Genomic DNA, 52,241 nt, shown 5'->3' with positions numbered 1-52,241 from the left:
CTTGAGCGCGGTATAGCGCAGGGCGTTGAGCAGGGCAGTCGTTTGGAAGCGGTGCGGCTAGCGCGGGCGCTGCTTGAACGGCGGTTTGGGGCGTTGCCGGCGGAGGTTGCGGCGCAGGTGGAGCGGCTGTCACGGGAACAGGCGGAGGCGCTGGCGGTGGAAACTGTTGCGTTTGACAGCCTTGACGCCGCCCGCACTTGGCTGGCGACGCAAACTATTGCTTCTGAAGAAGAACATTGAGTTTGCTACCGTCTTCTCCACTTGCCATCTTCGCTATAAGCGACCGGCGGCCTACCTAACACGAAAGGCTCTTCAGTTTAGCGACGCCTGAATGTCCGACGGTGGGTTCTAACGGGATGAACCGTATTGCCTTGGTACCGCAGCAGGACAACCGTTTGACGGATCTTATCCTGCAAGGTGATGACGCCAACTAGCGTATCACTGTCGCGCGCCCAGTCGGTCGTCGAGAACTCCTCGCCTTCCGACCAACTCACTCGTTGAAAACCAAACTGCAAGTACAGCTCTCGGAGCCGTTCATTATAGAACTGGTGAACCTGCCGTTGGGGATGCTCCGTGGACAAAATCAACACGCCGGTCTTTCTTCCCGCATCAGCCGCAGCGGCGATGACTTTCGCCTGAGGATAGAGCGTCACCCACGGCGGCAACTGCCGCCAATCGCTTACTGCCATCCGAGCGTCGCCTGGGTAGGCGCGCTCCGCCTCAAGCAGCGGCTGAAAATCAAGGGTGACATTTGTTAGGCTGCCGCGGTGTGTAAAGTGAATGGCCTTTAGGTAAGCGTGCGGCGAGAAGAAATCGTCCTCACCGTTGATTTCACACTCAAAGCGCATGGGTTGGAGGTCAGGGTCGGTCAGGACGCCAATGTCGTTCATTGGATACTGGTAAGGCGATGCCCACGTTGTGCCGCGCGTGTACGAGATATGGATGGTGGTTCGGCGCAGTAATGCGGATGACTGACGCGGCACAGCTGATAAAATGGCTAAGCGAACCTGTTCATTTGATGCACCAGTAAACCAGAGTTCACCATACCCCGGCGCATATGCCATGAAGTTACAGGTGAATGGCGTGCCATTGACCTTTTCGGCGTAGGCAAGCTGGTAAAAGTCGAAGGCGACTTTTGCAGAGTCGTTCGTCTTCAGTGTGAAATAGCCGCTTTCTTGGAGTTCACCCGTGTGGACAGGACCTTCAAGGGTGGCGTTGGGATACACTACAACCCACGCTGGTAAACCGGCGGTTTCCGGCACTGCTTCCTGCGGCTTTTCCGGACACCACGCAAGTTGCTTTGGGCTGTGACTTGTATTGCAATCAAAATTGTGGCCGACGACAGACGGCGAGAACGAGAACCACGCCGCCATCGCCAGCCAGAGAAAGACCAGCCCTGTTACAGGCGAACGGACGGACAACTTCGGCGGCCTTGAAACGGCAAAAAAGCTGGCCATAACGCTTTTCCGCTTGATGTGGTCAGGCAGGCAACACTGCTGCAAGGAAAAACCATTCTTAGGCAAGGCGTAAAAAGTTTTCCAGTGCAACAACGTACCCTGCGCCCGCAAGGCTTCGCCAACGGTGTGGAAACAACCTGGTCACACTCGCGCCCAATCCAAAGCGTTTTGGCAGGGAGCTGAACAACTGGTAGGACTAGCGTGGACGGCTTTCGGACAACACACGCCGGGAGTTCAGTGACGAAGGGCCGCAAAGCTGGACGCTAGGCCGTGCGCCGCCAGTTCTCCAAGCAACAATCCAACCGCTCCACACAGCAGGCTAGCGACGACATAGCCGACCGACCACAACGCTCCATGCTCGCGCCAGATTGTAACGGTCTCGTACTCGAACGTCGAAAAGGTGGTAAAGGCTCCCAAAAATCCAGTCGTTAGTGCCAGCCGCAGCCACGGCGGAATCCCCACCCGGTCAGCCAGAAGGGCGACCACCAAGCCGAAACAAAGCGACCCGCTGACATTGATGACAAACGTCGGGAGCGGAAAGCGAAGCGACCATGCGCCAAGGGGCGAGACGCTGACGGCATAGCGCAACATCGCGCCGCACGCGCCGCCGACCGCTACAACCGCGTAGTTGGTGAAAACCGACACAGTAACCGTACTTTCGCTCGCGCCTCTCAAAGCTCCTGTGGGGGCAGGTTTAGGTCGCCGGACGGACGGCGTACTTACCATTCTCGCCGGGCACGATGTAGCCCCACGGACACTTTTGGTCATGCTCGAAAATGTTCAGCCACCCTTCCGCCGCCGCCTGCGGAATCAAACGCTTCTTGTTTTCCAACAGTTCCACTGGATACAGGTCATACCCCATCACCCATGCAAAAGGCAGGTGCGCCGTCGTCGGGAGAATATCCGCCCAGTAGAAAGCCGTCCGTCCACCCGACACCACCCGTACACACTGGGTAAAGTCGTTGTGCCCACGCACTGGTACGACCCACACACCCGGCGACACCTCCGTTTCACCTTCCACAAACACAAACTGTCCAGCCGCCGCCACCGGCTCCCAATCCTCCGGCAAATAGCTGGCGCGGTCGCGTTCGTGCGGACGCTGCGCGTGCTCATACTCGGCGCGCTGGACGACATACCGCGCCTTTGGAAAGGTCGGACGCAGCTCACCGTTCTCCGCACGGTAGGTGTTGCCGCCCGCGTGATCAAAGTGCAGATGCGTGTTGATGACCAGCGTGATGTCGTCCGGCGACAGGCCAAGCGCCGCCAACGATTGCGGGACGGTCGTCTCATGCGCGATGCCGTACATCTCGATGTGCTTAGCGCCCCACTTCGTCCCGATGCCCGTATCCACCAAAATCGTGTCGTGGGGCGTCCGCACCAGCAGCGTATTCAGACCCAACACGATGCGATGCTTTTCGTCGGGCGGCATAACGCGCTCCCAGAGTACGCGCGGTACGACGCCGAACATCGCCCCGCCGTCCAGACGAAACGTACCGTCGGAAATAATGTCAAGTTGAAACTCACCCAACGACAAGCTCATTGTTGGCGCTCCTTTAGAAGCCCGCTAGGTTCAGAATACTGACGCCGATGACGAACGCTGTACAAGCTCCGACCAGCAAGGCGGGCACTAAAAACGCCAGCGCGACCCCGACCAGTAGCCCATACCAACGAAAGTAAAAGGTTAAAAAGAGCACAGCCGCCAGCCCAAACCCCAACCCGCCGAAACAAACCAAGCCGAAAACCACTTGCGACAGCTCAAACGCTATCGCGATTAGAACAAAAAGCACGACCGCGTACGCCAGCGTGCCGAAGAAGCCTAGCAGCGTCTGTAGGACGAAGGGCAACACCGGCTTTCCCGCCGAAGGCGAAGTAGGGGGCGGAGGGCCATAAGCTGGCGGCCGACCATAAGGCGACATGCTGCCTCACGAACGCGCAAACAACTTGGTGATCAGTTCCATGACCTCGGCCAGACCGCATGGCTTGCCCACAGTCTGCTCAATCGCTTTGAGCTTGCGCGCCATCTGTAAAATCGGCGCTTCGAGTTCACCAAAGGCAATTTGGAGCGCCGTGTGTCGCGCCGCCTTCTCCTCCGGGGGCAGCTGATTGACGCGGTCGTTGAGGTAGTTGACAAACAGACTCAACATCGCCGCCGCCATCTCGGCCGCCGTTTGAAGCGTCTGCTGCTGTTGTTTGAGGAGCTCCGCTAACTGCCGTGTCCGCCGGCGGTACACCTCGACTTCCGCCGCAATCTCCGGTGCAGCGTAGGCGTTTTGCTCGAAGTTGACCGGCGGCAACTCTTGTGTAATGCGGCGGTACTTGCCGGAAACATATTCCTTGAGAATCTCATCGGATTCGGTCACGCCGCGTATCTGGAGCTGTTCCTGCAACTCATGGCGATAGCCGAAGACGCTGCGCAGATAGTCCTGCAAGTCAGGACGCTCCATTGCTCCCAGTTCCATAAGCAGCAGGCGGAGAAAGTCCTTGTCTTCGACTAGGCGAGCCAAACGCTCAAGGCGTTGGCGATATTCACCCACTAGAAAGCGCGTCAGTTTTTCACCCAGCTCCGGCTGGAAGTGCGCCACCCGCTGGCTCTGCTCAAAGGCTAAAAGCAACTCCATGTCGTTGATGAGCGAGATCAGCAACTCACCGGCGATGGCGTCTGTGTCGGCGGATGGCGAAGGTGGTTCGTGGTTTCCCATATAACGTTGTGCAGGAGCTTCCAAAGGCGGCGGCAAGCCTTGTCACACAGATCGCTATTGTGACTTGATGACCGTCCAATAGTAGTCATATCGCGGCAAAATTGCACCGACATCTTCAAGCATGGTGCAGCGCCGAAGCCAATCATCCGGCGGGAAGACGTAGGGGTTGTCGGCCCACATCGGCGGCAAATACGCTCGGACAGCGCGGTTCGGCGTCCCATACCCCGTCGCCTGCACAATTTCCGCCGCCGCCTGCGGCTCAAGGATGTAATCAATAAACCGCTCCGCCAGCGCCGGCTGCGCCGCATTAACGGGAATCGCCAAACAATCTACAGCGAGCGTCCCGCCTTCCCGTGGCACGACAAACGCAATGTTGGGATTGCGCCGCGCGGCTTTGGCGATTTGCCCATTGTAGCCCTGCACCAACCAGGCCTCCCCATCGAGCAGGAGCTGTTCAAACGTGGCGCTGTCATAAGTTTTGATGAGCGCCTTCTGACGCATCAAATCCTCGGCTGCCTGCGCGATTTCCTGTTCGTTTCGACTATTCGGAGAAGCGCCGCGCCGTCGCAGAGCCGCCCCGAAACATTCCCGAATGTCATCAAGCATGGCAATGCGCCCACAGTAGCGGGCGTCCCACAGCGCGTCCCAACTTTCCACTGGCTCGCTCACTTTGTCACGCCGATAGCCGATGCCGACCACTGTAAACGTGTAGGGGACGCTGTAACGCTGTTCGGGGTCATACGGCGCGCCCAAAAATGCCGGATCAAGGTTTGCCCAGTTTGTCAGCCGTGACCGATCAAGCGGCCGCAGCAGCCCCTGCCGCGCCAGAATGCTTACCATGTAGTCGCTTGGCGCAATCAAGTCGTACCGCGCCACACCAGTCTGGAGCTTGGCCAGCAACGCCTCGTTGGAGTCAAACGTCTCAACGACAACTCGACAACGATACCGTGCTTCGAAGTCGCGCAGTAGCTTGTCGGAGGTGTAGTTCGACCAGATGTAGATGTGGAGCGTTGTCTGCGTTGCCGACTGTGGGGACGGCGCAACGGCGACAAGCAGTAGCCCAAGACAAGCCGCCCCAAGGCCGACCCTTCCCCATTGCGGCAAGCGCGGAAGCTGCTGCGCGATGTGCGCCGCCGTCACCAGCAGCACCGTCGCCATCAGCAACAAACCAGTCGCTGCGTTGATCTCCGGCGAGACACCGGTCTTCATCTTGGAATACAGTAGCACCGGGAACGTCGTCACGCCGTCACCCGCCACGAGGCTGGTGATAACGCAGTCATCAAGCGAGAGGGCAAAGCACAGAAGCCCACCGCCAACCAGCGCCGGCGTCAGCCACGGCAACGTCACCCGCCAAAAGGCGACCGCCGGCGTCGCGCCCAAATCCAGCGCGGCCTCAAGCAATCGCTCGTCAAAGCTCGCCAGCCGCGCTCGGACAATGAACACGACGTATGAGGTGCAAAAGGCAACGTGCGCCAGCAGCACCGACCAGAAACCCAGCGGTTGTCCCAAACGCGCAAACAGCGCTACGGAAGCAAAGCCGACCACCACTTCAGGCGCGACGACCGGCAGATAAAACAAACCCTCCAGCCATGACCGTCCACGAAAGTGGTGTTTGCCTAGACCAATGGCGGCCGGCGTTCCGATGACCAACGCAATGGCCGTCGTCGCCAACGCCACTCGCAAGCTGGTCTGAATCGCCGTTAGGAACGCTGGGTTGGTTGCAGCCTTCACGTACCACGCGCCGACAAAACCGGCTTGAAAATCGGCCGCCGGCGCAGCGCTTAATGACAACACCAACAGCGTCAGCAACGGCGCATAGAGGTATAGATAAACTGCGCCTGTGACGACGGCCGAGACGCTGCCGGCCCAGCCGTCGGACGGCGTAAGGTGACCCCACAGCCACGCCGCACGCCTCACCCACGACGGCATCTGAACCGGCGCGCCTCCGCTACTCTTCCGGGCGCTCGGCGCTCGGTTGGCGAATCACCGCCGAGGTGGATTGGTTTTCAATGACGCCGATCTTTTCCAGCAGTTTGCGCTTCACCATCGCGTCGTAGATTTTCCACTTCGACCGCATGAAATCTTCGTCGTACGTGCCGGACAGGAAGCCGATGGGAATTTCAAAGCCGCCAGCTTCGTGCTTGCCGCCGCCGTAGTAGTGCCCTGTCGCATCGCGTCCGAGCGCCGATTTCAGGAACTGATCCGGGTTGAGCGTCACTTTCGACGTGCGCAGGCTGCCGATGATGACTTCGCGTTCGCCTTCTTTGGTGATGATGCCGTACACCACCGCCGTGTGAATGTTTTCCTCGGTCAGGAGGAAGTCAGCCGCCTGCGGAATGGCGTCGCGGTCTTCATAGCGGACGTAGCCGACGCCGGCGATGCTGTAGTTGTTCCGGACAATCCGTTTCTCCAGCGCCAGATTGATGATGTCAATGACGCGCTTCGACCGCTTGACGTTGAGGATTTCACTCAACAGCGTGGTGTCCACAAACTGCGACAGGTAGCCCGCCGCCTGAAAATCGCACTCGCGGGCGCGAATCATCCCATTGGTTTCCGCCCGAATGGCATGCATCAGCGCCGTCGCCAACCGGACGTGCTGGGGGTTGTTCTTTTCCAACGGAAATGCGTCGCGCAGATACTCGGCGTAAATCGTCGCCGTTGCGCCGACTTTACGAATGTCAGTGAACACCGCCTCAAGCAAGCCCTGGCGTTCGTGATGATCCACGATGACGAGCGGCTTGACGCCCGCTTCGCGCAGCTTGCTGGTCAAAGTGGTGGTCGTGCCTTGGTTGTCAATGAAAATGCTGGCCTGATACTGCTTGAGGTCTATCGTTGGATCGTAGTGCAGCAGTTCGATCTGCAGGAGCTGCACGAGCGCAAGGTTTTCCTGATGGCTGATGAAGCCGTCATAGACAATGTCCACCGTGATCCCGAAGGTAGCGGCGATCATTTGGTGGGCCAGCGCGGAGGCAATCGCGTCCGGGTCTGGGAAGTTTTGAATCGCTACGATGTGTCGCTCGCCGCGATGGGCTTCGAGCGCAGCGACCAAATCCGCCACCGGACGCCGTTCCTGCACCTCCACCACCGGACGCCGTTCGGGATGCCCGCCAGTGCCGTTGAGGTTGTCTTTGCCGTCGCGCCGCGACGGTTCGGCTTCCCCCGTGTAAGCCGTCGCCACACCAGCGGCTACATTGTCTGTTGCGCCTACCTTGTCGCGTTCGGCCGCAGCGTTTTTCTCGCGTGACATACTTCTAAACCTTTCAAAATCCTGCCAACTCGCCGGTTTTTACCGACTTGTTACCGGAGTATAGCGCAACCGACTGCGGTGGGGGCAGCCAGCGTCACGAACGCTGCACTTGGGCGCTTGCCTCGGCGGCCGGCTCCGTAACGCCTTCCAGCGTCTCGGCGATGAGGTTGTCCACCACAGCGTGGAAATCGCCGTTGGTCTCGTGAAAGATGCGCAGTTGCCGGTCGGCGCTAGTGCCTTCCTTGAGAATCGTGTTGATGTACTCCAGTTCTTTCCGACTGCCGAGGTCGTCCACCACGTCGTCCACGAAATCGAGCAGTTCGCCGATGAGATCGCGCACCGGCACTTCGGTCTGCTTGCCTAAGTCCAACAGCTTCCCGTCAAGACCGTAACGCACCGCGCGCCATTTGTTTTCTTCAATCAGCATCCGCCGATAAAGCCGGAAGCCCATATTCTGGCGCAGCAGCTTGTAAAGCTTCGCCACTATCGCCTGAAACAGAGCCGCGATAGCGATGACTTCATCTACCTTGGACGGCAAATCGCAAATCCGAAACTCCAGCGTGGGGAAAATCGGGTGCGGCCGCAGGTCCCACCAAATTTTTCTGCCGTTGTCAATGCAGCCCGTTTTGACCAGCAGTTTGACGTAGTTGTCGAACTCGCTCGCGGAGCCGAAGTAGTCGGGAATACCGGTACGTGGAAACTGCTTGAAGACTTCCGAGCGGTAGGACTTCAGTCCCGTATTGCGCCCAATCCAGAACGGCGAACTGGTACTCAGCGCCAGAATGTGCGGCAGGAAGTAACGCGCCGCATTCATGATGTGAATGGCGTCGTCACGGTTTTCAATGCCGACGTGGACGTGTAGGCCATAAATCGAAAGCGCCCGCGCCAGCTGCTGCATTTCCTCGATGAGCTGGAAGTAGCGCTCATTGGGCGTAATTTCCTGATCCTTCCAGTGGGAAAACGGATGCGTCGAGGCCGCCACAATCCGCAAGTTCTTTTTATGTGCCAACATCGCCACCGTCCGGCGCAGCCTGATGACATCCGCCCGTGCTTCCTGAATGTTGCGGCAAACGCTCGTGCCGACTTCAACCATGGACTGGTGCATTTCAGGCTTGAGCTGCTCGCCCAGCAGCATCATGCCTTCGTCCAGAATTTCAGCAACGCGCGAGCGCAGCTCCCGTGTATTCGGATCAACGATTTGGAATTCTTCCTCAATACCCAGTGTGAACTCTTGAGCCATATCCAGCCTCTCGCCAAGACAAACTACCTGCAAGCCTAAAGCCCGCAGTCGGGAACGCCCGTTGCAACCAGCCGGTTGTCGTCAATCGTTGAGCACGAAGGTCGGCACCATCCCGCCGCCCGACGTGACATTGCACAGCGCCGTACTCGACAGGCGGGTGAAGGCGCCGCCAACTTTGCCGTGGAACAGCAGCGGGTCAAGGTCTACAAGCTGTTCGATAAAGCTGATGTCGCCCTCCGGCGTGAAATGGGGAAACGTCTCATGGGCGGTTGGCACTTTTTCCTGCACCAGATAGTCACTGCGCAGGCCCTCCTCAATCGCCGCCTCCCACTCAGCCGGCGTCGCCTCCCAGCCAACCACGACGCCCTTACCACCATATTCATCATTGGGCTTGAGCACCAGCCGCGACTGGTTGGCGCGAATAAAATCCAGCAGCGTAATCGTCTCCCCAGCGTACGTGGTGCGCACGTCCGCCAACCGGCGCGTCCACGGAATATGCGCCCGAATTGCCGCGTGTTGTTCCGGCGTAAACATGGACGCATAGCGTTCATCCGTCAGAACGCCAAAAAGCATTTTCTTGTGGACGAACTTCGTCCGAAAACCGTTGACGACACAGACGGCGCGGTCACGATAGGCGTTCACTAACGCCTTGCACTCCTCAGGGCGATCCAGAATATCGTTGGTCAACACGCGCCGATAAACCAAGTCAATCTCAAATTCGCCGCAGCGGAGCTTGCCGTTGTGGTAGTCAAGTTTTTCCGGCGGCGCAATAATACAGGCAAAGCCTTCGTCGTGGAAATACGCCTGAAACTGCTCAAACTCGCACTGGGTCGGCAGACCTTCCCAGTCCACGATGGCGATGCGCGGTTGGTCGCCGCCGCCGCTCCACTCGCGGTAGGCCGTCAGCAACGTATCCAGCAGCAGCCGCCGCGCGTAGAGCGGCGTCACCGGATACGTGGCTGTAAACCGTTGCATCACAGGCAGTTCCATAAAAATCCGCGCCATGACCTCGCAGTAGGAAATGCCGGCCGGGTTCTCCGCGTTGAGTTCGACAAAGGAAAGGGCGTCATCCGTTAGAAAGGAGTCGAGCCGCGACGTGATCGAAATTCCCGTGTAACCGGGGTCAATCTCAATCAGCCGCGCTTCGCCGTCCGTAATGCCCAGATCGTCGTAGATGCGTCGGTCGGTCATCGCTGCCCGCCCAACCACTTCAACGCATTCCCAAATCCGGGCGCACTCCGCGCAAAGGTAGCGCCAGCGTTCAGCCGTCACAAAGTGGGGGCGTAGGTACGGCGACAGAGGCCGCCCCCCAAAAATCATCTTTTCTTCCGCGCTGCGCGCCGCCAGAAAATCGCGCGCTTCCGTCAACGTGGTCGGGGTTTCCTGAAGTAAGGCGTCGTAATGGGCGATCGCAGCTTTCAGTTTCGCATGACTTTCCATTAGCTTCTCCAGGGAAGACACAAGGTGGCGTTAGGCGTGCTCGGCGAGACGGGTGTGCTTGGCGATGAGTTCCTCCCAACGGAATGTATGCGTCTGTTCCGGCTGACGCCCTTCTTGGGCCAGCCGAATCAGCAGGCGGCTGACCGTGGACACCATCCACTCAAAGTTGACCGGTCCGACCGAAAACGAATCCGCGTCCGGGGCGGGGTTCATAAAGTCAATCGCGTAGGGTACGCCGTCCCGGATGGCGAACTCAATGGTGTTGATGTCGTAACCGAGCGCCTCGCACAACAAACGGCACTCACGCACAATCCGTTCATGCAGCTCTGGCTCAAGATAATCCTCCGGGCGAATGTCAAGGTACTGCGTCGGATACGGACGCGCCGGATCGTAGGGCATAACCAGAACGTGCTGCTTGGCGATGCAGTAGCACCGAACGTAACGGTCAAACTTCACAAACTCCTGCAACATCATGCAGAGCTGGCCCGTCCGGTCGTAGACCTGAATCAGCTCTTCCAGCGAGTTGATGCGATACACGTCCCGCCATCCACCGCCGTCGTGCGGCTTGAGAATCGCCGGCAGCCCGACATAATCCACAATCGCCTGCCAATCCAGCGGAAATTGTAGGTTGCGCAACGACTGCGACGTGACGCGCTCCATGTACTCCTTTTGTGGGAGAAGCGCTGTTCTAGGAATTGCCACGCCCAGCCGTACCGCCATTGAGTAGTTGAAGAACTTGTCATCGGCCGACCACCAAAAGGGATTGTTGACGATGATCGTCCCAGACAGATAGGCGTTCTTCAGGTACGCCCGGTAGAAGGGGATTTCGTGTGAAATACGGTCAATGATGACGGCGTAGGGGCAAACAGCGTCCATCCAAACGCCGCCGATGGTGATGTACTCGGCCATGACGCCGGTTTCATGCGATTGCTTGTTGATGCGCTCGATGAGCGCCGGGGGAAAGGTGTTTTCACGCCCGACCAAAACGCCGATTTTTTTCATACGAGAGTCCTTTTTACAGTTTGGCTTCAGACGGACGCCGCCCGCCCGCCGCCGAGGGATGACGACAATCTGGATACGGCCAACGGTGCGATGCGGCTGCGTCATTGTCAAGCGTTCGTGTGCAGGGCGCGGCTTGCGGCGGCGGCGCGTCTTTCCATAGCATGCGGCGTGAATGCTACTTCGGACTCACCTGTGAACGAGAGAACAGGGCATGCCTCCAACGCCTTCTGAAATCGCCGCTTCGGTCGTTGAGCGGGCGTGTCGTCTGGGCGCGACGGCGGCTGAGGCGGTGTTCCGCGAGAGCGTCGAGTTTTCGGCCTCGGTTCGGTTGGGGGAAGTCGAAACCGTAAAGGAAGCCGCCGGGCGCGGGCTGGGCCTGCGCGTGCTGCTTGACGGCCGGCAGGCGTCGGTCTCGACCTCGGATTTGTCGCCGGCGGCGCTGGAAGAGCTTGTAGAAACGGCGCTGACGTTAGTGCGCGCAACCTCGGTGGACGACACCGCCGGCCTGCCCGACCCGGCTGACTTGGCCGCCGACGTTCCCGACCTTGACCTCTACGATCCGGCCATTGCGTCGCTAACAGCAGAGGCCAAGATTGGCATGGCGCTGACGGCAGAGCAGGCAGCCCGTGATTACGACCCTCGGATTGTCAACTTTGAGGGCGGCGGCGTTGACAGTGGTTCAAGTCGAATAGTGTTGGCGAACTCGTTAGGCTTTGTGGGGGAGTACCGCAGCGCCTCACTGTCGCTGGCGACCGTCCCGGTGGCGCGCGATGCGGATGGGCGGCTTCAACGCGATTACTGGTACGACGCGCGGCGCAAGCTGGCGCAGCTTGAAGACCCGGCCGCCATTGGCCGGCGAGCGGCTGAACGCGCCGTCAGCAAACTCGGCGCGCGGCGCGTCCCGACGCAGCGGTGTCCGGTGGTTTTTGCGCCGGAGGTCGCCGCAAGCCTCATCGGGCACTTATTCGGCGCGGTTTCCGGCGACGCCCTGTTTCGTAAGGCGTCGTTCTTGGTGGGGAAGCTGGGCGAGATGGTGGCGTCGCCGCTGGTGACGGTCGTGGACGACGGCCGCCTCCCCGACGGTCTGGGTTCGCGGCCGTTCGACGGCGAAGGTGTGCCGACCCGCCGAACAGTCGTTGTTCGGGAGGGAAGGCTGGAGAGCCACCTACACAACACCTACACGGCGCGCAAGCTTGGCGAACGGACGACCGGCAACGCTGCGCGCGGGTTGACCGGCGCGCCGTCGGTTGGGGCGAACAACATGTACCTTGTCGCCGGCAGTCACACCCCGGAGGCTATTATCGCTTCGGTCAAAAACGGCTTCTATGTGACGGAACTGATCGGTTTCGGCGTCAACGGCGTCACAGGAGACTACTCACGCGGAGCCGCCGGACGGTGGATTGAGAACGGCGAACTGACGTTTCCCGTTGAAGAAGTGACCATCGCGGGCAACCTCCTGACGATGTTCCAGCAGATTGAAATGGTCGGGAATGACCTTGACTTTCGCGGTCGGATGGCCGCGCCAACGCTCAAGATCGCCGAGATGACGGTCGGCGGCGAATAGCGAATAGCCGGAGCGCCTCCCTCAAGCCATGCCTACTCCGAAGTTGTTGACCACGTTAGCTCTCGCTCTGTTGGTTGGGTTGCCGTCGTCGGCTTCCGACGCGCTGGCTGCAGCGCAGTCCCGCGGCAGAATGTTGTGTGCCGGGAAGGAAAGGCTTTTCTTCGGGGCGGTGACAACCAGCGGCAAGATGGTCTGTCTGTGCGGCTCGCCTAACCTGACGGCGGAGCAGGGGTATCTTCAGTATCGCTTTGGGCGACCTGGGCGAGTCGAGCTGGAATACCCGACTGAACGGGCCGGCTCGCAGCGATTGTTTTACTACGCACACTACGCACGCTATCAGCGCGAGTGGGCGTCAGTGCGCTTCAAGAACAACGAGTACAACTATCGGATTTACTACAGCTATGACGGCGAAGCCGGCCGCCCGACAATCGAGTATGGGTTAAGCGTGTATCTTGGCGAGGGCGACAAGGGGACGAACTTCCTGCTGCGGCGCAACACTGTCGTCGGCGCGCTGCAATCACTTGGGGGCGTCCTGCCCTGTGACAGAGAAGACACGCTGACGGACTGCCCGTAGCGCGGACTGCTCGTAGAGCGTCCGCCGCCCTATTCCCGTCGGGAGGCTTGTCGTCGCCTCAGCTTCAGGCTTCAGGACATTGACTTGGTTCGGGAGCGCGTCGGCGACGCTGATGCTTCGGATGATACGGCAAACAACTTGGCGAACGGTTGAAGCCATCGGCGACGCGGCGTTGCTCTTGGTTGCGCCACAGGTCTGCCGGCGGTGTGAGGCTTTGGTGGAACACTTAGGTGATGGTGTGGTGTGCCGCGCTTGCTGGGAAGCTTGGCGAAACGAACAGGCCAGCCGCCGACAAGTGTGCGACCGCTGCGGTCGCTGGGCCGACGCAAGTGGCTTCGACATCGTACGCCGCGAGCTGTGCGAGCAATGCGCTACCTGGTCGCTGACATGGGCGCGTTCCGGCGGCGCGTACATGGGGGCGTTGCGGGCGGCTTTGCTGGCGCTTAAGCGCGTTCCCGCTGTACCGAAGCCCCTGTGCGAACTGCTTCAGGCGACATGGCGACAACAGACGGTGCTCCACACCAGCGACGTCATTGCGCCGATTCCGTTGGCCCCACAACGCCTGCGGTCACGCGGATACAATCAAGCAGAGATTTTGGCGTACGAAGTCGCGCAGGCGGCGCACCGGCCTGTCGTGACAGACGCCTTGGTGCGCCGCCGGGAAACGCATCCGCATCGCGCCGGTTTGGATGAAGTCGCCCGCCGCACAGCGATGCGCGGCGCATTTCAGGTTGTACGACCGCGCCTCATTGCCGGCCGCCGGGTGCTGCTGGTAGATGACGTACTGACTTCCGGCGCCACCCTTGACAGCGCCGCTAAGGCGTTGCTGGCGGCTGGCGCGGCCGCCGTCAGCGCCCTGACGGCCGCCCGAACAGTATTTCGCAAGCGCGCCGCCCTCCGATGAAGATGCGTGAGATGACAACCGGCGTGGCGTCCGAAGCCGATTGGCGGCCGGCAATCGCCCTGCTGACGATTAGCGCGCTCTCAGTCGTCATTGGCGCGCACCCGCAGCCGTTCGGTTGGGAAATTGCCGTCACCCACTGGGTGCAACAATGGCGGTGGCTGCATGCGCCGCTGCTGGTCGTTTCGTGGCCGGGCAATTCCGTGGTTGTCCAGGGCCTCATACTGATGCTGATCTGCGGGCTGCTGGCGCGCGGCGGGTGGCGGCGGGAAGCGCGGGCGCTGGCGGTCGTCAGCGTTGGCGCTTTTCTGCTCAATGCGCTCCTCAAAGCTGTGGTGGCGCGGCCGCGTCCGACGCCGGAGCTGGCTCAGCTCTACATTGCGACCGACGGCTGGAGCTTTCCTTCCGGGCACGTCATGTTTTACACGGCGTTTTACGGCGGTCTGGCCGGCTTTGCGAAAGCCAAGCTGCCCCGCGGCGTAAAACGTACGGCGCTTTATTGGCTCTGTGTCCTCATGGCGGGACTGGTCGGGCCGTCGCGGGTTTTCCTGGGCGCGCACTGGTTGACCGATGTGCTCGCCGGCTACGGTTACGGCCTAGCGTGGTTACGTCTCACCGGTGCCGCGCTGTGGCAGCCGGCGACGGACGAGGTTGGCGACAGAGGCGTCGCGGCTGGTACAGTCGGTCAGCACAATCAATCAACGGAAGGAAACACTGATGTCTGAAACATGGCTTCCCCCTTGGCTTTCGCCGTGGCTGCCGGGCATACCGTGGGCGCGCATCTGGACGTACCTTGTTGTGTTTTACCTCGCCTATTCGCTCTTTACGCTCTGGTCGTACCGCTTCTCGATGCAGGCGACCGGCATGCGTGAAGCCACCTTCCAGCAGGCCGCGCTCGTCCGCGCCATTGATATTGGCTTACTTCTGTTGGCGTTTTTCCTCCCGCTGTCGTGGTTTGTCAAACTGCCGCTGCTGTTTCTGGGACAGATTATCGCCTTCGCGCTGGTGTTCAGAGCGCCTGTGTTGCGGGCCGTCATCGGAGCGATGTTGTCGTGGTTGATGGGCGGACTCTTTACGTTGATCTACTTGATTCTGCTTGTGTTGTACGTCTGGTTTTTCCGCAGCCTGCCTTATGGTCACGGCGCGGTGTGACGACCAGATGCGGCGGCGCGCAGGTAGATGTTTTTGAGTTCGACGTAGTGCCGGACGCCTTCGGCGATGCGCGCCTGTTCGGCTTCAGTGACGGGACGTTTGAGCTTCGCCGGAACGCCCGCCGCCAGCATCCCGGCTGGAACAACCATCCCTTCCGGTACGACTGCGCCTGCCGCGACAATGCTTCCGTCGCCGATTACAGCGCCGTCGAGGATGATCGCGCCCATCCCAATCAGGCATCCGTCGCCGATTGTACAGCCATGGGCGATGACGCGGTGCCCGATCACGACGCGGCGGCCGATTCGCAAAGGGAACAGTCCGCCTGTGACATGCAAAACGCTGTTGTCTTGGATGTTGGTTTCTTCGCCAATGCGAATGTCGTTGACATCGCCGCGCACGGTGCAGTTGAACCAAACGCTGGCGTCCGTGCCGAGTTCGACATCGCCGATAACCTCGGCCGAGGGGGCGACGAACACCCCATCCGCCAACTTCGGAAACGCCCCTTGAAAAGCCAGAAGCGCCATCGTTGCATCCCTGCCTTTGCCGTCGTGTATTGCTGCAGAGCCTAACGTATGACGGGTATTCGGTTCAAAGATGTCGTGGGGTGGACCTTGCCCGACGCTCAAGCTCGGTTAGGCGACCTTGGGTGGCGGCCGGAGGCACGACCCGCCGCTTTTCGCTACGCGACCTTCGGTGAAGGCGACAGGCTGATGCGCGTCACCGCCGACGGTTGGCAGGTCGCCGAGGGGAAGCTGTGCGCCCGCTACGCCCGCATCCAAACCGTTGCGGCGGATGTGGCGACGCTGATGGTTTATCCGACGGCTAGCCCGACGCTGCTTCCGGTCTTCGCCTGCGAGTGGGTGGTCATCGGAAACCGGGCGCACATTTTGGTGTTGGATGTGGAATGCATTGGAGGGGCGGACGCGCTGCGTGGGCGCGCGCACGCAGTCTTGACGCCGCTTCAAGCAAGTTATGTCACCGCCCTACCGCCGGCGCCCGATCCGCCGCCGTGGTTTGGCGAGATTCGAGAGGCGTGGGCGTTGTTTACGTCCGGCGACCTGTCTTGCCTGCCGGTGATGCGGCAGGCGTTTCAGGACTACCTGACGGCGACGGCGGAAGCGCTCTACCGGCCGTGGCTGGCGGAGGCGCAGGTCGGCCCTGACCATCCGGCTGTGACGACCTACAAACAACATCACGCGGCGCATTCGCCGGGTTACGCCCTCCTTGCGCCCAAAGCCGGTGCGGACTGGGCCAACGCTTTCCTGCGCGAGTGGCATTTTGGCCCTGTACGCGCCGTAGCCTGCGACTGGACAGCTGGCTGAATGACAACGTGGCTCAATCCATTTGGTTTCCCGCCTGTGGAGTGTGGTATTTTCCACTTCACACGCTCGCCGAAGGGCCTACTCCGCGGCCAAGCTCATTGCTGACAACACCCAAGTCAACCTGCCGAGTGTATGACCGCGCCCGTCGTCTTCCCATTGCCGGAGACCAACCAACGCCGGTTGTGGTGGCCGTCCGATTTGATTGTCGCCATTCACACCGAACTGGCGCGGCGCTTGCCCGATGAAGCGGCCGGCGCGCTGTACCGGCTGGGAAGGCTGACCGGCGTCCGGTGGCTGCGTGAACGCGCCGCCGATGCAGAGGTTCAACCGGAGCAAGCGCCGCTTAGTGCACGGCTACGACGGTGTGATGAATGGTTCGCCGATGCGGGCTGGGGACGGGTTGACGCGACGCCGCTTGGAGCGGTGCTGATCGTCAACCATTACAACTCGCCGATTGCCGCCGCGTTGCGCGCCGCAGGGTCAGCGTCTACACCGGTGGATGATTTCTTTGCCGGCTTCTTTGCGGAAGCGGCAACGCAGTACGCGGGACGCCCGCAGGAAAGTGTCGAAATTAGCTGTCTGGCGGTCAATGCGCATTATTGCCGCTTTGTGGTAGGCGAAGCGAGCATCATTCGGAAGGTTTACGCTTGGCTTACCTACCAGCATGACCCGCGTGACATCCTGCGGCGTCTCGCTGATGAAACCACTCTCTGAGAGCATCCGCTATGGCGCGTTTTACTGAAACCGACCAGGCCGCACGGCTTTTACAGCAGATTCTGGCCATGCCGTCCACCACTAGCGCTCCGGTGCTATCCGACGACTTAGAGGAGACTTGGGCGAGTGCGTATGCAACGGACGCCTCCAAAAGCGCCCCTGTTCCAACGCCGTTCGCGCACACCACTGCACCGGTTAACACCGCGCCGCTTTCCGCCAGCCTATCCGGCGGCGACGCTGGGGTGCGCGAGATGGTCGCCACCCGCGCCGAACAAGCGGAGTTGACCCTGCGCGTTACGCCCCAACCCGCTGCCAACAAATACCCCGGTTTGGACGGGGAGACGGTCGGGAGCTTCTTCCGGCGCGTGGTTCGCCCATACCAAGCGCCGACCTGCTGACCCCATAGGTTTCTCATGCCGAAAACGTTGGCCGTTGTCAGTCTCAAGGGTGGCGTCGGGAAAACGACGACCTGCACCAATCTCGCTGCTTACGTCGCTGCGATGGGCGTGCCGACCCTACTTGTGGATTTGGACGTACAAAACGGCGTGCGGTTTGGCGTTGGGCTGGATGACTACGCTGGCCCAACGCTTGAGGACGTTTTGTTGCGAGGGCGGCGACCGCACGACGCTCTCATTCTAACCAACCGGGCGGAACTTTCGGTCGTGCTCTCAGGACATTTCCGCGACGACAAGGCTGTTGAGGCGTACGAACACACCTTCGAACAGGATGTGACGTGGTTGGCGCGGTTGCTGCCGCACTTGGCGACCAAGGATTTTACGCCGCAACTGATTCTGCTTGATACGCCAGCCGGGCTGGGCGCGGTGACGACCAGCGCCATCGTGGCGGCTGACGCCCTGATTTTGCCGGTGCAGTGCGAGCCGCTGAGCCTGCGTACTTTGCCGCCGATGCTACGGCGCGTCCTCCAGATCAAGGCGCAGTACAACCCGCGGCTGAGCATTGAAGGCGTGCTGTTGACAATGTACGACGAGCGGCAGGCGACTTCGGCCGATGTCGTGCGACAGGCGCGGGAAGCTTTTCCTAATGGGCTGGTTTTCGACACGGTGATCCCGCGTCATGAGGAGTTATCGGTATCCTTCGCTGTTGGGACGCCGGCCGTCACGCTCAAAACGCGCGCTGCTGGGGCGCAAGCGTACATTCAGCTTGGGCGCGAGGTCATCATGCGCCTACCGGAAGAGGCTGGTTACGCGGCGCGCGGGTGAGGCGCCGCGCCGATAAGCCTCGCAGCAAACCTCCGCCTGAAGGGTTGCCGCTCCTCGACTCGGTTTACTACAGCTTGTCTAGATGGCGATGTACAACGGCATGTGCCGTCGCCGGAGTAGGCCGCCACAATAGCGCTATGTTGCGGCCCCGGTTGCGCCCGCCTTCCAGTGGGTTCTCGTCCCTGCCCCCTGCATTGTCCGCCAACAGCGACTCACGCCTACCGCCGGCTCACGTGCGAAGCTCCTTCCATCCTCAGCGCCGGTTCTGCAACTGGGCTGAGTCGGCGGTGTTCCAGCCGCCATACCACGTCACAGGCCGCAGCCGACTTCAGGTCATGGGTCACCAAAATCAGCGTCATGCCGGATTCCCGTTGTAGTTGGCGCAGCAGCGCCAGTACGTCGGCTGCCGTTTGCTCATCAAGGTTGCCCGTTGGTTCATCCGCCAGCAGCAGTGGCGGCTGGTTGGCTAGCGCCCGCGCCAACGCTACGCGCTGACTCTCGCCGCCTGAAAGCTCCGTTGGGAAATGACGCTGACGGTCGCCCAAGCCGACCCGCTCCAGCAGCGCCGCCGCCCGACGGCGACTCTCCGCCGCGCGTACGCCAGCAATACGCATCGGCAGCGCGACATTTTCCAGCGCCGTCAACTCCGGCAGCAAATGATGAAACTGGAAGACAAAACCAATGGTCTGGTTGCGGAAGCGCGCGCGCGCCGTCGGCGACAACGCCCAGAGCGACACGCCGCCAATCAGCACCTCGCCCGCTGTCGGGGCGTCCAACCCGCCTAAAACATGCAGCAATGTGGATTTCCCCACACCCGACGCGCCGACAATCGCCGCTGAAATCCCCGGCTCAACCGACCACGACAGCCGTTCAAAGACGACCAGCGGCAGGCCGCCCGGAGACGCGCTTGGGTACTGGTACGTTAGATGTTTAGCGATGAGTGCGGGCGACAAGGGCTTTTTTCCGACAGCCTGCGGAGAAGGCGCAAACCGCCTGCAAGGGGGCAGGGCTGGGCGCGCCCGTCGTGCTTTATGTGCGTCACGCTTTGCGCTTGGGACGCTGGTTGGCGGCTAGCACCCGCTTGCGCAGGCGAATCGCCGTCGGCGTCACTTCAACCAGTTCGTCGTCGGCGATAAACTCCAGCGCTTGCTCCAGTGAAAGCTCGCGCGCTGGAACAAGGCGAATCCCTTCATCCGCCGTTGACGCGCGCATGTTGGTGAGCTTCTTTTCACGGACGACGTTTACATCCAAGTCGTTTTCACGCGAGTTCTCTCCGACGATCATCCCCTCATAAACGGGCGTACCGGGCTTGACGAACATCTCGCCACGCTCCTGCAAGTTGTAGAGCGCATACGCCGTCGCCTCGCCCGCGCGATCCGCCACCAGCACGCCGTTGAGCCGCGAGGGGATCGGCCCCAGCCAGTTGTCCCACCGGAGAAACATCGTATTGAGTAACCCCGTCCCCTTCGTGCCGGTCAGAAACTCCGAACGAAAGCCGATGAGACCGCGCGACGGTACTTCAAACTCCATGCGCACGCGGCCCGTCCCGTGATTGATCATCTTTGTCATCACACCGCGCCGCCGGCCCATCGCTTCGGTGACGATGCCGACAAACGTATCTGGGCAATCCACGACGGCTAACTCAATCGGTTCTTTGAGGACGCCGTTTTCCATGCGCGTTACGACTTCCGGCTTCGAAACTTGCAGTTCGAAACCTTCCCGCCGCATTTGCTCAATGAGAATCGCCAGTTGCAACTCGCCGCGACCAGTCACTTTGAAAGCGTCCGGTGAATCGGTCTCCTCAACCCGAATTGAGACGTTGCCCAGCAGTTCCTTATCTAACCGCTCGCGGATTTGGCGCGAGGTCACATACTTGCCTTCGCGGCCAGCGAACGGCGATGTGTTGACGCCGAACACCATCGAAATGGTCGGTTCGTCAATCTGAATCAAGGGCAGCGCCTTCGGCTGTTCGGCGTCGGCGATGGTTTCGCCGATGTTGATGTCGGGAATCCCGGCGACGGTGATGATGTCCCCGGCGTAGGCGCGGTCGCAGGGGACGCGCTTCAGCCCCTCAAACGTGTAAAGCTGCGTGACGCGGTGCTTTTCAAGCGTACCGTCGCGCTTGCACAGCGTCACCGGCTGGCCGACGGCGATTTCCCCGGCGACGATGCGCCCAATCCCTAAACGCCCAACATATTCATCGTAGCCGATATTGGTGACAAGAACCTGAAGCGGCTCATGCCGCCGATCCGGGGGCGGCGGAATGGTTGCGATGATTTGCTCGAAGAGCACACGCAGGTCTGAAGCTTCATCCTCCGGCCGCCGCTTGGCAATGCCGTCGCGCCCAATCGTATAAACAATCGGAAACTCGATTTGCTCTTCGTTGGCGTCCAAATCAATGAACAGGTCGTAAACCTCGTTGACGACCTCCTGAATGCGCGCGTCCGGGCGGTCAATCTTGTTGATGACGACAATCGCTCTGAGGTTGAGTTCCAACGCCTTCGACAGCACATAGCGCGTCTGTGGCAGCGGCCCTTCCGAGGCGTCCACCAGCAGGATAACGCCGTCCACCATTTTCAAAACGCGCTGCACTTCACCGCCAAAATCAGCGTGGCCCGGTGTGTCCACGATGTTGATTTTGACATCGCCGTACCGCACGGCCGTGTTTTTCGCCATGATGGTGATGCCCCGCTCGCGCTCTAGATCAAGGTTGTCTAGGATGCGCTCAGTGACTTTCTCATTGACGCGAAACGTCCCTGATTGGCGTAGCAGCGCGTCTACGAGCGTGGTTTTGCCATGGTCAACGTGGGCGATGATGGCGACGTTACGAATGTCGGCGCGACCCTGCACGGAAAAACACCTCATGGCGTCCCGCTTTGTGGGCTGGAATATCCCAAAAGGCCGTAGGCTAGCGCACTTCCTATCGGAACGGCTACCGGAGTTTCCACAAGTGTGTACCTTCCTCTGGAAGGTCGGCGCCGACAGCGCCGAGGCGACTTGGTGATGACGCTGCCGCACACGCTATAATCCCGTTGTTGAAGCGCTACGCGCGGGGCCTCCGCTGGCGGCGCACTTGAAGCAAGCACAGGATGGAAACCATGACTGAGCGCATTGCCGTAGCGATGTCGGGTGGCGTGGACAGCTCCACCGTCGCCGCCCTGCTCAAGGAGCAGGGCCGGGACATCATCGGCTTCTCGATGCAGCTTTGGAATCAGCGCCGCATCAATGTGGACGCCGACGGCAATCCCCTTCCGTCGCGCTGCTGCTCGCTCGATGATCTCTACGACGCGCGAGCCGTCGCTGACCTGTTGGGCATTCCGTTTTACGTCCTCAACTTCGAAGATGACTTTGAGGCGCGCGTCGTCCGCCCGTTTGTGGTGAGTTACCTCAACGGCAACACGCCCAGCCCGTGCGTCGCCTGCAACAGCCGGATGAAGTTTGATACGCTAGTGGCGCTGGCCCGCGATGTCGGCGCAACTAGGGTGGCGACTGGCCACTACGCGCGCATCCGCTTCAATGAGGCGACCGGCCGCTGGGAACTGCTCAAAGGACGCGATCAGCGCAAGGATCAGTCATACTTCCTGTTTGAACTAACGCAGGAGCAGCTCGCCTGCGCCATGTTCCCGCTGGGCGACCTGTCCAAGGCTGAAACCCGCGAAATCGCTCGCCGACACGGGCTGCCTACGGCTGAAAAGTCTGAAAGTCAGGAAATTTGTTTTATTCCCGACGGCGATTACGCCCGCTTTATTGAGCGGTATGTCGCCGAAGCGGGTGGTGCCGTGGACGGCCCACCGCAGTCGCCGGTCGCCGGACCGCTAGTGCAACTCGGTCTGCGCCGCAACCTGCCGCAGCCGGGTGAAATCGTCACCAAGGATGGGCGTGTGCTGGGGCGTCACGCCGGCACGCACCGCTATACCATTGGACAGCGGCGCGGCCTTGGGGTGACAACGGGCGACGGCCGGCCGCTCTACGTCATTGGCATTGACGCTGCGCGCGGGCGAGTCATTGTCGGTTCGGAGGAAGACCTACCGGGCAAATCGCTAACGGCGACGCGCCTAAACTGGATCGCCTGCGAAGCGCCGACCGCTCCGCTGCGTTGCGCCGCTCGCATCCGCTACCGTCATGAAGAAGCGCCGGCGACAATATACCCGCTGCCGACCGGCGACGTGCGCGTGGTCTTCGACGCGCCGCAGAAAGCCATTACGCCCGGTCAGGCGGTCGTCTTCTACGACGGCGAGCGCGTTCTGGGCGGCGGCTGGATTCTTGTCCAAGACTAGCGCTCCTGCACCTTACAACCCACGCCCATGTCGAAATCCGCCGAAGCTGCTTCCGCCGTCTGTGTCTGGCTGCACGGCGATTCGCTGTCGCCGTATGACGCCGCGTTGCAGGCGTACCCCTCCGCACCGGTCATTTTCGTCTTTGACGAACCCCTGCTGATGAGTCGCTACCGCCTGACGTTCAAACGGTTGTTTTTCATCTACGAGTGTTTGGTTGACCTCTACGAGCGCATTCCGAATCCGGTCAAAGAACTGCGCCGGGGCGAGGTTGTCGCGGAGATTCTGGATTTTTGTCGAACCCACGGCGCGACGCAGGTCGCCGTAACGGAGACATACGCGCCCCGGTATCGGGAATTTGTGCGTCGGCTGGAGGAACACGGACTGACGGTTCAGCAGTTTCCCAAACCGAAGCTCGTGCCGTACGCCGGCCCGCCGCCGAAACGCTTCATGGCTTTCTGGAAAAAAATTGAGCGCGCCGCCTTTCGTGACTGACAAGTCCGGCTCGCGCTAAGCGGCGGCCGCCAAACGGCCTTGAGACGGCGAAATGTTCTGGGCAATGGTTGCCGCAGCGCGACATCACAACGCCCTAATAAGGAGCGCCGCCACATGTCTTCGATTCTCGCTGAAATCCTCGACGCCGCTAAAACCGTCCGCGCCATTGCGCAGGGCATGGCCGTGACGCTGAGCTACATCCCGAAGCGCAAACTAACGCGCCAGTACCCCGATGTACCGGTTGAGCTGTACCCACGCTTTCGCGGCGAGCACTACCTTGCCCGTGACGAAAACGGCAAGGAACGTTGCGTGGCATGCTTCTTGTGTTCGGCGGCCTGCCCGGCGGACGCGATCTACATTGAAGCCGATGAAGACTTGCGTCCCTACGAAGAACGTCCGGGCGTGGAACAGCGCTACGCTCGCGTCTATAACATTGACTACGGGCGGTGTATCTTCTGCGGCTACTGTGTCGAGGCCTGCCCGAAGGACGCCATCAAACACGGCCACAACTTTGAGATGGCCGTGACGAACTTCGCCGACCTGGTTAAGGACAAACAGTACCTGCTGTCCAACTTGGAGCGTGAAAAGACGCGCAATTTCGTTCTTCGCAGCGACGCTGAGTAGCGCTGCGCCGTCAGGACTGACCCCTAAGCGCGCCGGCGGCCTGGCGGCGGCTATGCGCCGGTGGCGCCCGCCGAGGTTTCCTGCGCGGCGGCTTCCTTCTGCGATTGATAGTGCGCCAGCAACGCCTTCCCCTCGCGGCTGCGGGGGTCAATTGTGCGGAGATGCTTGTTGCCGACCATCTCCCAAATGGCCATCACGACGCCGTTTTTCTCAACGGCGCTGTAGGTCTTCTGCTCTGGAGCAATTTCCGACTGCACTGCTTCCGACATAGAGACCAAAAAACGTGTTTTCAACCCTATTCTGTGTGGAATACTCGCGCCTTGCTTGTGCAAGGGCGAGACGGCATATTTCCATAGCGAATCGCAGGCTGTCCAGAACGCCCCGGATGGTCTCACCGTACCGACGCCTGATTTGAGCCGGTCATACGGAGGACGAACAAAATGCCGTCCATTCGCTGTCCGATTTGCGGTGCTGAAACGACGTGGGCGGGCAATCCGACGCGGCCGTTTTGCTCGGAGGCTTGTCAGATGCGCGACTTGGGCAACTGGCTGACAGGGCGGTACAGCATACCGGTCGCCGAGTCGGATGTCACGCCGATGCCCGACAACCCGGATGAATCCTGAAGGTGCCCCCTTATGCTGCGCGTCTTTCTCTGGGTGGACATCAAGCGGTATGAAATCGGCTCGCCGGCGTTTTTTCACTGTTTCTTCTCAACGGTCGCCTACCGCTTGGAAAACGACGCTTGGGGCAGCGTCTATCCACGCATCATGCTGGATTTCTACAAGGGGCGGCTGCGCTACACCGATGCGCCGCAGGCGCTTAGCGAACTCGATGCCATCCAGCTCGGGTTTGAGATGATGCCGCCGACGGACATCATCTGGGACTACGACGATCTTGAGCGCCAGCCCCCGTGGGCCGACGGCGCGCTCGATGCTGTAACCTGCGCCGCCGAATGTTTCTTCACGTCGCGGGAGGAACATTTGTTTACGGTGCTCCGGCAGGCTTTTACGCGCAGCATCGAAGTTCGCCATGACGTATGTATTCGGCGTATGGCATAACCCGCGTTTTGACACCCCTGCGGTTTTGATTCCAACCTTGGTAAGGATCACCCACCTCTCATGACTCAAGTCCGTGTTACGCCGGGCGATCTCCGAACAATGAAGGCTGAGGGTCGGCGGATTGTTGCGCTCACCGCTTATGACCGTCCGACGGCGGAAGTCTGTGAAGCGGCCGGCGTGGATGTCATCTTGGTCGGCGATTCACTAGGAAATGTTTTGCTCGGCTATGAAACGACCATTCCCGTCACGATGGAGGAAATGCTCCATCACGTCAAAGCCGTTGCGCGCAGTGTCCGACGGGCGCTCGTCGTCGCCGACATGCCGTTTCTGTCCTACCAGACCGACCCCGTTGAGGCGTTGCGCAACGCCGGGCGTTTTCTCAAGGAAGGCGGTGCGCAGGCGGTTAAGCTGGAAGGTGGCGACCGCAGCGCGGAGACGATTGAGCGCCTAACTACGGCCGGCGTTCCTGTTATGGGTCACTTGGGCTACACGCCGCAGTCGGCGTATGTGTTTGGGAAAAACGTCGTTCAGGGGCGCGACCACGCCGCTGCCATGACGATTGTCAATGACGCGCTGGCTCTGGAGGAAGCTGGCTGCTTCGCCGTGGTGCTGGAATGCGTCCCGCGTGAAGTCGCGCAGGCCGTCTCGGAACGTCTGACGATCCCAACCATCGGCATCGGCGCTGGCGCCGGCTGTGATGGACAGATTCTGGTCTTCCACGACGCCGTCGGTTGGGGCGCCGGCGCGACGCTGAAGTTCGTCAAAACCTACGCCAATGTCGGCGAGACGCTGCGGCGAGCCGTGAGCGACTACGCCCGTGACGTACGCGACGGCAAATTCCCGGCCGCCGAACACACGTTCACGATGTCGGCGGAAGCGCGCGTTCTGTTCGAGCAGGAACTCGCCGATCTTGACGCCGCCTGCGACGGTTAGCCCGCCCCGCCGGCGTTGCCCCTTCCAGTGTGGGAGAGAACCGACCGATGTATGACGCCCATTAAGTTTGGTACTGACGGTTGGCGTGGACGCATCGCCCGTGAGTTCACTTTCGTCAACCTCGACCGTGTCGCGCAGGCGACCGCCGAACAATTCCTCGCCGACGGTGACGCCACCCGGCCGGTTGTGTACATCGGCCACGACCGCCGTTTTCTGGGTGAAGACTTTGCGGCGCGCGTCGCAGAAGTCATGGCTGGCAACGGCTTTCAAGTGTGCCTCTACGACCAGTTTGTGCCGACGCCGATGGTGTCGTACGACTGCTATGTTGAGCGGGCGCGCGGCGGCGTCGTCATCACAGCTAGCCACAATCCACCGCAGTTTTCAGGCTTCAAAATCAAACTGCCGTTCGGGGGGTCAGCTCCGCCGGAATACACGGCGCAGGTCGAGATGCGGCTGGATGCGAACGCGCCGCGTGTGCGTCCGCTGCGTGAAGCCGTCAGCGCCGGACAGGTGCGGTATGTCCCGCCGTCGGAAAAATACTTGGCGCGGATGGGCGAGTTGCTCGACCTTGAGCGCCTGCGCGCATTCGACGGTGAAGTGCTGGTGGATTCGATGTACGGCGCGGGCGGGCGCTACATTGAGCAACTTTTGCAGGGCGGTCGCTTGCGTGTTGAGACGCTGCGCGCCGAGCGCGACCCGTACTTCGGCGGCATCCACCCAGAGCCAATGATGCCCCAGTTACAGCCGCTGTGTGATGAGATCATTCGGCGCAGGGCATTCCTTGGCCTTGCCACGGACGGCGACGCCGACCGCATCGGCGCCGTAGACGACCGAGGCAACTACCTCAACACGCACCGGATGCTGGCGATTCTGGCGTTGTATCTCATCCGCAAGCGCGGACTGTCAGGCGGGATTGCACGGACGGTCTCACAGAGCGTCGTTGTCAAGCGCATCGCCGAACGGCATGGCCTGCCGACGTATGAAACGCCGGTCGGCTTCAAGCACATTGCGGCGTTGATGCGGACGCATGACATTCTCTGCGGCGGCGAGGAGTCAAACGGTCTGGGCTGCAAACTGCACATTCCTGAACGGGACGGTATTTTCAGCGGGCTGCTGTTTTTGGAAGCAGTGCTGGCTTTCGGTAAGAAGCCGTCGGAACTGGTCGCCGACATCGCCGCCGAGTTTGGCGACTTCGCCTACGACCGGCGCGATCTGGCGCTGGACCACATTGAACAGGGCCTAGCGTTCATTGAGCGGCTGCGAACCGATCCGCCGCCGTCCGTCGCCGGCTATGCGGTGCGCGAGGTGGGAACGCTCGACGGCGTGAAGCTGATGTTTGAGGACGAAAGTTGGTTACTGTTTCGTGCGTCGGGCACTGAGCCACTGGTGCGCGTCTACAGCGAGGCGACTTCGGTCGAGAAAATGACGGCGTTGCTCGACTTCGGCGAGCAGCTCGTGCGCCAATCACTCTAAAACCGGCGCGGCGAGGTTTCGGCGGCCGCATGCCTTTCTCAAGCGGCGGCTTCAGCGGCCATGGACGCAGTTTGGTTTGAATGGGCGGCGCTGATCCTGACGACCGCCCTAGGAGTGGTCGTTTCTGCTCACGCGCTGCTTTACAAGCGTGAAGCGCGTTCGGCGCTGCTGTGGCTGTTGGTCGTCTGGTTTTTGCCGGTCGTCGGCGCGCTCCTCTACCTGCTCATCGGGATCAACCGCCTTCAGCGGCGCGCGCAACGCCTGCGTCCCGCTGCGCCGTCTCTTCCCCGCGTCACCGACCAGGACCAAACCGATGCGCTCGCCGACGATGACCTTGGCGGCCTAGCGCGTTTAGTCCGACAAGTGACCGGCCAGCCGCTGCTGGCCGGTAATCGCATCGAACCGCTCCTCAACGGCGAGCAAGCCTACCCGGCGATGTTGGACGCCATCGCGCAGGCGGAACGGAGCATTGCGCTGGCGACCTACATTTTCGACCGCGAAGGGATCGGCGACCGGTTTGTGGAGGCGCTGCTGGCGGCGCAGCGACGCGGCGTGGCGGTGCGCATTCTCATTGACGATGTGTACGTGCGGCTGGTGCGCGGCTCGGCGTTCAAGTTTCTGAAGGCGGCAGGCCTACCGGTGGCGTCGTTCAACCCGCCCATCCTTCCAGCGCGGCTGCACGCCGCCAATCTCCGCAACCACCGCAAGTTGCTGATTGTTGACGGTCGCCTTGGGTTCACCGGCGGCATGAACATTCACCGACCGTACTGGCGGCCCGACCAACCGGCGGCGGCGTTCCGGGAGCTGCACTTTCGGGTGGAAGGTCCCGTCGTCCGGCACATGGTGGAGACGTTTACCGACGACTGGTACTTCACCGTCAACGAACGGCTCGACGCGGCGTTTTGGGGCGCACAGCCGCTGGAGCCGGTTGGAAACGCGCTGGCGCGGGGCATCGAAGCCGGGCCGGATGAAATGCTGGAACGCCTGCGGTGGGTCTTCCTAGGGGCGCTGAACGCGGCGCGGCGGCGTGTCGGCGTCTGGACGCCCTACTTTGTCCCGGATCAATCGTTGCTGGCGGCGCTTAGTGCGGCGGCGCTGCGCGGCGTCGAGGTGGACATCCTGACACCGGTGGAAAACAACCATCCGCTGGTGCAGTGGGCCGGGCGCGCGCACTACTGGCAGGTCTTAGAGCATGGGGCGCGCATTTGGGAGCGACCTGGCCCATTCGACCACAGCAAGCTAATGGTTGTAGATGGCCGCTGGGTTTGCCTCGGTTCGGCGAACTGGGACCCCCGCAGCTTGCGACTCAACTTTGAGTTTAACTTGGAGGTGTACGACGAGGCGCTGGCGCAGCGGATGGAGGCGCTATTTCAGGACGCGCGCCGGGAGGCGTCGCCGGTGACGGCGGAACAACTCCGAGCACGGCCGTTGCCGGTTCGCCTACGCGACGGGGCGGCGCGACTGTTGTCGCCAATGCTGTAGCGCCTCTATTGAGAGGTTGTTTCTTGACAAAAAATCTTTACTCAAGCTACAATTGCCGGATAAAAATTTGGCATACGAAAGTTTTATTTTTGACAATCTTAAGTTCGTCTGTGGGAGGTTTTGCGAATGGCCTTGTCCGTCTCTGGTTCTAAATCATCGCGCAAGCCCGCATCCGACCCTCAGCCTTTGACGCAGCGCCCATCGCCGACTTCCTCCCCCCGAACGCCGGTTGCGCGCGCGCGGGCCAAAGGTCACCCTTCCACGTCGTCTCGGTCTGCTACTTCCGCTGTTGAGCCGTCTACGCCGACACCCCCCGCGCTTGCTGGAGAGGCCGCCCCGGCCGACCTACCCACAACCACCGGCCGTTCAAGGTCACGTTCGAAAGCCACTTCCACTCAAACTTCGGTGCCGCCGACGGATAATACTGCCAACAAGCGGACGGCGCGCAAAGCCGTCGAGGCGGAGGTCAAAGCCAACCAAGAAGTTGCTTTGAAGGCGTTGGCGGGTAGTCAACCGGCGACAGCCGCCCGTAAGGCTGTACGTGCGGCGACTGATGAAAAGCATGCGACCAAAAAGTGCAAGACCGGCGCTTCTGACGCTTCGAGCGCCGTCCCTACGGAAACGAAGGACGCCAAACCAGCGACTTCAAACGCGACAAGCAAGCTAGGGGCAGTTGAAGCGCCCTCAACTGAAGCGCTGGACGCAGCACGCGGCGCAGCTAAGAAGAGCAAAAGCAAGCTAGCGGCGACTCCTGCTGCGCCCGCCACGACCATTTCCCCTGCCCTACGACGCAACCGGGAGCGGGAGGCTTTAAACCTCTACACAACGGCGATGGAATCCTTCAAGCAAACTGATTATGACCGGGCGCGTGACATCCTCCAGCTCTTGCTTAGCGATTTTGAACTGGAAAGCGAGATCGCCGCTCGCGCTCGCACCTTCCTAAAGATTTGCGAACAAAAACTTCATTCGCCTGCATTATAAAACTGACGCCGCCAAGTCCCCTGCGTAGGTAGATAGGCGGCTTTGTTTCCGCCATAGGGAACTTGGCGGGCGTCTTGTCTAAAATCTTTACGGCGCGTATGGCTTCCAGTTCGGCTTCTTCTGTACAACGTCCGACTTCATCACCAATTAGGTGTGTTGCGATTGGCGGCGGAACCGGCTTAGCGACCCTTTTGCGCGGCCTCAAGCGGCATGTTGTGGACGATGGGCCACGGTCGCCGGGGCAGTGTATCGAGAGTTTGACTGCCGTCGTCACGGTGACGGACGATGGTGGTAGTTCCGGTCGTCTCCGCGAGGAGTTTCAGATGCTCCCGCCGGGCGATATTCGCAACTGTCTAGTAGCGCTTTCGGAAGACGAACGTCTCTTCGCGCGGTTGTTCCAGTACCGCTTTCCGGGGCAAGGCGGGGTGCGCGGCCACAGCTTCGGCAATCTGTTTTTGGCGGCGTTGACTGGGATTACGGGCGACTTTGTCGAAGCTATCCGGCTTTGCAGCGAGGTCCTTGCCATCAAAGGCAAAATCCTTCCTGCAACGACGGCCGACGTCACCCTTGTCGCTGAACTTGATGACGGCTTTATCGTACGTGGTGAATCTAAAATCAGCGCTGCCGGTGGACGCATCCAGAGCATGACGCTTGACCCACCAGACTGCAAACCGCTTCCTGAAACGCTGACAGCAATTGCCGAAGCCAACTTGATTACACTCGGACCGGGCTCGCTCTTTACGAGCGTCATTCCAAACTTGCTCGTCAATGGTGTGACAGACGCCATTGCCGCTTCGGACGCGCTGAAGGTCTATGTGTGCAATCTCATGACGCAGCCCGGTGAAACAACCGACTTTTCAATCGCTGATCATGTCGCCACCCTCTTGGACGCGCTTGCGCCTGCAACGCTGGACGCCGTCATCATCAATCACGGGGCGATTTCCAAGGCGGCCCGGGCGCGTTACCGGCTCGAAGGTTCGCGTCCACTCACAGGCCGCTCGGCTATTCGCCGCTTGCGCGTTCCCCCGCCGACGGCGCGGATTGCTACGGACAAGTTTCTTGTTTTCGACCGCCATCGCATTCCGGTCGTTACAGCCGATCTGGTTGAAGAGACGGAAGTCGTCCGTCACGCGCCGGAGAAATTGGCGCGCGTGGTGTTGGATGTGTACGCGCGCCGCCTAGCGGCGACGCAGCGCAAGCCCGGTTTGCGATTGGTGGCGCGATGAGCCTGGCTTCGACAAGTACCGACCCCGTGGCGACCCTTCAGCCTCTCATGCGTCCTGCTCGGCGTCGTGTGTGGCGGCGCCGATTGGTTGTGGTTGCTGCTGGCTTGTTCCTACTGGTCGCGGCTGCGTTTATCTGGTTGCCTGAAATTGCTGAACGTGAAATGAACGGCGTCGTGGCGACGACGCGCAAGCCGCCATCGTCGCGCGCTAAAGCATTGCACGAACGGCTGTTGGTGGCTGATTTGCATGCCGATACGCTGCTCTGGAACCGCGACCTGCTGGCGCGGGGAACGCGCGGCCACGTTGACCTCCCCCGCTTGCAGGAAGGCAATGTCGCGCTTCAGGCGTTTACGATTGTGACCAAAGCGCCGCGCGGCATGAACAATGACCGCACCGACGGCAACCGGTTCAACCTTGTCGCTGCTCTGAGCTTCCTCCAGTTGTGGCCGCCGCGCACGTGGTACAGCCTCACCGAACGGGCGCTTTACCAGTGCCGGCGGCTTGAAGAAGCCGCTGCGCGCTCCGGCGGTCGGCTGGTAGTCATTCGCAGCCGGACTGACCTTGAACGGTTTCTGGCGCGGCGCGCGTCCGACCCAAAACTGGTCGGCGCGTTTCTCGGCGTGGAGGGCGCACATGCGCTGGATGGCGACTTGGCGAACCTTGACCGCCTATATGAAGCTGGCGTCCGCATGATGGCCCCGACGCACTTTTTCGACAACGAGATCGGCGGCTCTGCACACGGACTGGTCAAGGGCGGCCTTACTGCTATGGGACGCGAACTCATCCGCCGCATGGAGCAAAAAGGCATGCTCGTGGATTTGGCACATGCGTCGCCAGCAGTGATTGACGACGTACTGGCGATGGCGACGCGACCGGTTGTCATTTCGCACACCGGCGTACGCGGGACGTGCGGCGGCCTGCGCAACATTACAGACGATCAGTTGCGCGGCGTGGCGCGTACCGGCGGCGTTGTCGGCGTTGGGTACTTCTTCGCCGCCGTCTGCGGTCAGGACGCCCGTTCAATTGCGCGCGCCATCCGCTACGCCGCCGATGTCGCCGGCGTGGCGCACGTCGCGCTTGGCTCGGATTATGACGGCGCCGTCAGCGTGCCGTTTGACACGGCGCATCTGGCAGAAATCACCGACGCTCTGCTTGATGAAGGGTTTTCAGAAGATGAAATTGCCCTGATTATGGGCGGCAACGTCCGGCGGGTTTTGCTCGCAACGCTGCCGTAACGACTAGCGGGATGAACGCAAAAACGCAACTATGACGGAACGACGCCTTCGCATTCTCATTGCTAAGCCCGGTTTGGACGGCCACGATCGCGGCGCCAAGGTAATTGCGCGCGCGCTGCGGGACGCCGGGATGGAAGTGATTTACACCGGCCTGCGTCAGACGCCGGAGCAAATCGTGGCCGCCGCCGTCCAAGAGGACGTGGACGCCGTTGGCGTTTCCATTCTTTCCGGTGCGCATATGACCTTGTTCCCGCGTATTCTGGAGCTGATGCGCGAGCAAGGACTTGATGATGTTCCACTCTTCGGCGGCGGTATCATCCCTGACGAAGACATTCCAAAGCTCAAAGAACTTGGCGTGGACGAAATCTTCACGCCCGGCGCGACAATGGACTCAATCATTGACTACATTCGCCGGCGTGTTGGCGGCGAACGACAAGCGTCAGCGTCATAACCTTGGCGCGGAAAAAGGCGCGCTCTGTGCTCCGCCTCGGTTGCGCCGCTCACTAGGCGACTTCATAACGCGCTTATGACGCGCTGTAAACCCGATAGTCTAGCTCCGGGAAGATGGTGTCGCGGCTTTCCACTTCCGCCAACCAAGGCTCGTCAAGCTTGCCCGTTGTCACCATTTCGTAGAGTCGTGTAAAGCGGTGAATGTGATCGCGGAAGCGCTTTTCGGCGTACTGCACCATCGTCTTGTTTGTGATGATAAAGGCCCAGTCGCTGGATTGCGCCAGCAAGAGTTCACGGGCGGCCTGGTTGAGCGCGCGCCGCAGCAGACCGTCGGCTGCGGGAAACCGCTGCGCCAGCTCCACCATCCGACATTCAGCCTGATGCTGGTGACGATACATCCACTGCGTGTCGCGGTTGAGCCAGACGCGGTTGTACCCTTCCGCACCCCACGATGAGGCGGACGGGATTTGTGGCTGGTTGTGCGGAAACATCATCAGGTAGTCGCTTGGCGTCGCCAAAACAACCTCATCTTGATCGAAGTGAATCTTGCGGATGAGAAAGTCCAGGAACTGCGGTCCCTCGTACCACCAGTGGCCATAAAGCTCCGCGTCATAGGGCGAGACGACCAGCGGCGCGCGTCCGATCACGGTCCTCAGATGACGCATCTGCGCCTGCCGTGACGCCAGAAAGTGCCCGGCGTGTTCGGCGGCGGTTTCAGTCGCCCACGCCGGGATGTATGGCTGCTTGTGGTGTAGGGCTACCTTGCCCGTCACGCGAAAATACTTGACGCCGATGTTACGCCGTACGCCGTCCGCATGCAGATAGGGCTTGATGTACTCGTAGTCGGCTTCGTAGCCTAAATCCTTGTAAAACTCACGGTAGTTGGGATGGCCTGGATAGCCGACCACCGAGCTCCAGACCTGTTCACTGGTTTCGACATCGCGCGCGAAGGCGGCTACGCCCGACGGCGTCACCACTGGCGCAAAGATGCCGTGCGCCGGGCGCGGCGACCCGAACATGATGCTATGCGAATCCACGATGAAGTAACGCAGGCCGACCTCGGCCAACAGCGCGTCAACGCCCGGCTCATAAGCGCACTCCGCCAGCCAGATGCCCTTCGGACGCCGGCCGAAGTGTTTTTCGTAGTTCCGTACGGCGACCTGAATTTGCGCCCGCCGGGCGGCTTCATGCCGCATCAGCGGTAGCAGGCCATGAGTGGCGCAACAGGTGATGATTTCGAGAACGCCCGCTTCTTGCAAACGTCGAAACGCGCCTACCAAATCACGGCGGTACACGTTTTCATAAAGGTCGTACACCGCGTGGAAATGGTCGTAGTGCGCCTGCGCGGCTGGGGCGAACGGCGTGCCCTTTGTGCGGACAATCTCCTTTTCCGTCAGTTCGACTAGCTTCTCGACATGACGCACATACCGCGCACGCAGCAGGTCATCGGTGAGCATTTCACACAGCGGCGGCGTCAGCGTCATAGTCAATCGGACGCGAACTCCAGCTCGGTGCAGGTTTTCAAAGACGAACAACAGCGGAACGTACGTCTCGCTGATGGCTTCATAGAGCCAGTCTTCTTCGAGAAATTCCGGGTGTTCCGGATGGCGCACGAAAGGCAAGTGCGCATGGAGGATCAGGGAGAGGAATCCGGTGGTCATGGGCAGTCGTGCAGAGGCGGCTTTGGCGGAACTGCGCCGGGGCCGGCGGTCGCTGGGAAGCCAGTCGTGTAGGTAGCTCAAATGTGAATAGGACTGCCGAAAACGCCGTGGGCGGCTTCCATGACGGACTCGGAAAGCGTTGGGTGAGCGTGAATCGTCCGGACGAGTTCCTCAGTCGTTAGCTCGCCGCGCAGCGCCACGCAGGCTTCGGCGATGAGCTCCGTTGCACGCGGCCCGATGATGTGCACGCCAAGCAGTTCGTCGTATTTGGCGTCGCTGACGATCTTCACCATACCTTCCGTTTGACCGAGAATGCGCGCCTTGCCGCTTGCGGCGAAGGGGAACGACCCGACTTTGACTTCATAACCGCGCTCGCGCGCTTTGGCTTCGGTGAGGCCTACGCTGGCGACTTCCGGTTCGCAGTAGGTGCAGCTCGGAACGTGGTCGTAGTTGATGGGTTCAGTGGTATGGCCTGCCATGTGCTCAACGGCGACAATGCCTTCCGCCGAGGCGACGTGCGCCAACCACGGCGTGTTGATGACATCGCCAATGGCGTAAATGTTTGGCTCCGCTGTCTGAAGAAAACCGTTCACTTCAATGTAGCCGCCTTTGTCCGTCACCGCCCGTGTGTTTTCAAGGCCGATGCCAGCGCTGATGGGACGGCGACCGACGGCGACCAGTAGCTTCTCAGTCTGAAGCGTTGAGCGGTCGCCGTTGCCGTCCACGAGGGTCACTTCCACACCGTGGTCGTTCACGGTCGCGCTTTCACATTTCGTGTTGGTTTTGACGGTGATTTTTTGTGCCCGCAGCGCCCGTTCCAGTTCGGCGCTGATGGCGGCGTCTTCCATTGGGAGCACGTGCGGTAGCATTTCGACCAGCGTGGTTTCCACGCCGAACCGCGCCATGACGGAGGCGAACTCAACGCCGACGGCGCCTGCGCCGAGGATGACGATTGACGCCGGCAGTTCGGTCAGTTCTAGCGCATGGTCGCTGTTGATGATGCGTACGCCGTCGGTTGGAAACAGTGGAATGTCGCGCGGAACGGAACCTGTCGCCACGACAATGAACTTGGTTTGGAGAAACTCCTTCACGTCGCCGTTCGTGACGCTGACCGTGTGGGGATTTTCGATAAAGCCAAAGCCTTTGAACACTTTGACTTTGTTTTTGTTCATCAGGTATTCGACGCCCTTGGCCGATTTGAGGACGATCCTTTGCTTGTATTTCCTTACACCTTCGTAATCGAGCTTTACGTCGGAGACCACTACGCCATACTCGGCGGCGTGCTTAGCTTGTTCATAGACGGCGGCGCTTTCAAGCAGGGCCTTGGTTGGGATGCAGCCGCGCAGTAGGCACGTACCGCCCAGATACTTATCTTTTTCTACAATGGCCGTCTTGAGTCCAAGCTGGGCGGCGCGAATAGCAGCGACATACCCGCCGGGGCCGGCTCCGATAATCACGACATCAAATGCATGGTTGGGAGAAGTCACAATGAACGCCTCGTGTGACAGGGACGGACGCCAGGTGCGACCGCTGCACCAAGGCGTCCGTCCCTGAAGTGGACGCGCACCCGCTGGGGTAGGCGGCGCAGGCCGTCTTTATGACGCAAAATGAAAACGGATGCCAATCGGCATCCGTTTTCATTTTAGCGAAGTTGGCTGGGAGACAGGGACTCGAACCCCGATACTCTGGTCCAGAGCCAGATGTCCTACCATTGAACGATCTCCCACCACGGACTGACCGCAGTCAGCGCTGGTCATGTAGCGGAAACAGGCTTCCGAAGTCAACCCCCCAAGTTTCAGCCTCAAAGTAAGGGTGGTCTTGACAAAATAGTCGAATGTCGTCATATCCCGCCTCTCGCTTCCCACGGTTTTGCGGAAATACGCAACGGCGCGATTTCAGGTCTCCCTCATGCCCAAAACGGCGCTCATTACTGGCATCACTGGACAGGACGGCTCATATTTGACGGAGTTTCTCATTGCTAAGGGCTACAACGTGCATGGTGTCATCCGGCGCAGTAGTTCGTTTTCCACGGGACGCATTGACCATCTGTACCGTGACCCGCACGACCCGCAGCGCCAGCTGACGCTGCACTATGGCGATTTGGCCGACAGCACCAGTCTGCGGCGTATTTTGGAGGCTGTCCAACCGGATGAGGTCTATAACCTTGCGGCGCAGTCGCACGTCAAAGTTTCGTTTGAGCAAGCTGAGTACACGGGCGACGTGGTGGCGACGGGGACACTCCGGCTGCTGGAGTCGCTGCGTGACTACACGGCGCGGACAGGCAAGCAGGTCCGCTACTATCAAGCCGGTTCGTCGGAAATGTTTGGGGCGTCGCCGCCGCCGCAATGTGAAACAACGCCGTTTCATCCGCGGAGTCCGTATGCTGTGGCAAAGGTGGCGGCGCACTGGTACACGGTCAACTACCGCGAGGCCTACGGCCTGTTTGCTTGCAACGGTATCTTGTTCAACCACGAAAGCGAACGGCGGGGCGAAACCTTTGTGACGCGCAAGATTACGCGCGCTGTGGGGCGCATCAAACACGGTCTTCAAAGCAAGCTTTACTTGGGTAATCTTGACGCACGGCGCGACTGGGGCTTCGCTGGGGACTACGTTGAGGCCATGTGGCTGATGCTTCAGCAGGACGCGCCGGACGACTATGTGATTGCGACAGGGGAAGCGCATTCCGTACGGGAGTTTCTTGAAGCGGCGTTTACCTATGTTGGGCTTGACTGGCGGGATTACGTCGAAATAGACCCGCGCTACTTTCGTCCGGCGGAGGTTGATCATCTGCTAGGCGACGCTAGCAAGGCGCGAGAGCGGTTGGGCTGGCGGCCGCGTGTTTCGTTTTCGGCACTGGTCGCGCGGATGGTTGACCACGACCTTGAGCTGGCGCGACGTGAAGCCCTTGTCCGCGCTGCGAGGTAGGAAAGGAAGTTGATGGAGAAGGACGCGAAAATCTACGTCGCTGGCCATCGTGGTTTGGTTGGATCGGCACTGGTTCGCAGGCTTCAGGCGGAAGGGTTTACCAACCTCGTACTTCGAACCCGCGCTGAGCTGGACCTGACGCGGCAGGCTGACGTAGAGGCTTTTTTCGCCGCCGAGCGTCCAGCATACGTCTTTCTGGCGGCGGCGAAGGTCGGCGGTATTCTGGCTAATGACACCTATGGCGGCGATTTCATTCGGGAAAACCTGCTCATTCAGACTCACGTGATTGAAGCTGCGCGGCGGTGGGGCGTGCAAAAGCTTCTGTTTCTTGGCTCATCCTGCATTTACCCCAAGTTTGCTCCCCAGCCGATGTCTGAGGACTGCTTGCTGACCGGGGTGCTTGAGCCAACTAACGAGCCGTATGCCGTCGCTAAAATCGCCGGACTGACGATGGTCAAAGCTTACCGAAAGCAGTATGGTTTCAATGCTATCTCTTTGATGCCGACGAATTTATATGGCCCCGGCGACAACTTTGATTTGGCGTCGTCCCACGTTCTAGCGGCGCTGCTGCGGAAGTTTCACGAAGCCAAGATGACGAATGCTCCGACCGTAACTGTGTGGGGAACAGGCACGCCGCGTCGCGAGTTCCTGCACGTGGACGATTTGGCCGACGCAGCGCTATTTCTGATGCGGTCGTATGAAAGCGGTGAACTCATCAACGTCGGCGTTGGCGAAGACATTGCTATCAACGAACTGGCGGCTCTGATTCGGGAGGTCGTCGGCTACACGGGCGATATCGTTTACGACACCTCAAAACCTGACGGGACGCCGCGCAAGCTGTTAGATGTTTCGCGCCTCCACGCGCTCGGCTGGCGAGCGCGGATTCCGCTTCGTGAAGGCATTACGGCAACTTACGCTTGGTATTGCGCCAACTATGGCAACTGATCCCCCTTTCGGAGTGCAAGCCTCTGCCGCACGCAGGGAGTTTGCAGCCGAGAGAGACGTTCCAGCGTTTCAGGCACAGCTGACAGCGGTCTTGACAGCACATGGCATCGCACTGGATGACACCCAAGTTGCGGCGCTGGTGACGCACTACCGCCTCCTAGGTGAAGCCAATACGCGCCTCAACCTCACGCGGCTAATGACGCCTGAAGATGCTGTACGTTGGCACTACCTTGACATTTTGGCGGCGCTGCCATGTTTCACGGGAAACATGCCTAACTGCTGGGTGGATGTCGGCTCAGGTGGGGGGTTTCCGGGGTTGGTTCTCGCTGTCGCGCGGCCGGACTGGCGCTTGATGCTGGCGGAGCGTCGCGCCAAGAAAGCAGCGTTTCTCAGAGCGTGCGTTGCTGAGTTGGGACTTAGCCCAAGGGTGCTGGTATACGCGGGTGAGTTTGAGCCGGGAACGGCGAGGCGGGCGTTGGTAAGCTACGGTGTGGACGTTTCACGTGAAACGTGCGGTATTGTTGCGCGCGCCGTCGAAGACGGCCGACGTCGCCTGCCACAGCTTCTGAAGCTGCCGATACTGGTACGCGCCGTGTTCTGGCTCGGCGCAGCGGACGCGACCGCACTAGTGGAGTGTCCGCCGCAGGGCTGGATGGTGGAGCACCTCCTTCCGTTGCCGACCGGCGACCGGCGAACGGCGCTGGCGTTAACGCGGCGCGCAGACTAAACCTTTTACGCCGCTACGAAGCGTACGCTACAATGCCGCCCCGACGAGACACGGCGGCTGCGGGCCGGGATCGCCGTCAACACGTCTCACGTGTCACATTTCAGTGCGAGCAAGGGGAGACGGCATGGGAAAAATCATTGCCGTTGCCAACCAGAAGGGCGGCGTCGGTAAGACGACCACTGCTATCAATCTGGCAGCGAGCTTAGCTGTCAACGACCGGCGGACGCTGCTAGTGGACGCCGACCCGCAGGCCAACGCCAGCAGTGGGGTAGGCATCCGACGCGGGACACTGCGGCGCACGCTCTACCACGTCCTCATCCTAGATGAGCCATTAGCCAACGTCGTGCAGGCGACGGAACTGCCAGCGCTCTACGTCGCCCCAGCTGACCGAAACCTGGCAGGAGCAGAAGTTGAACTTGTCGGAGTGGACGAACGCGAGTTTGTGTTGCGCCGTGCACTTGAAGGTTGCCGGGCGCAGTACGACTATATCATCATTGACTGCCCACCAAGTCTGGGTCTGCTGACTATCAACGCCCTAAGCGCCGCTGATTCCGTACTGGTGCCTATCCAATGTGAGTACTTTGCGCTGGAAGGCGTGTCGGAACTACTCGACACGTTGGCGCGCATCCGCCGGAGCTTCAATCCAACGCTCGCCGTCGAGGGCTTTTTGCTGACGATGTTTGATGAACGCACCAACCTGTCCAACCAGGTCATGGCGGATTTGCGGGATTTCTACGGCAAGCAGGTGTTCGAGACGGTCATTACTCGCAACGTCCGGCTTGCCGAAGCGCCCAGCCACGGCAAGCCCATCATTCTCTACGACATCAAATCACGAGGGGCAAACGCCTACCTGCAACTCGCCAAGGAGGTTATTTCGCATGACAACCAAAAGGGCGCTTGGGCGCGGACTGAGCGCGCTGCTTCCTGAGCGCACACCCCAGACCGGCGAAGAACTCCTTGAACTTGACATCGAGCGTATCATCCCGAACGTTGGCCAACCCCGCGCAACGTTTCACGAAGGACGATTGGAGGAGCTAGCACAATCCATTCGCGAAAACGGCTTGCTTCAACCGATCGTTGTCCGCCGCTACGGGGAGGGTTTCCAGATCATCGCCGGGGAGCGCCGCTGGCGCGCGGCACAACGCGCTGGACTCCACCGTATTCCAGCTGTTGTGCGTGATGTTCCCGACGACCGAATTCTGGAACTCTCTCTGATTGAGAACATCCAGCGTGAAGATTTGACACCCATCGAAGAAGCGCAGGCGTACCGCCGCCTAATGGATGAGCTGGGGCTAACGCAGGAGATGGTCGCCGCTCGGCTAGGCAAGGATCGCGCAACTATCGCCAACGCTATTCGGCTGCTCCGGCTGCCGCCTGACATTCAAAAACTCATCGAAGAACGTCAGCTGACGCCAGGACATGCTCGTGCGTTGCTGGCACTAGACAGCGAAACTCTCCAGCGGCGTGTCGTGGAAAGTATCATTGAGCGCGGACTATCCGTGCGCGAAACCGAACGACTGGTCAAGCGCATTCTGCGCGGTGAGCCGGCCATCGTCGGCGGCGCCCATCCCACCGACCCAAATGTGAAGTTTGCTGAGTCCAAACTCTCCAAACTGCTTGGCACGAGGGTGCGGATTGTCGGTCGTGGGCGCGGCGGCTACATTGAAATCGAGTACTACAGCGCCGAAGACCTTGACCGGCTCTACAGCCGTTTGATGCGGCTAGGGGACGGACAGGGTGTGTAGTGCCGGGAGCGGCGAACTTGCCGCCGTTTCACGTGAAACGCCGCCGTACCCTGGAAACCAACGCAACAGACCATTCCAGCGCCATAGGCAACGGCTCGCTCAGGGAGTGCAAAGCCGCTACAATCGGTAGCTTTGATATTGCAAAGCTTTACGTCTGGGAGACTGTCGGCGCATGGCTTCTGCACCCGAATCCACGACTGAACTTGTCATTACCCCTGAACTGCTTGAGCTTCACCGCCTAACGCCTGAAGAGTACGCCAGAGTATGCGAACTGCTGGGGCGGACGCCGACGCTAGTCGAGCTGGGAATTTTCTCGGTCATGTGGTCGGAGCACTGCTCGTACAAGTCGTCGCGGGTGTATCTGAAGACGCTGCCGACGACCGGCGCGCGTGTTGTACAGGGTCCGGGCGAGAATGCCGGGATTCTCGACATAGGCGACGGCTGGTGCATCGCCTTCAAGATTGAATCGCACAATCACCCATCATTCATTGAGCCGTTTCAGGGTGCAGCAACCGGCGTCGGCGGCATTCTGCGCGATGTCTTCACGATGGGCGCGCGTCCCGTCGCCATCTTGAACTCGCTGCGTTTCGGCTTGCCTGACGATCCACGGCATGGCGCGCGCAATCGGGCGCTGCTGGACGGCGTCGTACGCGGCATCGCCCACTACGGCAACGCCTTCGGCTGTCCGACCATCGGCGGTGAGGTCTATTTCGAGGACTGTTACACCTTCAATCCGCTCGTCAATGCGTTCGCGCTCGGTCTTGTGCGGCGCGATCAGATCTTCTTAGGCAAGGCGACAGGCATTGGGAATCCGGTGATGTACGTCGGCGCGAAGACCGGACGCGACGGCATCCACGGCGCGACCATGGCCTCGGCTGAGTTTGACGATGACGCCCTTGCCAAACGCCCCACCGTACAGGTCGGCGACCCATTCTGTGAAAAGCTCCTCCTGGAAGCTTGTTTAGAAGCGATGCGCGCAGGCTGCATTGTCGGCATTCAGGACATGGGCGCAGCCGGGCTTACGTCGTCCAGTTGCGAGATGGGCGCGCGGGCCGGGACGGGCATTGACCTTGAGCTTTCGCTGGTACCGCAACGTGAAACCGGCATGACGCCCTACGAGATTATGCTCTCTGAATCGCAGGAGCGCATGCTGCTGGTCGCCGACAGCGGCCGCGAGCGCGAAGTGCAGGAAATTTTCGCCAAGTGGGGACTTTCCGCCGTCGTCGTCGGACGAGTGACGGACACGCGCCGGCTGCGCGTCCACCACCATGGCCGACTGGTCGCCGACATCCCGAACGCTCATCTCACGGATAACGCGCCGCGTTACGAGCGCCCGGCTGCTCCGCCGGACGACTGGATCGCCGACGCAGCGGCACGGCGGGAAGCGCGTGAAGCGGCGTTGGCGGAGATCTTTCCAGTCGCTGCGCGGCAGTTGTCGGCCGCACAGATTCGGGATGACCTGCGGCGATTGCTCACGTCGCCCAACCTCGCGTCGCGGCAGTGGATTTATCGCCAGTATGACCACATGGTACGCACCAACACGATTGTCCTCCCAGGCGCGGATGCGGCCGTTATTCGCATCAAGGAAACGCGCAAAGCGGTCGCTATGACGCTCGACGGCAACGGACGCTACGTGTTCCTCGAACCCCGCTTAGGCGCGGCGCTTGCCGTCGCCGAAGCCTGTCGAAACTTGGTCGCCGTCGGAGCAGAGCCGATTGGGCTGACCAACTGCCTAAACTTTGCTTCGCCGGAGCGCCCGGAAGTCATGTGGCAACTGCGCGAAACCATCGCCGGGATGGGCGACGCCGCCCGCGCTTTTGAAACACCCATCGTAAGCGGCAATGTCAGCCTCTACAACGAAACCGAAGGGCGCGGCATTTTCCCAACGCCTGTCATTGGCGCGGTTGGCCTTGTTGAGGACGTTCGGACGGTCATCGCGCCGCGTACGCTGCCGGAAGGCGAGGTGGTATATCTCTTGGGCGCGACCGGCGAGGATTTGGGCGGGACGGAGTACGTACGCCGGAGGTTCGGCGTCGTCGCCGGGCCGCTTCCGACGCTTGATCTCGAAGCCGAACGGCGGTTGCAGCGGTGCGTCTTGGAAGGCGCGCGTCGCCGGTTGTGGACGGCGGCGCACGACTGCGCCGACGGCGGATTGCTTGTGGCGTTGGCGGAGATGTGTTTTTCGGCGCATGGCAAGGCGGCTTCGGGGATGACGGTGAGCTTGCTGAGTTCCGACACCGAACGTTCGCGCGCAGGCGTACTGTTTGGCGAGACGCCGGGACGGATGCTCGTAGCGGTTGCGCCGCGTTATGCGGCTGAAGTGGAGTCACTGTGCGATGACCACGGTGTGCCATGTCAAACGTTGGGCGTCGTCCGCGGGGAGCGGCTGACGGTGACGCTCGATGGTGAGACTGTCCTTGACGAACTCATCGCCGAACTGGAACACCTCTGGCGAACGGCGCTTTGCTTGTGAAAACAGCCTCGACGGATGTGGGCCACACCATCAGTTGATTGGTGTGTCTTGGTGGTTACAGGGAGCATGAGACGCCTTGCTGCTTCAGAAAACAACCTTGCGCAGTGCGCCTGCGCTGGCTTAACTAAAGCCCCGCTGTTTATTGCACGGTCAACATCGCGCCACAGACCAAGTTAGCACTGGGTCGCTTTGTACACACTCGCTTTTTGTGAGGCAGATTGGAGTCGCTCCGCAAATTTGACCTGCATACCCACATTCTGCCGCCGCGCTGGGAGAACCTGTGCGACAAGTATGGCTATCCCGGCTTTCCCCGGCTGGAGTATGTCAACGCCACCTGCGCCCGCATCATGATTGACGACCGCCTCTTCCGCGAGGTGCAGGAAAACTGCTGGCATCCTGAAGCCCGCATCCGCGACTGTCACATGCACGGCGTGACCATGCAGGCGCTGTCCACTGTGCCGGTGATGTTCAGCTACTGGGCCAAGCCACAGGACACCTACGACTTGGCACGCTTCCTCAATGACCACATTGCGGAAGTCGTCGCTCGCCATCCAACGTACTTCGTTGGACTAGGGACGCTGCCGATGCAGTCGCCGGAGCTGGCCGCCCGCGAACTAGAACGCTGCATCAATGATCTCGGACTTGTCGGAGCTGAGATTGGAACGCACGTCAACGAGTGGAATCTGGACGCCGCCGAACTGTTTCCCTTCTTCCAACGCGCCGCCGAGTTGGGTGCAGCGCTGTTTGTTCATCCATGGGAAATGGTTGGACAGGAACGTATGCCGAAGTACTTCCTACCGTGGCTGGTCGGGATGCCGGCCGAAACGTCGCTGGCGATTTGCTCTATGATTTTCGGCGGCGTCTTCGAGCGGCTGCCCCGCCTGCGCTGCTGCTTTGCCCACGGCGGCGGCGCGTTCCCTTTCACGCTGGGACGCATCACAAAAGGCTGGGCGGCGCGGCCCGACCTGTGCCAAATCAACATCAGCCAGCCGCCGCGCACCTACCTGCCGCAAATCTATGTGGACTCACTGGTTCATGACGCCGACGCTCTGCGCTATGTCGTCAAAGTGTTCGGCGTCCGGCGCGTCGTCCTTGGCAGTGACTATCCCTTTCCACTCGGCGAAGATGAACCGGGAAAGCTCATCTGTTCAATTAAAGAATTTTCCGCTGAAGACCGCGCGCGCCTGCTGTGGCAAAACGCCGTCGAGTTTCTCGGTCTCGCCGACCATGAGCCGCTCCAAGGCTGGGAAACTGAAACAGCGCAAGCCGCCGAGCGACACAACGACAGCGAAGCGCAGTGACAACAGAGGTCAGACAAACCACAAACCAACGGCCAAACAGCGCATTATCGCGGCTGCGGACGCAAATCGGCGTCGAACAACCGCTGATACGCTCGATAGTTCGTCATCACTTTGAAGACATACTCCTTGGTCTCCGCGTAGCCTACTTCCGCCGCAAAGCAGTCAGGATCATCCACTCCGGCCCGCATTCGCCACCGCGCCGTCGCCGTCTCGCCGCCGTTGTACGCCGCTGCGACCGCCGCTGGATGCTCTGGGAACAGTTGGTGTAACTCTGCGACGTACGCCGCCGCGAACTGCACCGCTGTACGCGGGTCATACAGATCGGCGCGCGTCCAGTTAGTCAGCTTCAACGCCCGCGCCACGCGGTTAGCCGTGGCGTCAATAAACTGAAACATTCCACGCGCCCCCACCGGCGATTTCACCGTCGGGTTGAAGCGCGACTCCTGCCGCGCAATCGCCAGCAACAGTCGGGCGTCCACGCCGCGCAGGCGAGCATGTTCCAGCAGCTCGTCCTTGTACGGCGCCGGGTACAGTAACTCGGCGACCTGACGCGGCATCACCTCTAAATGAAAATCCTCCGGCAGCGTCCCAAACACCGCCTCGCCGTAAGCGAGGGCTTTCCACGCCTGATCACCGCGTCCGGCGTAAACCGCCTGCGCAAAGGCGTCGCCGGTCGGCGTTTCCATGACTAACAGCGCATCATCGTACAGCCCCAAGAATGCCAACTCGTCGGCCAGCTTACGCAGAGCAGGCGCAGCGCCGGAGTCGGCGATAAAGGCGCGCCCCAGCTCCGGCGCAGTATACCGCCACGCCTGCGCATAGGCCGGCAGTCGCCGGTACGCCGCTTCTAGCTTCGTCAACAACGCGCGCCGCGTCGTAGGATCGTTTGTCAGACGCAGCGCCTGCTGAAGAGCATCCTTGTTGTCCGCTTGCCGTAGGCGAATCAAATGTTGATTGATGACATCGCGCGCTACCGCCTGCTGCGCCAACGCCAGCAGCCGCTCCGTCGCCAACTGCCCGTAGTAGCTTGTCCGCGTATCCGGCAGCGCAAGGTACACCTCAACGGCTTCAGCGAAGCGCCCCATTCGCTCCAAACACAACCCACGTAGAAAAGCGACTTCCGCCGCGTCGGTTGCGCCGGGGCCACGTCGTCCCAGCGGTAAACGCTGAAGCGCGTCCAGTGCTGCCAGCGCCTTCGCAAAGTCTTTCCGTGAAAGCCAGATTTTCGCCCGCTGGAAACAAGCCGTCACACCAGTCAACTCGCGCGGGAAGCGCACCTCGGTACGATCGCACCACGCTAGTGCCGCATCAAACTCGCCCGCCATCCGCAGCGCGTCAATGGCGTTGAGATGCGCGCCGCCTAGAAACTTGCTTTTGGGATATTTGGCGATGAAGGCTTCATAGCGCGCAACAGCTTCTCGGTGGCGTCCGGCGTTTTGCAGCGCGTGACCGGACTGGTAGTAGCCTTTTTCGCCGTCAGGCGACGTTGGATATTCCTCGTGCGCGCGCTCAAACCAGCGGCGGGCTTCCTCCCAGTTTTCCTCAATGAAGAAAGCGCGACCGAGTCCCCAGAGCGCCTCGGCGCGGTTCGGCGCGGCTGGCGCTTGCTCAACCAAGGTGCGAAAGTGCCGCTTGGCGCCTTCCGTATGCCGGTTCGCCAGGTAAAGCCGCGCCCGTGTCAGGCGCTCTGCCGGCGTCAACACGGCGTCCCCCTGTGCGTCAAGCGCTTCCGCCGCCAGCAGCGCTGCGTCATCCTTGCCGGTCGCTAGCAGTCGCCGAAAAATCGCCTGCGCCTCAGCTTCGTTGCCGGCGCGACGCAACAGTTGGCCGAGCCGGGCTTCATACTCGCGGCTGCGCGGTGCAAGTTGACGGTAGAGCGCGATGGCGGCGTTTAGCCGGCCGGCGGCGACGTAGTTTTCGGCTAGGCGCAGCGTCGCCTGTCGTGCGACCGGATGCATTGCGAACTCGCGGATGAGGCGCGTTAGTGCGACGCGCTCTTCTTCAGCGGCTTCGGACTTTCCAGCCTGTCGTTCGCGGCGGGCGATCTCAGCCAAGTAATGCAGACAAAACGGCGTCAGCATCCGCGCCTCTTGGCGTGCGACGACGGACAGGAAGAGCTTCTTTGCCGTCACCATATCACCGGTACGCAGCGCCAAGCGGGCGTGGAGGTAGTCATAGTTGTTGAGCACGTACAGCGCTGGCGCGGCGGCGGCAAAGCGGTTTAAGTCGCGGAGCGCGTCGGCGTAACAACGTCCCGCGACCGCCTGCTGAATGCGCTGCGCCGTCGTCCGTGCCTCAAATAGCGATTCGTCGGCGGCGCTCACCGGCGGTTGGTCGGACAGCGGCACGAGCTTTGGATGGGTGGGCTGATGCGGTGTGGCAACGGTCACGGCCAACACCATCACGCCGACTAGGAAACGTTGAAGTTCAAGAAGGTTCATAGGCGCGCAGAGCAGCTTCGCACGTACGTTTTCAAAATCCTACATCGCTGGGAAACAAAGACTTTTTCCAGGCGGTCAGTGAAAACGCCAAGGCCGAACATTATGCAACAAACCTTTACGACGGAGATGACGGAGGTCAATCGCTCGCGCGCTCAACCATCGGTCGTGATTTTATTGAAATCAGCGTGACGGATACCGGCGTCGGCATTCCGCCAGAGGGATTTGCCCTATGTATTCGATGTCTGTCGGCAGTCGCGCAACCATCGGATGGGCGTCGGCGTTGGCTTAGGTCTATCCGTTGTGAAAAGCATTGTCGCGGCGCACGGCGGTGATGTCCGAGTGGAAAGTCAGCTAGGTGTTGGTACGAGTTTTACTGTGACTTTGCCCGTCGCCAACGCTGGCGTTGAGACCGACCCAACCTGAAAAACATCCTTGCAGCGCGATGTTTTCCCTTGCCGAAGGGAGCGTCTGAACGACAAAAGCGTTGCCGTCTAACCAAAAGAGGACGCCCCCGCACTCGGCAGGATGCTCCTCGAAAACGGCTATGGCGCTTCGGAGGGAGGGGTCGCCGGGGACGAGAGGAGATGATGACAGTTGAACGCTTCCGGCAACAGCGCCGCCAGCGACCACTCCATAGTTGCGCCTTGCGCCGCAACGCTAATGATGCGAATGTCGCCGCAAAACTCCCACAACACCTGCCGACAGGCCCCGCAAGGTGGCGTCGGAGTTGCGGCTTCCGTAGCGACGACCACGGCCTGAAAGTCGCGTTCGCCTTCGGAGAGCGCCTTGAAAAGCGCAACGCGCTCGGCGCAAACCGTCAACCCAAACGAGACATTCTCAATATTGCAGCCGGTGTAGAAACGTCCGGAGCGGGCTTGAATAACCGCCCCGACGGCAAACCCGGAGTAAGGCGCATGGGCGTGTCGCCGGGCGGCCTGTGCAGCGGCGATTAGCGCCTTGTCACCTAAGGCTGTTTTCGAGCAAGGCGTCGCCGCCTGCGTCATAACCTTGGACGCTCCAGCTTGCTGGCGATGACTTCCCGGACAACACGGGCAGCTTCGGCCGTTACTTCCTTCAGGTCGCGGTCTTGCGCCGCAAAGCGCATTGGCGGGTGAAAGTGAACCCGAATCTTCGCCGGTCGCGGGAATTTGCGATACATGCTCCAGGCCTCAAAGCCGCCGTTGAGTGTAATCGGGACAATCGGCACTTGCATTTTGACCGCAATCCGAAACGCCCCGGCCTTGAATTCCTGTAGGTCGCCATGCGGCGTCCGTCCGCCTTCGGGAAAAATCATCACCGCCTGACCAGCGCGCAGGAGGTCCTGCAGGGTCTTGAGCGCGCTTTTGTCGAACGGTTTGTCATGGTCAACCGGAAAACACTGGAAATACCGCAGGAACGGACGCAGGTAGGCGACCCGAAAAACGCGGCTCCACGTCATAAAGTGAATCGGCCGCCGAATTGGGAGACCAATCCAAAATGGATCGGCGTACGCCTGATGATTCGGAGCCAACAGAACCGGCCCTGTCTTCGGTACGTGCTCGACGCCGGAATATGTCATCCGAAAAAACGGATGAAGCGCCAAGCGCAGCGCCGGACGGACAAGATAGACAATCGTACGCTGGTGGAAGTTCATCACCGGTTGACAGCAGGGCGCTGCGCCGCGCCAGCCTCAAAACAACCAAACAACCTATGAACAACCCCCGAAACGACCCCGCCGAAACGACGGGGGCGCACGGCGTATGCCTATGTAAAGACCGGCTATTCAGGCAGGAACGCTTGCTCGCTGCGGACGCCCAGCGCCCGTGCGACATTGAGTCGTCCGCCAGTCGCCACACGCTCGGCCAGCGCCGCCGTCGGTGTGACGGAGCGGAGCAGTTGCGCCTTGAGTTGCTTGACCGACAGACCTGGGGTGTTTGCCAACACCAGCGCCGCCGCGCCTGCCACGTAGGGCGTCGCCATCGAAGTGCCAGAGAAGTGCTTGTACCCTTCCCCAAAGACGCCAACCGGCACGGTGCTGTAAACATCAACACCCGGCGCAGCCAAGTGAACGGTTTTCTTGCCGTAGCAGGAAAAGGCCGCCAGCTTGTCATCCGGCGACAGCGCAGCGACCGACACAACGTTGGGGACGTTGTAGGACGCCGGGTAGTGTGGGAGGCGGTCATTGTCCGTACCGGCGTTGCCGGCGGCAGCGACAAAAAGGATGTCGTTCGCGTTGGCGATGCGGATGGCGTCTTCCAGCGCCCGCGAATAACCGCCGCCGCCCCAACTGTTCGACAGGATGCGGAGGTTGACGCCACGCCGCTTCATCGCAATCGCATAGTCAATGCACTCCAGCGCGTCATTGAGCGTTCCCCGACCGTTGGCGTCCAGAAACTTGAGCGCCATCAGACGCACATCCCAATTCACACCTGCAATTCCCGCGCCGTTATCCCCCTTCGCGCCGATGACGCCGGCGCAGTGCGTACCGTGGCCATTGTCGTCCATCGGGTCGCCGCTGTTCCCGACGGCGTTATAGCCGTAGTAGTCGTCCACGACGCCGTTACTGTCGTCATCGAGGCCGTTGTTGGGGATTTCACGGTCGTTGACCCACATGTTGTCGGCTAGGTCCTCGTGCGTGTAATCCACACCGGTGTCAATGATCGCTACAACGACATCGCGGCTGCCTGTCGTCACATCCCACGCCGACGGTACGGCAGCGTCCACACCCGGTATGCCTGGCCGACCACCCTTGATCGGCTGACCGTCGTTGAAGTGTCCCCATTGTTCAGCAAAGCCAGGATCGTTAGGGCGCACATCCTCAGCTTTGTACACATAGTTCGGTTCGACATATTCCACGCTTGGATGCTTCCGCAGACGTTCCAGAAATGCATCCGTCGTCTCCGCTTTGTCCTCCGGGTACAGGCCGAAGGCGAACAACGGTAGGTTGGAATAGCGGTAAACCCGCCCGACGTTCATCTGTGCCATGAGCTTGGCGATGGCGTTCGGCTGCGCCGTCCGCTTGTACTTGACAATAAAGCCGTAGCTTTCAGGTCGTTCGGCGACGGTTGCGCCTCCGGCAGGACAGGCAAGCTTACTCGGTTCCACCGTGACTGGGTGCGCTACGGTTCCACACGACTTTGGAACCGGAAGACGGCGCATCAGACCAATCCCACCGGCGGCCGCAATCACTGCACAGCCGAGGGCCAAATGCTTGAGAGTGGATGGACGCATACCGGTCAATCTCCCGTGGCGGAATGCAGCCGCGTGGCGTTGGACGCAGCCTGTGAAGGATGGGAACAAGGCTACACTGTCGGTGACAAGACGACAAGCCGCCGCAGCCCGCGCTCGGTGAGATAGGACGGCGTCATCCAGTCAAACGCCGCGCATGTCCGGCGGCCAGATGAGTTTGTGCAACTGCGTCTGAAAGCGTACTTGGAGGCCATCCGCCAGAATGCGCTCCACAATCGGCCGTCGTTCGACGCCGAACACGGTTGAAAACAGCACATTGGTTCGCTCCTCCAACCGGTAGATGCGCAGGATTTCCCGCGCCCAGAAATAGTCGCCCAAGTCGGCGAGAACAAATTTGACCTCGTCGCGGCGCGTCACGTAGTCGAGATTCGACCACAGGTTTTTCTCCACCATACCGCTGCCCGGACACTTGATGTCCATAATCTTGACAATGCGCGGGTCAAGCCGTGAAACATCGCGGTGACCGCCGGTTTCAATCAGCACCGTATACCCTTCTTCAAGCAGGCGTCCAGCTAAGTCGTAGATGTCCCTTTGCAGCAACGGCTCGCCGCCAGTCAGTTCGACCAGTCGCGTCGGATATGCCCGAACCCGCTCGACGATTTCCGCGACGGTCATGTGCGTCCCACCGGTGAACGTGTATTCCGAATCGCACCACGTACAGCGGAGGTCGCAGCCCGTTGTCCGTACAAAGGCGCAGGGCAGGCCGGCGTAGCTGGATTCCCCTTGGATACTGAAGAAGATTTCGGTAATACGCATGGGGACAATCGCCTCGCTTTAGACGGCGAAGTGCGCCGGGGGTACAAACGTGCCTTACTGGTATCGTTTCACGGATTCAGCGTCCTGAAATGTACGCCAGCATGCCCCGCATCTGCGCCAGCCCCATCATCCACCGGAACCCCAGCGCGTATTTGACGGCGCTCAGCCCTAGTCGCAGGATGTCCTCGGTTGAACGACGGCGGCGGTTAGAGGCTTCGTCGCATAGCAGCGCGCCCAAGCCGTCAGACAGACCGACGGCGACAAACAGCGTCAACAGTGCGACGAGTTCATCAAACGTCAGTCCGCCCGCCATCGCCGTCAAGTCTACCAGCACGACGGCGAACAGCTCCCAGATCGGTGCAAAGATGGATGCCACAATCAACACAGGCAACGCCAAGCGCGCGCGCCAGTCACCTTGCCCACCGAAGGTAAGACCCAAGTGGCGGACAATGACGCCGAAGGCTTCCCGTGCAGCGGTTGCCCGTGTCGCCATCGCTTCATCCAGTGAGTTCAGGGGTGGAATGCAGGCGAGGATTTCCGGGACAAACAGCACGCGCCGCGTTTCTTCACGCTTGCGGACAGCGTAGGCTGTCAGCAAAAGGTCGAGTGTGTCGGCGGCGTAGCCGGTCCGATAACCGCCAGCCGCCACGATTTCGGTTTTTTTGAGCAGTGAGACGACGCCCGGCAACAGCGCTAGATTGCCGACGCCGGTGCGGAGCAGCCACTGCGTATGGAAGAGCGCCGCCCGGTCAATCCGCTGGAGATCATCCAGGGGACGCCGCACTGCCGCCGTACCGACCAGACGTTGGGTAGCCGCATATGACGGATGGCCGTCGGCGGAGAGACGAATTTCCGAATCGTTCGGGGTTGAAGCGTCGCCGGGGAACTCAGCCAGACAACTGACAGCGACGGTCTGCGTCACGTCTTCAATGAATCCACGAGCAAGCTCAATCAACGCATCTGGATTAAGCGTGACTTGGGTGTCAAGGGCGCAGACCAGCGGATAGCGCGACAGATTCAAACCACAGTTGAGCGAATCTTCGCGGCCGGTCGCTGGTTTGGCGACGACGGTCAGTTCGGCGTGTTTGGCCGAGGCGTACAGCGTCGGCTCAGTCTGCATTGGGATGCTGCGCTGAATAATGCGTGAGACGGGATGGAGGAGGAACGCCTCTTGCAGACAAGCATGCGTCCCATCGCTTGCGCCGTCATTGACGACAATGACTTCAAAGCGTGGATAATCCAGCGCTAGCAGACGGTCTATAATCTCAACCGCTCG

The 52,241-nt window shown here is 60.6% G+C and carries 52 protein-coding genes and 1 tRNA gene (1 of these 53 only partly in view); 30 read left to right on the top strand and 23 right to left on the bottom strand.

The window, feature by feature from the left end:
- Positions 1 to 240: DUF4351 domain-containing protein (locus NZ585_12595; GenBank protein ID MCS7080870.1), on the top strand; the 240-nt coding region annotated here is incomplete at its 5' end.
- 77 nt (positions 241 to 317) lie between these two features.
- Here NZ585_12595 and NZ585_12590 read toward each other — a convergent pair.
- The 10 genes from NZ585_12590 to NZ585_12545 all read right to left on the bottom strand — a co-directional run bounded on the left by NZ585_12590 (position 318) and on the right by NZ585_12545 (position 11,085).
- Complete coding sequence (locus NZ585_12590; protein MCS7080869.1) at positions 318 to 1,457, bottom strand: hypothetical protein; 1,140 nt, start codon at positions 1,455 to 1,457, stop codon at positions 318 to 320.
- Positions 1,458 to 1,691: 234 nt separating this feature from the next.
- Positions 1,692 to 2,102, bottom strand: a complete 411-nt coding sequence (gene crcB / locus NZ585_12585) for a fluoride efflux transporter CrcB (protein ID MCS7080868.1) — start codon at positions 2,100 to 2,102, stop codon at positions 1,692 to 1,694.
- 49 nt (positions 2,103 to 2,151) lie between these two features.
- Complete coding sequence (locus tag NZ585_12580) at positions 2,152 to 2,997, bottom strand: MBL fold metallo-hydrolase (protein MCS7080867.1); 846 nt, start codon at positions 2,995 to 2,997, stop codon at positions 2,152 to 2,154.
- A gap of 13 nt (positions 2,998 to 3,010) precedes the next feature.
- Positions 3,011 to 3,373 (bottom strand): hypothetical protein, encoded by a 363-nt coding sequence (locus NZ585_12575; protein ID MCS7080866.1) that lies wholly within the window; start codon positions 3,371 to 3,373, stop codon positions 3,011 to 3,013.
- 6 nt (positions 3,374 to 3,379) lie between these two features.
- Entirely contained in the window at positions 3,380 to 4,156 is a 777-nt protein-coding gene (locus tag NZ585_12570) for a hypothetical protein (GenBank protein ID MCS7080865.1), read from the bottom strand.
- Positions 4,157 to 4,210: 54 nt separating this feature from the next.
- Positions 4,211 to 6,085, bottom strand: coding sequence for an extracellular solute-binding protein (locus NZ585_12565; protein MCS7080864.1), 1,875 nt, complete (start codon positions 6,083 to 6,085; stop codon positions 4,211 to 4,213).
- Positions 6,086 to 6,104: 19 nt separating this feature from the next.
- Entirely contained in the window at positions 6,105 to 7,403 is a 1,299-nt protein-coding gene (locus NZ585_12560) for a bifunctional oligoribonuclease/PAP phosphatase NrnA (GenBank protein ID MCS7080863.1), read from the bottom strand.
- 94 nt (positions 7,404 to 7,497) lie between these two features.
- Positions 7,498 to 8,643: a carboxylate-amine ligase gene (locus tag NZ585_12555; GenBank protein MCS7080862.1), complete on the bottom strand. Its 1,146-nt coding sequence runs from the start codon at positions 8,641 to 8,643 to the stop codon at positions 7,498 to 7,500.
- Between the two features lie 81 nt (positions 8,644 to 8,724).
- Positions 8,725 to 10,083 (bottom strand): hypothetical protein, encoded by a 1,359-nt coding sequence (locus NZ585_12550; protein ID MCS7080861.1) that lies wholly within the window; start codon positions 10,081 to 10,083, stop codon positions 8,725 to 8,727.
- Between the two features lie 30 nt (positions 10,084 to 10,113).
- Positions 10,114 to 11,085, bottom strand: a complete 972-nt coding sequence (locus NZ585_12545; protein ID MCS7080860.1) for a hypothetical protein — start codon at positions 11,083 to 11,085, stop codon at positions 10,114 to 10,116.
- Between the two features lie 211 nt (positions 11,086 to 11,296).
- Between NZ585_12545 and NZ585_12540 the strand changes: the two genes are divergently transcribed.
- The 5 genes from NZ585_12540 (at position 11,297) to NZ585_12520 (ending at position 15,276) form a co-directional block, all read left to right on the top strand.
- Positions 11,297 to 12,649, top strand: coding sequence for a TldD/PmbA family protein (locus tag NZ585_12540; protein MCS7080859.1), 1,353 nt, complete (start codon positions 11,297 to 11,299; stop codon positions 12,647 to 12,649).
- Positions 12,650 to 12,677: 28 nt separating this feature from the next.
- Entirely contained in the window at positions 12,678 to 13,223 is a 546-nt protein-coding gene (locus NZ585_12535; GenBank protein MCS7080858.1) for a hypothetical protein, read from the top strand.
- A 112-nt stretch (positions 13,224 to 13,335) separates the two neighbouring features.
- Positions 13,336 to 14,127: a phosphoribosyltransferase family protein gene (locus NZ585_12530; protein MCS7080857.1), complete on the top strand. Its 792-nt coding sequence runs from the start codon at positions 13,336 to 13,338 to the stop codon at positions 14,125 to 14,127.
- A 2-nt stretch (positions 14,128 to 14,129) separates the two neighbouring features.
- Positions 14,130 to 14,849 (top strand): phosphatase PAP2 family protein, encoded by a 720-nt coding sequence (locus tag NZ585_12525; protein MCS7080856.1) that lies wholly within the window; start codon positions 14,130 to 14,132, stop codon positions 14,847 to 14,849.
- A complete protein-coding gene (locus NZ585_12520; GenBank protein ID MCS7080855.1) occupies positions 14,842 to 15,276 on the top strand; it encodes a hypothetical protein in 435 nt (144 codons plus the stop codon). The genes NZ585_12525 and NZ585_12520 overlap by 8 nt, the downstream gene beginning before the upstream one ends.
- Here NZ585_12520 and NZ585_12515 read toward each other — a convergent pair.
- Complete coding sequence (locus NZ585_12515) at positions 15,261 to 15,800, bottom strand: gamma carbonic anhydrase family protein (protein ID MCS7080854.1); 540 nt, start codon at positions 15,798 to 15,800, stop codon at positions 15,261 to 15,263. The two genes, NZ585_12520 and NZ585_12515, sit on opposite strands and share 16 nt — an antisense overlap.
- 48 nt (positions 15,801 to 15,848) lie before the next feature.
- On the opposite strand from NZ585_12515, the gene NZ585_12510 reads away from it, so the two are divergent.
- From NZ585_12510 to NZ585_12495, 4 genes are all read left to right on the top strand, one after another.
- The gene (locus NZ585_12510; protein ID MCS7080853.1) at positions 15,849 to 16,598 is read left to right on the top strand and encodes a hypothetical protein; all 750 of its coding nucleotides are present in this window, start codon (positions 15,849 to 15,851) and stop codon (positions 16,596 to 16,598) included.
- A 132-nt stretch (positions 16,599 to 16,730) separates the two neighbouring features.
- Positions 16,731 to 17,312 carry a hypothetical protein gene (locus NZ585_12505; GenBank protein ID MCS7080852.1) on the top strand — a complete coding sequence of 194 codons (582 nt, stop codon included), beginning with the start codon at positions 16,731 to 16,733 and terminating at the stop codon, positions 17,310 to 17,312.
- An 11-nt stretch (positions 17,313 to 17,323) separates the two neighbouring features.
- Positions 17,324 to 17,710: a hypothetical protein gene (locus NZ585_12500; GenBank protein MCS7080851.1), complete on the top strand. Its 387-nt coding sequence runs from the start codon at positions 17,324 to 17,326 to the stop codon at positions 17,708 to 17,710.
- 15 nt (positions 17,711 to 17,725) lie between these two features.
- Positions 17,726 to 18,532 carry a ParA family protein gene (locus tag NZ585_12495; GenBank protein ID MCS7080850.1) on the top strand — a complete coding sequence of 269 codons (807 nt, stop codon included), beginning with the start codon at positions 17,726 to 17,728 and terminating at the stop codon, positions 18,530 to 18,532.
- Between the two features lie 218 nt (positions 18,533 to 18,750).
- Here the strand turns inward: NZ585_12495 and NZ585_12490 are convergent, their stop codons facing one another.
- On the bottom strand, positions 18,751 to 19,485 hold the full coding sequence (locus NZ585_12490; GenBank protein MCS7080849.1) for an ABC transporter ATP-binding protein: 735 nt from the start codon (positions 19,483 to 19,485) through the stop codon (positions 18,751 to 18,753).
- Between the two features lie 85 nt (positions 19,486 to 19,570).
- On the bottom strand, positions 19,571 to 21,397 hold the full coding sequence (gene typA, locus NZ585_12485; protein MCS7080848.1) for a translational GTPase TypA: 1,827 nt from the start codon (positions 21,395 to 21,397) through the stop codon (positions 19,571 to 19,573).
- A gap of 224 nt (positions 21,398 to 21,621) precedes the next feature.
- Here typA and mnmA point away from each other — a divergent pair, with 224 nt between their 5' ends.
- The 3 genes from mnmA to NZ585_12470 all read left to right on the top strand — a co-directional run bounded on the left by mnmA (position 21,622) and on the right by NZ585_12470 (position 23,925).
- Positions 21,622 to 22,809, top strand: a complete 1,188-nt coding sequence (gene mnmA / locus NZ585_12480) for a tRNA 2-thiouridine(34) synthase MnmA (GenBank protein ID MCS7080847.1) — start codon at positions 21,622 to 21,624, stop codon at positions 22,807 to 22,809.
- A gap of 27 nt (positions 22,810 to 22,836) precedes the next feature.
- Entirely contained in the window at positions 22,837 to 23,301 is a 465-nt protein-coding gene (locus tag NZ585_12475) for a deoxyribodipyrimidine photo-lyase (GenBank protein ID MCS7080846.1), read from the top strand.
- A gap of 114 nt (positions 23,302 to 23,415) precedes the next feature.
- Positions 23,416 to 23,925: an NADH-quinone oxidoreductase subunit I gene (locus tag NZ585_12470; protein MCS7080845.1), complete on the top strand. Its 510-nt coding sequence runs from the start codon at positions 23,416 to 23,418 to the stop codon at positions 23,923 to 23,925.
- Between the two features lie 50 nt (positions 23,926 to 23,975).
- On the opposite strand, the gene NZ585_12465 is transcribed toward NZ585_12470, so the two are convergent.
- Complete coding sequence (locus NZ585_12465; protein ID MCS7080844.1) at positions 23,976 to 24,194, bottom strand: hypothetical protein; 219 nt, start codon at positions 24,192 to 24,194, stop codon at positions 23,976 to 23,978.
- Positions 24,195 to 24,365: 171 nt separating this feature from the next.
- On the opposite strand from NZ585_12465, the gene NZ585_12460 reads away from it, so the two are divergent.
- From NZ585_12460 to NZ585_12420, 9 genes are all read left to right on the top strand, one after another.
- Positions 24,366 to 24,548 (top strand): DNA gyrase inhibitor YacG, encoded by a 183-nt coding sequence (locus NZ585_12460; GenBank protein ID MCS7080843.1) that lies wholly within the window; start codon positions 24,366 to 24,368, stop codon positions 24,546 to 24,548.
- Positions 24,549 to 24,560: 12 nt separating this feature from the next.
- Positions 24,561 to 24,983 carry an immunity 70 family protein gene (locus tag NZ585_12455; GenBank protein ID MCS7080842.1) on the top strand — a complete coding sequence of 141 codons (423 nt, stop codon included), beginning with the start codon at positions 24,561 to 24,563 and terminating at the stop codon, positions 24,981 to 24,983.
- Positions 24,984 to 25,043: 60 nt separating this feature from the next.
- Entirely contained in the window at positions 25,044 to 25,916 is an 873-nt protein-coding gene (gene panB / locus NZ585_12450) for a 3-methyl-2-oxobutanoate hydroxymethyltransferase (GenBank protein MCS7080841.1), read from the top strand.
- Positions 25,917 to 25,967: 51 nt separating this feature from the next.
- On the top strand, positions 25,968 to 27,389 hold the full coding sequence (locus NZ585_12445) for a phosphoglucomutase/phosphomannomutase family protein (GenBank protein ID MCS7080840.1): 1,422 nt from the start codon (positions 25,968 to 25,970) through the stop codon (positions 27,387 to 27,389).
- A gap of 60 nt (positions 27,390 to 27,449) precedes the next feature.
- Positions 27,450 to 28,871, top strand: a complete 1,422-nt coding sequence (gene cls / locus NZ585_12440; protein MCS7080839.1) for a cardiolipin synthase — start codon at positions 27,450 to 27,452, stop codon at positions 28,869 to 28,871.
- A gap of 405 nt (positions 28,872 to 29,276) precedes the next feature.
- Complete coding sequence (locus tag NZ585_12435) at positions 29,277 to 29,852, top strand: hypothetical protein (protein ID MCS7080838.1); 576 nt, start codon at positions 29,277 to 29,279, stop codon at positions 29,850 to 29,852.
- A 98-nt stretch (positions 29,853 to 29,950) separates the two neighbouring features.
- Complete coding sequence (locus NZ585_12430) at positions 29,951 to 31,078, top strand: YvcK family protein (GenBank protein ID MCS7080837.1); 1,128 nt, start codon at positions 29,951 to 29,953, stop codon at positions 31,076 to 31,078.
- 89 nt (positions 31,079 to 31,167) lie between these two features.
- Complete coding sequence (locus tag NZ585_12425) at positions 31,168 to 32,313, top strand: dipeptidase (protein MCS7080836.1); 1,146 nt, start codon at positions 31,168 to 31,170, stop codon at positions 32,311 to 32,313.
- A 31-nt stretch (positions 32,314 to 32,344) separates the two neighbouring features.
- Complete coding sequence (locus NZ585_12420) at positions 32,345 to 32,764, top strand: cobalamin B12-binding domain-containing protein (protein MCS7080835.1); 420 nt, start codon at positions 32,345 to 32,347, stop codon at positions 32,762 to 32,764.
- Between the two features lie 73 nt (positions 32,765 to 32,837).
- On the opposite strand, the gene NZ585_12415 is transcribed toward NZ585_12420, so the two are convergent.
- The 3 genes from NZ585_12415 to NZ585_12405 form a co-directional block, all read right to left on the bottom strand.
- Entirely contained in the window at positions 32,838 to 34,424 is a 1,587-nt protein-coding gene (locus NZ585_12415) for a DUF1957 domain-containing protein (GenBank protein MCS7080834.1), read from the bottom strand.
- A gap of 77 nt (positions 34,425 to 34,501) precedes the next feature.
- Positions 34,502 to 35,911: a dihydrolipoyl dehydrogenase gene (gene lpdA, locus NZ585_12410; GenBank protein MCS7080833.1), complete on the bottom strand. Its 1,410-nt coding sequence runs from the start codon at positions 35,909 to 35,911 to the stop codon at positions 34,502 to 34,504.
- Positions 35,912 to 36,076: 165 nt separating this feature from the next.
- A tRNA-Gln gene (locus NZ585_12405) sits at positions 36,077 to 36,150 on the bottom strand.
- A gap of 182 nt (positions 36,151 to 36,332) precedes the next feature.
- Between NZ585_12405 and gmd the strand changes: the two genes are divergently transcribed.
- From gmd to NZ585_12370, 7 genes are all read left to right on the top strand, one after another.
- Positions 36,333 to 37,349: a GDP-mannose 4,6-dehydratase gene (gene gmd / locus NZ585_12400; protein ID MCS7080832.1), complete on the top strand. Its 1,017-nt coding sequence runs from the start codon at positions 36,333 to 36,335 to the stop codon at positions 37,347 to 37,349.
- 12 nt (positions 37,350 to 37,361) lie between these two features.
- Positions 37,362 to 38,294 (top strand): GDP-L-fucose synthase, encoded by a 933-nt coding sequence (locus tag NZ585_12395; GenBank protein ID MCS7080831.1) that lies wholly within the window; start codon positions 37,362 to 37,364, stop codon positions 38,292 to 38,294.
- Between the two features lie 91 nt (positions 38,295 to 38,385).
- Complete coding sequence (locus NZ585_12390) at positions 38,386 to 39,021, top strand: class I SAM-dependent methyltransferase (protein ID MCS7080830.1); 636 nt, start codon at positions 38,386 to 38,388, stop codon at positions 39,019 to 39,021.
- Positions 39,022 to 39,145: 124 nt separating this feature from the next.
- Positions 39,146 to 39,949 carry an AAA family ATPase gene (locus NZ585_12385; protein ID MCS7080829.1) on the top strand — a complete coding sequence of 268 codons (804 nt, stop codon included), beginning with the start codon at positions 39,146 to 39,148 and terminating at the stop codon, positions 39,947 to 39,949.
- On the top strand, positions 39,900 to 40,766 hold the full coding sequence (locus NZ585_12380) for a ParB/RepB/Spo0J family partition protein (protein ID MCS7080828.1): 867 nt from the start codon (positions 39,900 to 39,902) through the stop codon (positions 40,764 to 40,766). Before NZ585_12385 ends, NZ585_12380 begins: the two co-directional genes overlap by 50 nt.
- A gap of 172 nt (positions 40,767 to 40,938) precedes the next feature.
- Positions 40,939 to 43,239 carry a phosphoribosylformylglycinamidine synthase subunit PurL gene (gene purL, locus NZ585_12375; GenBank protein ID MCS7080827.1) on the top strand — a complete coding sequence of 767 codons (2,301 nt, stop codon included), beginning with the start codon at positions 40,939 to 40,941 and terminating at the stop codon, positions 43,237 to 43,239.
- Positions 43,240 to 43,457: 218 nt separating this feature from the next.
- On the top strand, positions 43,458 to 44,540 hold the full coding sequence (locus tag NZ585_12370) for an amidohydrolase (protein MCS7080826.1): 1,083 nt from the start codon (positions 43,458 to 43,460) through the stop codon (positions 44,538 to 44,540).
- Between the two features lie 44 nt (positions 44,541 to 44,584).
- Here NZ585_12370 and NZ585_12365 read toward each other — a convergent pair whose 3' ends face one another.
- Positions 44,585 to 46,981: a transglycosylase SLT domain-containing protein gene (locus NZ585_12365; protein ID MCS7080825.1), complete on the bottom strand. Its 2,397-nt coding sequence runs from the start codon at positions 46,979 to 46,981 to the stop codon at positions 44,585 to 44,587.
- A 267-nt stretch (positions 46,982 to 47,248) separates the two neighbouring features.
- On the opposite strand from NZ585_12365, the gene NZ585_12360 reads away from it, so the two are divergent.
- On the top strand, positions 47,249 to 47,404 hold the full coding sequence (locus tag NZ585_12360) for an ATP-binding protein (protein MCS7080824.1): 156 nt from the start codon (positions 47,249 to 47,251) through the stop codon (positions 47,402 to 47,404).
- A 119-nt stretch (positions 47,405 to 47,523) separates the two neighbouring features.
- Here the strand turns inward: NZ585_12360 and NZ585_12355 are convergent, their stop codons facing one another.
- From NZ585_12355 to NZ585_12335, 5 genes are all read right to left on the bottom strand, one after another.
- Positions 47,524 to 47,985 carry a cytidine deaminase gene (locus tag NZ585_12355; GenBank protein ID MCS7080823.1) on the bottom strand — a complete coding sequence of 154 codons (462 nt, stop codon included), beginning with the start codon at positions 47,983 to 47,985 and terminating at the stop codon, positions 47,524 to 47,526.
- Positions 47,982 to 48,614: a 1-acyl-sn-glycerol-3-phosphate acyltransferase gene (locus NZ585_12350; protein ID MCS7080822.1), complete on the bottom strand. Its 633-nt coding sequence runs from the start codon at positions 48,612 to 48,614 to the stop codon at positions 47,982 to 47,984. Before NZ585_12350 ends, NZ585_12355 begins: the two co-directional genes overlap by 4 nt.
- A 125-nt stretch (positions 48,615 to 48,739) precedes the next feature.
- Positions 48,740 to 50,191, bottom strand: coding sequence for a S8 family serine peptidase (locus NZ585_12345; protein ID MCS7080821.1), 1,452 nt, complete (start codon positions 50,189 to 50,191; stop codon positions 48,740 to 48,742).
- A 141-nt stretch (positions 50,192 to 50,332) separates the two neighbouring features.
- Positions 50,333 to 50,965 (bottom strand): 7-carboxy-7-deazaguanine synthase QueE, encoded by a 633-nt coding sequence (locus tag NZ585_12340; protein ID MCS7080820.1) that lies wholly within the window; start codon positions 50,963 to 50,965, stop codon positions 50,333 to 50,335.
- A gap of 76 nt (positions 50,966 to 51,041) precedes the next feature.
- On the bottom strand, positions 51,042 to 52,241 hold the 3' portion of the coding sequence (locus tag NZ585_12335; GenBank protein ID MCS7080819.1) for a glycosyltransferase. The gene runs 375 nt beyond the window's last position; 1,200 of the gene's 1,575 nt are visible here — the last part of the coding sequence; its start codon lies beyond the right edge, outside the window; the stop codon is at positions 51,042 to 51,044.

Origin of the sequence: Chloracidobacterium sp. (genome assembly GCA_025057975.1) — a bacterium.
Classification (GTDB): Bacteria; Acidobacteriota; Blastocatellia; order Chloracidobacteriales; family Chloracidobacteriaceae; genus Chloracidobacterium.
The sequence above is the reverse complement of the archived record's forward strand: the minus strand, read 5'-3'. Positions and strand labels throughout refer to the sequence as shown.

What these genes read in the sequence shown, in the direction of transcription:
- NZ585_12590 (MCS7080869.1), bottom strand. Translation starts at nt 1,457, where the DNA reads ATGGCCAGCTTTTTTGCCGTTTCAAGGCCGCCGAAGTTGTCCGTCCGT.
- NZ585_12580 (MCS7080867.1), bottom strand. Translation starts at nt 2,997, where the DNA reads ATGAGCTTGTCGTTGGGTGAGTTTCAACTTGACATTATTTCCGACGGT.
- NZ585_12575 (MCS7080866.1), bottom strand. Translation starts at nt 3,373, where the DNA reads ATGTCGCCTTATGGTCGGCCGCCAGCTTATGGCCCTCCGCCCCCTACT.
- NZ585_12570 (MCS7080865.1), bottom strand. Translation starts at nt 4,156, where the DNA reads ATGGGAAACCACGAACCACCTTCGCCATCCGCCGACACAGACGCCATC.
- NZ585_12565 (MCS7080864.1), bottom strand. Translation starts at nt 6,085, where the DNA reads ATGCCGTCGTGGGTGAGGCGTGCGGCGTGGCTGTGGGGTCACCTTACG.
- NZ585_12560 (MCS7080863.1), bottom strand. Translation starts at nt 7,403, where the DNA reads ATGTCACGCGAGAAAAACGCTGCGGCCGAACGCGACAAGGTAGGCGCA.
- NZ585_12555 (MCS7080862.1), bottom strand. Translation starts at nt 8,643, where the DNA reads ATGGCTCAAGAGTTCACACTGGGTATTGAGGAAGAATTCCAAATCGTT.
- NZ585_12550 (MCS7080861.1), bottom strand. Translation starts at nt 10,083, where the DNA reads ATGGAAAGTCATGCGAAACTGAAAGCTGCGATCGCCCATTACGACGCC.
- NZ585_12545 (MCS7080860.1), bottom strand. Translation starts at nt 11,085, where the DNA reads ATGAAAAAAATCGGCGTTTTGGTCGGGCGTGAAAACACCTTTCCCCCG.
- NZ585_12540 (MCS7080859.1), top strand. Translation starts at nt 11,297, where the DNA reads ATGCCTCCAACGCCTTCTGAAATCGCCGCTTCGGTCGTTGAGCGGGCG.
- NZ585_12535 (MCS7080858.1), top strand. Translation starts at nt 12,678, where the DNA reads ATGCCTACTCCGAAGTTGTTGACCACGTTAGCTCTCGCTCTGTTGGTT.
- NZ585_12530 (MCS7080857.1), top strand. Translation starts at nt 13,336, where the DNA reads ATGCTTCGGATGATACGGCAAACAACTTGGCGAACGGTTGAAGCCATC.
- NZ585_12525 (MCS7080856.1), top strand. Translation starts at nt 14,130, where the DNA reads ATGCGTGAGATGACAACCGGCGTGGCGTCCGAAGCCGATTGGCGGCCG.
- NZ585_12520 (MCS7080855.1), top strand. Translation starts at nt 14,842, where the DNA reads ATGTCTGAAACATGGCTTCCCCCTTGGCTTTCGCCGTGGCTGCCGGGC.
- NZ585_12515 (MCS7080854.1), bottom strand. Translation starts at nt 15,800, where the DNA reads ATGGCGCTTCTGGCTTTTCAAGGGGCGTTTCCGAAGTTGGCGGATGGG.
- NZ585_12510 (MCS7080853.1), top strand. Translation starts at nt 15,849, where the DNA reads ATGACGGGTATTCGGTTCAAAGATGTCGTGGGGTGGACCTTGCCCGAC.
- NZ585_12505 (MCS7080852.1), top strand. Translation starts at nt 16,731, where the DNA reads ATGACCGCGCCCGTCGTCTTCCCATTGCCGGAGACCAACCAACGCCGG.
- NZ585_12500 (MCS7080851.1), top strand. Translation starts at nt 17,324, where the DNA reads ATGGCGCGTTTTACTGAAACCGACCAGGCCGCACGGCTTTTACAGCAG.
- NZ585_12495 (MCS7080850.1), top strand. Translation starts at nt 17,726, where the DNA reads ATGCCGAAAACGTTGGCCGTTGTCAGTCTCAAGGGTGGCGTCGGGAAA.
- typA (MCS7080848.1), bottom strand. Translation starts at nt 21,397, where the DNA reads ATGAGGTGTTTTTCCGTGCAGGGTCGCGCCGACATTCGTAACGTCGCC.
- mnmA (MCS7080847.1), top strand. Translation starts at nt 21,622, where the DNA reads ATGGAAACCATGACTGAGCGCATTGCCGTAGCGATGTCGGGTGGCGTG.
- NZ585_12475 (MCS7080846.1), top strand. Translation starts at nt 22,837, where the DNA reads ATGTCGAAATCCGCCGAAGCTGCTTCCGCCGTCTGTGTCTGGCTGCAC.
- NZ585_12470 (MCS7080845.1), top strand. Translation starts at nt 23,416, where the DNA reads ATGTCTTCGATTCTCGCTGAAATCCTCGACGCCGCTAAAACCGTCCGC.
- NZ585_12465 (MCS7080844.1), bottom strand. Translation starts at nt 24,194, where the DNA reads ATGTCGGAAGCAGTGCAGTCGGAAATTGCTCCAGAGCAGAAGACCTAC.
- NZ585_12460 (MCS7080843.1), top strand. Translation starts at nt 24,366, where the DNA reads ATGCCGTCCATTCGCTGTCCGATTTGCGGTGCTGAAACGACGTGGGCG.
- NZ585_12455 (MCS7080842.1), top strand. Translation starts at nt 24,561, where the DNA reads ATGCTGCGCGTCTTTCTCTGGGTGGACATCAAGCGGTATGAAATCGGC.
- panB (MCS7080841.1), top strand. Translation starts at nt 25,044, where the DNA reads ATGACTCAAGTCCGTGTTACGCCGGGCGATCTCCGAACAATGAAGGCT.
- NZ585_12445 (MCS7080840.1), top strand. Translation starts at nt 25,968, where the DNA reads ATGACGCCCATTAAGTTTGGTACTGACGGTTGGCGTGGACGCATCGCC.
- cls (MCS7080839.1), top strand. Translation starts at nt 27,450, where the DNA reads ATGGACGCAGTTTGGTTTGAATGGGCGGCGCTGATCCTGACGACCGCC.
- NZ585_12430 (MCS7080837.1), top strand. Translation starts at nt 29,951, where the DNA reads ATGGCTTCCAGTTCGGCTTCTTCTGTACAACGTCCGACTTCATCACCA.
- NZ585_12420 (MCS7080835.1), top strand. Translation starts at nt 32,345, where the DNA reads ATGACGGAACGACGCCTTCGCATTCTCATTGCTAAGCCCGGTTTGGAC.
- NZ585_12415 (MCS7080834.1), bottom strand. Translation starts at nt 34,424, where the DNA reads ATGACCACCGGATTCCTCTCCCTGATCCTCCATGCGCACTTGCCTTTC.
- gmd (MCS7080832.1), top strand. Translation starts at nt 36,333, where the DNA reads ATGCCCAAAACGGCGCTCATTACTGGCATCACTGGACAGGACGGCTCA.
- NZ585_12395 (MCS7080831.1), top strand. Translation starts at nt 37,362, where the DNA reads ATGGAGAAGGACGCGAAAATCTACGTCGCTGGCCATCGTGGTTTGGTT.
- NZ585_12385 (MCS7080829.1), top strand. Translation starts at nt 39,146, where the DNA reads ATGGGAAAAATCATTGCCGTTGCCAACCAGAAGGGCGGCGTCGGTAAG.
- NZ585_12380 (MCS7080828.1), top strand. Translation starts at nt 39,900, where the DNA reads ATGACAACCAAAAGGGCGCTTGGGCGCGGACTGAGCGCGCTGCTTCCT.
- purL (MCS7080827.1), top strand. Translation starts at nt 40,939, where the DNA reads ATGGCTTCTGCACCCGAATCCACGACTGAACTTGTCATTACCCCTGAA.
- NZ585_12365 (MCS7080825.1), bottom strand. Translation starts at nt 46,981, where the DNA reads ATGAACCTTCTTGAACTTCAACGTTTCCTAGTCGGCGTGATGGTGTTG.
- NZ585_12360 (MCS7080824.1), top strand. Translation starts at nt 47,249, where the DNA reads ATGGGCGTCGGCGTTGGCTTAGGTCTATCCGTTGTGAAAAGCATTGTC.
- NZ585_12355 (MCS7080823.1), bottom strand. Translation starts at nt 47,985, where the DNA reads ATGACGCAGGCGGCGACGCCTTGCTCGAAAACAGCCTTAGGTGACAAG.
- NZ585_12350 (MCS7080822.1), bottom strand. Translation starts at nt 48,614, where the DNA reads ATGAACTTCCACCAGCGTACGATTGTCTATCTTGTCCGTCCGGCGCTG.
- NZ585_12345 (MCS7080821.1), bottom strand. Translation starts at nt 50,191, where the DNA reads ATGCGTCCATCCACTCTCAAGCATTTGGCCCTCGGCTGTGCAGTGATT.
- NZ585_12340 (MCS7080820.1), bottom strand. Translation starts at nt 50,965, where the DNA reads ATGCGTATTACCGAAATCTTCTTCAGTATCCAAGGGGAATCCAGCTAC.